Genomic DNA, 55,566 nt, shown 5'->3' with positions numbered 1-55,566 from the left:
TTAAAATCCACGCAAAGATAGGTGAAGTTTTTGCGGCTCGAAAATATCACATTGGTAGGGCAGTAAGGAGCCAACATAATGACCCTGTCCAAATTTCGTGCGGAACTCTGTTCCACCACTCACAATTCAAATCTGCGCGATGGGCTGATCGGCGAGAACGTTCTGATCCCGGGTCTGCATGGAGACGTGCCGCTTGTCTATGCGGATTACGTCGCTTCGGGCCGCGCATTGCGGCAGGTCGAGGATTTTGTGGCGCAGGATGTTTTGCCGTTTTACGCAAACAGTCACACCGAGGCCTCCTACTGCGGATCCTACATGACACGTCTGCGCCGCGAAGCGCGGGCAGAAATAGCCCGCATTGTTGGTGCTCGGGAAGAGGACGCGGTGATCTTTGCCGGGTCTGGCGCCACTGCGGGGCTCAATCGGTTGGTCAGCCTGCTAGGGGTGGCAGAGGCTGACCAGCCGATTGTCTTAATCGGTCCGTATGAGCATCATTCGAATATTCTGCCGTGGCGCGAAAGCAAAGCACGTGTCATCGAGATTCCCGAGGCCGAGGGTGGTGGTGTGGACCTACATGCGCTGAAAGCCGCGCTGGAGGCCCATGCGGATGCCGATTTGGTGGTCGGATCATTTTCCGCCGCGTCCAACGTGACTGGTATTATCACCGATCCTGATCCGGTCACGCGAATGCTCAACGCGCATGGTGCTTTGGCCGTTTGGGACTATGCCGGTGGCGGGCCTTACCTGCCGATGGACATGGGGCCCGAAGGTGCCCGCAAGGATGCGATCGTGGTTTCGCCGCACAAGTTTCCCGGTGGCCCGGGCGCGTCAGGCGTTTTGGTTGTGAACCAATCTGCCGTGAAACGAACATGTCCTAGCTGGCCGGGCGGTGGAACCGTCAGCTTCGTATCACCGTGGCGGCATGACTACAGTGCCGATCTGGCCACAAGGGAAGAGGCCGGGACACCCAACGTGATCGGAGACATTCGTGCGGCGCTGGCCTTCATCGTCAAGGATGTCGTCGGAACGGACGAAATCGCCCGGCGTGAGGTGCAGTACAATCAAATGGCGCTGGAAGGGTGGAAGAACAACCCGAACCTCACCCTGCTTGGGGTCGAGAGCGCGCATCGTCTGCCGATCTTCTCTTTCCTGGTGCGCGGCAATGCGGGTCAGCCTGTGCATCAGCAATTGTTCACGCGGATGCTCAGCGATATCTACGGCATTCAGGTGCGGGGCGGCTGTGCCTGTGCAGGACCCTATGCCCACCGCTTGCTGGGGATTGATCAGGCAACGTCAGAGGCGCTGCACGCTGCCTTGTCCGCAGGGGAAGAAATGAAAAAGCCCGGTTGGGTGCGACTGAATTTCTCGTATCTGATGAGCGAGGCAACGGTTCGGTTCATCATCGACAGCGTCAATGACCTGTCACACCGGACCGAGGAGTTCGCGCCATACTACAGCGCCGACCCGACAACCGCGCGCTTCAAAGCCGCATGAGGGAATTGTCGCTTTTCTCAATCCGTTGAGACAGGTATGAGAGGCCCATTCAACGGAGCCTCTCATGACCAAGATCACCCCACAACCCGGCATTATGGACATCGCGCTGTATCAGGGCGGCCAGTCGCATGTGGCCGGTGTGGAGCATGTGATCAAGCTGAGCTCGAACGAGAACCCGTTCGGACCAAGCCCCAAAGCGATTGAGGCAGTGCGCGACACCGCTGCCACCCTGCACCGTTATCCCGGCACCGACCATGCAAGCCTGCGCGAGGCGATCGGCGTACGCCACGGACTGGACCCTGCGCGGATCATCTGCGGTGTCGGCAGCGACGAGGTTTTGCAATTCGTCGCTCAGGCCTATGCGGGGCCGGGGGACGAGGTGATCTATACCGAGCACGGGTTTTCCATGTACCCGATCATCGCCCGTATGGCCGGTGCGACGCCGGTCATGGTGGCCGAGCGTGACCGCAAAGTGGATGTGGCGGCTATTCTTGCCGCTGTGACGGGGCAGACGCGGATCGTGTTTGTCACCAATCCCGGCAATCCAACCTCGACCATGATCTCGAACGACGAACTGGAACGTTTGGCGCTGGGTCTGCCCAACACTTGCCTGATGGTTCTGGATGGCGCTTATGCCGAATTTGTCGACGGGTTCGATGGCGGGGCGTCGCTGGTTGACGCCCATGAGAATGTGATCATGACGCGCACCTTCTCAAAAGTGTACGGGCTGGGCGGTATGCGTGTCGGCTGGGGCTATGCACATCAACCGATCATCGACGTGCTGAACCGGGTGCGCCAGCCGTTCAACCTGTCGCTGACAGCATTGGCAGCAGCTGAAGCCGCGGTGAACGACGTCGAGTTTCTCTCTTTCTGCCAATCCGAGAATGCGCGCTTGCGTGTATGGCTGGCGGATGAGTTGGCAAAAGTCGGTGTTCCGTCGGATCCGTCCTGTACCAACTTCATTCTTACACGTTTTGCCGATCAGGCCGAAGCCGAGGCCTGCGATGACTACCTGAAAACGCAGGGTTTGATTGTCCGCCGGGTTGCAGGCTACAACCTGCCGAACGCCTTGCGGATCACCGTGGGCGACGAAGAAGCGTGCCGCCGTGTGGTTGCGACGATCACTGCATTCAAAGAGGGCGCAGCATGAGCCAGATTTACGACCGCGTTGCGCTGATCGGGCTGGGGCTGATTGCTTCGTCCATGTTCTGGGCGATAAAACGTGCGGGTCTGGCCGGGGAAGTGACGGGTTATGCCCGGTCCGAGGAGACCCGAGAAACAGCACGCAGGATCGGACTGTGTGACCATGTTTGCGACTCGGCACGCGATGCGGTCGAAGGTGCCGATCTTGTTGTCCTGTGTGTGCCTGTGGGGGCTATGGGCGCAGTTGCAAAAGAGATTGCACCTGTGCTGAAGCCCGGTGCGACCGTTTCGGATGTGGGCTCGGTCAAGCGGGACGTCATTCGGGCGGTGCAGCCGCATATCCCCGACGGCGTGCACTTCATACCCGCGCACCCCTTGGCTGGGACCGAGCATTCCGGCCCTGAGTCTGGGTTTGCCGAGCTGTTTGACAATCGCTGGTGTCTGTTGGTCCCGGTCGAGGGTTCGGACCCGGATGCCATTGCCCGCCTGCGCGCGCTTTGGGAGGGCATGGGGTCATATGTTGATGAAATGGATGCGGATCACCATGATCTGGTCCTTGCCGTAACCTCTCATGCGCCACACCTGATTGCATACACGATGGTTGGCGTGGCCGACGATCTGCGACGGGTGACCGATAGCGAAGTCATCAAGTATTCGGCCGCCGGCTTCCGGGACTTCACCCGGATTGCCGCGTCCGACCCGACCATGTGGCGGGATGTGTTCCTGTCCAACAAGGATGCCACGCTGGAAATCCTGGGCCGGTTCACAGAAGAGCTTTTTGCCCTGCAACGCGCCATCCGTACCGGGGACGGTGATCATTTGTTTGACTACTTCACCCGCACCCGTGCTATTCGTCGCGGCATTATCGACGCGGGGCAGGACACGGATGCACCGGACTTTGGGCGGGGGAAGGCAAGTTCATGAGAGTGCGCTGGGGGCATATTCTGATCGGGGTCGCAGCTTTGGGTGCTGCGACGGTTCAGGCAGCGCCCCTTGACCAGTCTTTGGTGCCTCTCATGCGTCCCTCGCTTGTTCAGCAGGCTGCCAGCACGCCTATCGCCTTTGAAGTCGCCAAACGGCGCCCGGTTTCGCGCCCGGTTTCGCCGCAAGTCACGGCTGCAGCGGCGCGCCCGTCGGAACTGCCACTTCTGGGACCGGACACGTCCTTGATGCCTTATTTGCGACCCGAGTCGGTCGAACAGCAAGTATTGTTCAAAAGGAGCAAGCTGCGCAAAGGGTCTGTTTGCGGGGATATTGCCATTCAAGGCAAGCCTGTTGGCCGTGTGGGCAGCAAGAATTCAGCCTGCGGTGTCAAGGATGCGGTGCAGATCACCTCGGTTTCGGGTGTGATGCTCAGCCGTCCCTCGACTATGGATTGTGGCACCGCCAGTGCGTTGAACAAGTGGGTCGACAAGACCGTCAAACCCACCTTCAAACGCCGGGGCCCTGTGGTCGAATTGCAAGTAGCAGCCCATTATGCCTGCCGAACCCGCAACAACCGCAAAGGCGCGAAGATATCCGAACATGGCAAGGGGCGTGCGATCGATATCTCAGGTTTCAAAATGGCCGACGGTGAGGTGGTGACCGTCCTGAACGGGTGGCGCAAGAACCCGTCTCAGAAACAGCTCAAGAAGATCTGGCGCGGGGCGTGCGGCCCGTTCGGCACCGTGCTGGGGCCAAATTCAGATCGTTATCACAAGGACCACTTTCACCTTGATACGGCCCGCTACCGCAGCGGACCCTACTGCCGTTAACGCAGGATCAGGCGCGGGGCGGGGCCCAAAGGCAATGGCCCCAGTGCCACGAAACCATCCCGAAAGTTCAGTTGCAGGTCCACGGCGTTGGGGTTGCCGCCCAGCCCCGCCAAAAAGTTCAGTGCCCGGGTAACGGGATTCACCGCCTGATCGGGAAGGGCACCCGCCGCATTTGCCATGGCGATCATGTCGCGCCAGTTTTCGGCTTTGACGGCGATCTCTCCGGTCGGGATGCCTTGTGCGTCCACATCCAGATCGCCGGTCGCAAACAGGCGCAACTCACCCCATTTGATCTCGACCAGACGCAGATCAATGGCGACAGGCTGCGGTCGGCTGTCTTCCAGGGCGGACCGGTCCCAAACCTTGTCGAAAGTGGTGACCATATCCAGTTCCAGCGTTTCAAAGCTTTGTGGTAACGAATTGGCGGAATGCATCAGGGCCCGCAGTTTTTCCCCCGGTGTGAACCCATCCGCGCGGGCTGTGATGGCATAGGCTTCTGAAACTGGCGTTTGTTCCATGATCAGGCTCAGCGTGTCTCCGGAGGCCAGCGTGGTGGTGTTTTCCGTTACCGACCATGCCCCCGCCGTCAAAGCCATTTTTTCCAGCACGAGCGAGACGCCCGGCTGCAATTGCAGCTCGGCAAGCAATTCGTCAGCCACAATTGTTGATGTCTGGTCGAAGTATGACAGGCGTTGCGGCGTGTCTGCGAAGCGCAATACCTGACGACCGGGCCAGATGGCGGGGCTTTTGAATTCGATCCAGTCCGCGCTCCATGCAGTGCCATTTACCGGGTCGGCCAACGCCGGATTGTTCAGACGGGTCATGTGGTGGGTTGGATAGCCGGCCGTTGCGACATCCGAGAAATCCGCCTGCCAGCCGCGTGTCTCCTGCTGGTCGAACCAGCCAGTGATCGCAGAGCGCAGGCCATACCCGGCCACGAACCAATATGCGCTCCACGCAATGGTAACAAAAATCAACACTCGTATCAGACGCATCCGAAATGGCCCTTTTTCCTGCCTTGGAATTGATGTTTATAGGCCGAAACAGGCAAGGACCAGTGCAATGACGATGTGGGTTTTCGGATATGGATCGCTGCTGTGGAATCCGGGCTTTCCGGTGGCGCGCAGTGAACGCGCGACGCTGCACGGGTTTGCCCGGTCCTTCTGCATGAGTTCGATCCACCACCGCGGGACAGAGGAAAAACCCGGTCTGGTGCTGGCACTGGACGAACAGGAGAACGCAAGTTGCACGGGTTTGGCCCTTGCGGTCGAGGCGGGTCACGAAGACCGAACGCTGCAAGAGCTGCGCGAGCGCGAGTTGATTTCATCGGCTTATGTCGAACGTATGTTGGATGTGCATCTGGAAAGCGGAGACATCGAAAATGCCGTGACCTATGTGATCGATGCCGACCACGTCCAGTATTGCGGTGGGATGGCGTTGGAGGAACAGGCCCGGATCATCGCACATGCGGTCGGCGGGCGTGGTCCGAATGACGAATACCTCTACAACACTGCCGAACATCTGGCCGAGATCGGCCTGCGTGATCACGATCTTGAGTGGTTGGCGCAACGGGTCCGCAGTATCACCGCATAAACTCTTGGCGTCGCGAGCGGAATGTCGCTAGATTCGACGCAAAGCAGGCAAAAATCGGGAACCACGCGCATGGCGCAGGCACATCAGGGCGCGAGACCTCATTTCTCGCATCCAATTCGACAAATTCTGTTGATGTTGATGGCGATCGGCCTGTCCGGGCTGGGGGTGTTTCTGGCGCTTCCATACGTATTGCCGGTTTTTTATGCCAATCCGTATCTGAATGGCTTCATCCTGATTGTGTTCTTTATCGGCGTCTTCGCCTGTTTTTATCAGGTTACGCAGCTGATCGGGTCCGTGCGTTGGATCGAAGCCTTTGTTGGCGGTGTTGTTCGGGAAGATGCTCGAACACCACAGTTGCTGGCGCCTTTGGCTTCGCTGCTGCGCGAGCGAGGCGCGCGCTCGCAGATCAGCTCCACCTCTACCCGGTCTATTCTGGATTCCGTGGCAGAGCGGGTCGAAGAAGAGCGGGAAATCACACGTTATATCACCAACGTGCTGATTTATCTGGGTCTACTGGGTACATTCTTTGGTCTGGCGACAACCGTTCCGGCCATTGTTGACACCATCCGCAGCCTGAACCCGCAGGAAGGCGAGGAGGGTCTGGCTGTTTTCAATCGCCTGATGACGGGGCTCGAGGCACAGCTGCAAGGAATGGGCGTCGCGTTCGGATCGTCTTTGCTGGGTCTGGCGGGGTCTCTTGTCGTTGGTCTGCTCGAGGTCTTTGCCGGGCACGGTCAGAACCGGTTCTATCGCGAACTCGAGGAGTGGCTGTCGTCGATCACCCGAGTTGGATTTGCAGGTGGCGAAGAGGGCGGGGCAGAGATCGCCGTACTGACCCCTGTGCTGGATGCCATGTCAGAGCAGATGGATGCGTTACAGCATCTGTTTGCGGCTCAGGAAAGTGAAAGGGCGGAGGTTTCGGCCAAATTAGGGCAACTGGTCGATGTCATCGGTGAGATGAACAATCGCCAGGCCAATACCGAAAGTGTAACTTCTGCTTTGGAACGCGTGGCGCTTGGGCAGGACGCCCTGCTGGATCACATGCGCGATCATGGCGCAGGCGATGGCATCGATGCCGAAAGTCGGATGCGCCTGCGCTCGATGGATGTGCAACTGCTACGTATTCTTGAAGAGATTTCGGCGGGTCGGCAGGAAAGCATGAACGAATTCCGCAAGGATATCGAGCTGCTGGTCAAAGCTCTGACCCTGCCGCGGGGTGCCGTGCGCACCACGCCGGAAGGAGAATAACCCATGGCGCTGTCCCGCCGCACCGGACAACGATTCCAGGGCTCGGTCTGGCCCGGTTTCGTGGACGCGATGACGGGGCTGTTGATGGTGCTGACCTTCGTTTTGACCATCTTCATGGTGATTCAGTTCGTGTTGCGCGAAACCATCTCGGGGCAGGAAGACGAACTGACGACATTGGCAGACGAAGTTGCAGCGCTTGCGGGCGCGCTGGGTTTGGAAGAACGTGAAAACAGTCGCTTGCAGGCAAGGCTGGGTGCGTTGAACACGACACTGTCGCAGGCCGAAGACGATCTTGCGCAAGCGCAGTCACTGATCGCTTCGCTGAGTACCGAACGCGACCGTCAGGCCGCCGCGCTGGATCAGGCGCAGACCCGTATCACGAATTTCGAAGCACAGGTTGCCGCTCTGCTTGCCGAACAGGAACAGGCTTTGGGCGACATTGCCGCGCTTGAGACACAGCGCGAGCAATTGCTGACAGAGCAAGAGGCGCTGAACCTCGCCCTTGCACAAAGTCGGGACGAAATCGATGCGCAGACCGAAGCTGCCCGTTTGGCTGCCGCCCGCCGCGAGGCGCTGGAAGCACTCGTGGCCGATCTGGAGCAAAGCGGCGAAGAGCGTGCCGCGGAAATCACGGCCCTTGAACAGCAACTGAGCGATGAGGAAGCCGCCCGTCTGGCCGAAGCTGCTGCTGCTGAGGCATTGCGAAACCGCCTTCAGGATGCAGATGCCGAGCTGACGGCCATGACCCTGGCGCTGGAGTCGCAACGCAAAGAGGCCGAAGATACATTGACTCTTCTGGCTGCCGCGCAAGCCGCACGGGCCGAACTTGAGCGACAGTTCGGAGACGTAAACCCTGATGAATTGCGAGCCCAGCTTGAAGCCGCCTTTGAGGCGCAAACGCAAGCGCAGGCGGATGCTGATGAGCAACGCACTCTGGCCGAACAGAGGCAAGCTTTGCTGGCTCTGGCCGAGTCGACCTTGTCGGAGGAGAAAGAAATCTCTGCCGAGGCACAACGTGAGGCGGCCCTGCTGAACCAGCAGATTGCAGCCCTGCGCGGGCAGTTGGGGTCGTTGCAGGCTTTGCTGGACGATTTCGAAGACCGAAACGCTGCTGCCGAGGTGCAGATACAAACGCTGGGACAGGACCTGAACGCTGCATTGGCGCGGGCCGCATCTGAAGAACGCAGGCGGCGCTTGCTGGAAGAAGCGGAACGCCTGCGCATTGAGGCCGAGGCCGAGGCCCTGGCTGGCCAGAACGAAGAACTTGCCGCCCAGGCGGAAGACCTGCAACGCTATCGCTCGGAATTCTTCGGACGTCTGCGGGATGTCCTTGGCGAACAGGAAGGCGTGCGGATCGAAGGTGATCGCTTTGTGTTCTCGTCCGAAGTTTTGTTTCCGACGGGATCAGCGGTGCTGTCCGCAGAAGGGCGGCAGGAGGTTGCCAAGGTCGCCAATATCCTACGCAGTGTCGCCGCCGAAATCCCGCCTGGTCTGAATTGGGTGATCCGGGTCGACGGTCATACCGACAACGTTCCGCTGACTGGTTCGGGCCGATACCGGGACAATTGGGAACTCAGCCAAGGTCGCGCGTTGTCTGTTGTGCGCTATATGGTCGACGCGTTGGGCATTCCACCCAACCGCCTGGCGGCAAACGGGTTTGGTGAATTCCAGCCGGTCAACCCGGCTGACACACCCGAGGCACGGGCACAGAACCGCCGGATCGAGTTGAAACTCACGGAAAGATAGCAAAATCCTTGCTCTTGCCCGGGTAATCCGCGTGACTGGGGCAAACCGATTATGGTCTGCCGAAGCGAAAGCTTTGATCTGGTGTGCCCACGAAGCATCGGGGCACCACCGGGTAATCCTCGGTCAGAAAATACGCATAGGTTCCTGACGGGTATTCTGCTGAAACGGTAAAGGCGCCGTTGCATTGGTCCAAGTTGCCGTGACCCTGAACATAAGCGTAATCCTCGTTGAAGGTGCCGTCATGTCGCCCGTCCGGTGCATTGCCACCCGGACGGTTACCGGATTTCAGACGATAGGACGACGTCATTTCGGTCACTTTGCCCCCAACAACACCGGTCACAGCATAGATAGGGAAGCCATCTGCGGCGTAGCCGATCAACGGTGAGTGCTCGGACGGTGACCATCCCAGAAGTTCGACCTGCCCTGTCGGTACACCGTGATAGTGATACTTTCCGTTTGGCTGTACGTGGGCATGGTTGGCGTCCAGCCCCAAAGAAATGGCACCTCCCAACGCGTTGTAGGACCACCCGGAGCGGGGGTCGCCATGCCAGAACTCGGCCGCCAGCGGGTCAAACACAACCCCATTGAGTGACACGCCAAAGTTCCAACCCATTTGCAACGGCGTGATTGCGCCTTTGGCTATGGGTTTCGCGGGCAATTTCAACCTAACCTTCTGCTGTTCGATCTGGTGCGGATTGCCTTGGTTTGGAAACGGACCAACCAGATGATCAGGAATGCCATTGCCCGTCACTTTGATTTTTCCGCTTCGTTCTTTCAACGAGGCGCTGCTTGTTCCGGGGTTTTCGGTTGCTGGCACCAACCTCAGCGGTTCTGCGGTCGTTTCGTCGTGATAGCGAAACCTGTGCTGTGCAGTTGCCACCGCAGCCACGGCGGAAAGGGCAAAGGCGGTGCCCCAAAAGATAGAAATTTTGCTCACGTGCCGACCCCTGTCTTGTGCTGATCATTAAAGATGACACGCAGCAGAAGCCTGGTTCCGTCGCTTTTTTACTGCCAAAGCTGAAAAAGCCCGGCGATGGGGATCGCCGGGCTTTGAAAGAATGATCTGCTTTCGGCTCAGTCTGCCGTCAACAGAGGTGGTTTGTCTCCTGAAATGCGCCGTTGGTCCGGCCCAAGAATTTCAAGATCCAGTTCGCCCTTCTTGACCGAGACACGGACCACACCGCCCTTGGCCAGTTTGCCGAAAAGCAACTCCTCGGCCAGAGGCTTCTTGATGTGTTCCTGAATGACACGTCCCAGCGGGCGTGCACCCATCTTGTCGTCATATCCCTTGTCGGCCAGCCATTCGGCGGCTTTGGGCGTCAGATCGATGCTCACGCCGCGATCCAGCAGTTGCGCCTCAAGCTGTAGGACGAATTTCTCGACCACCTGCAAAATGACCTCTTTCGGCAGCGGTGCGAATGAGATCACGGCGTCCAGACGGTTCCGGAACTCCGGTGTAAACATGCGCTCGATCGCGGCCGTGTCTTCGCCTTCGCGCCGATCACGACCGAAGCCGATGGCGGCCTTGGCCTGCTCCTGTGCGCCCGCGTTCGAGGTCATGATCAGCACCACGTTGCGGAAGTTCACAGTGCGACCGTTGTGATCGGTCAGCTCGCCATGGTCCATCACCTGCAGCAGGATGTTGAACACGTCCGGGTGGGCCTTTTCGATCTCGTCCAGCAGCAATACGCAGTGCGGATGCTGGTCGACACCGTCGGTCAGCAAACCACCCTGATCGAATCCGACATAGCCCGGAGGGGCACCGATCAGGCGACTGACCGCGTGCTTCTCCATGTATTCCGACATGTCGAACCGAAGAAGCTCCACACCCAGCGTATCCGCCAGCTGTTTCGCCACCTCGGTTTTACCGACCCCGGTAGGACCAGCGAACAGGTAGTTGCCGATCGGTTTCTCAGGTTCGCGCAGACCGGCACGGGCCAGTTTGATCGCGCTGGACAGCGCCTCGATGGCCAGGTTCTGGCCAAACACCACCCGTTTCAGCGATGCTTCGAGGTCTTTCAGCACCAACGCATCATCCTTGGTAACGTTTTTGGGTGGAATACGCGCGATCTTGGCGACAACCGCCTCGATCTCTTTGACACCGATGGTCTTGCGCCGCTTGCTTTCCGCAACCAGATGCTGCGCCGCGCCGGCCTCATCGATCACGTCGATGGCCTTGTCGGGCAGTTTGCGGTCGTTGATGTAACGCGCCGACAGCTCGACCGCCGTCTTGATGGCATCGGCGGTGTATTTAATGTCGTGATGTTCTTCGAAATAGGGCTTCAGCCCGCGCAATATCTTTACGCTGTCTTCCACCGAAGGCTCGTTCACGTCGATCTTCTGGAACCGGCGGCTCAGCGCGCGGTCCTTTTCGAAGTGTTGACGGAACTCCTTGTAGGTGGTCGAGCCCATGGTGCGCAGCTTGCCGCCCTGAAGCGCAGGCTTAAGCAGGTTCGAGGCATCCATCGCACCGCCCGAGGTTGCTCCGGCACCGATCACGGTATGGATCTCGTCGATGAACAGTACCGCGTCAGGGTGATCCTCCAACTCGGTTACAACTGCTTTCAGGCGTTCTTCGAAATCACCGCGATAGCGGGTTCCGGCCAGCAGCGCACCCATGTCCAGCGAATAGATCGTGGTGTTTGCCAGCACGTCAGGGGCTTCGCCACCGACGATCTTGTGCGCAAGGCCTTCTGCGATGGCGGTCTTGCCTACACCCGGATCACCCACCAGCAATGGGTTGTTCTTGCGGCGGCGGCACAGCACCTGGATGCAGCGTTCCACCTCATCCGAGCGTCCGATCAGCGGATCGACATCGCCAGCTCGAGCCTTTGCGTTCAGATCCACGCAGTATTTTCCAAGCGCGCTTTCTTTCTGTTCGGTCTCACCGGATGTGGTCTGGGCGTCTTCTTCCACCTGATCCGCACCGGATACCGATCGGCTTTCGCCGTAGGCCGGATCTTTGGCAACGCCATGCGCGATGAAATTGACCGCGTCGTAACGGGTCATGTCCTGTTCCTGAAGGAAATAGGCGGCATTGCTTTCGCGTTCGGCGAAAATGGCGACCAGTACGTTGGCGCCGGTCACTTCGGTCCGGCCCGAGCTTTGTACGTGGATCGCAGCGCGCTGAATGACGCGCTGGAACGCTGCGGTGGGTACGGCTTCGGACCCGTCGATATCTGTGACCAGATTCGAAAGGTCTTCGTCGATGAACTCCACCAAAGTGCTGCGCAATTCGTCCAGATCGACACTGCACGCCTTCATGACGCGTACTGCATCGGGTTCTTCCAAGAGCGCCAGCAGCAAATGCTCCAGCGTTGCGAATTCATGGCGCCGTTCATTCGCAGCCGCCAGGGCCGCGTGGATGGCTTGTTCCAATGTGCTCGAGAATGAAGGCACGCGGGTGCTCCTCTGTCTTGGGTCAGGAGGGGGCGGTTTCTTGGCCGGAACCCCATCCCAACCATGTCCTCATACTATTAGAGTTTGGTTGATCGTGGCCCGGCTTCAAGGGTTTTCTTTCACTTGACAGTCACATTTGTTGTGACCGTGGCCCTGAAGAAGGGGAAATAGGCATCAGAACCGGTCTTTTCTACCCCGAATTTCTGCAAAAACGGCCTCAGGGTCGGCTCCAACCATGCCCAATTTCGTCTGAATCGCCGGATCGGCGGTCCTCAGGAACGGATTTGTGGCCTTTTCCAGGGCCAGAATGGTAGGAACAGTGGCTTTTCCGCCAGCACGCGCGCGGTCGATGTCAGCAATGCGATCTTTTAAGGCTTGGTTGTCGGGGTCGACGGTAATCGCGAATTTGGCGTTGGATTGTGCATATTCATGCCCTGAACAGACCAAAGTGTCGTCCGGCAGGGCGGCCAGCTTGTTCAGAGAGGCCCACATTTGTGCGGGCGTGCCCTCGAACAGGCGCCCACAACCCAGCGCCATCAGGCTGTCGGCGGTGAACACGGCAGAACTTTGCGGCATGTAGAAAGCGATATGACCGTCCGTGTGCCCGGAAACGTCCAGCACCTGAACGGATTCGCCGCCAATCTCGAAACTGTCTCCCTCGGTGACCTGCTGATCCAGCGGCGGCAGGCGATTTGCGTCAGCAGCGGCCCCGATGACCTTTGCCGGCTGTTTGGCCAATATTTCCGCCAGCCCGTCTACATGATCCCAGTGGTGATGGGTCAACAGCACATGTGACAGTGTCCATCCTCGGTCATCCAGCGCCTTCAGGATCGGTCCGGCCTCGGGCGTGTCGATCAGGGCGGTCTGGCCAGTGACGGCGTCATGCGCCAGAAAGGCGTAATTGTCGCTCAGGCACGGGATTGTAACGATTTCAAGAGGCATGGCCTTTTGCCCTTTCATTGCTAGACTGCGCCCAGCTAAGCCGATTGATCGGATGTCCGCAATGCATCTTGATGTACAGGATCTGAGGAACTTCTATTACCGCAGCACACTGGGTCGTGCGGCGCAGGCGGCTATTCGCGGGCGTCTGATCGAGCTATGGCCCGAAGCAAAGGGCCAGACAGTGGCAGGATTCGGTTTCGCCGTGCCTTTGCTGCGCCCCTATCTGTCGGATGCGCGTCGGGTCATCGGGCTGATGCCGGGACCACAGGGCGTCATGCCATGGCCGGCGGGGATGCCCAATGTCTCGGTCCTGACTGAAGAAACCCTCTGGCCAATCGAGACCGGCCACGTGGACAAGCTTGTGGTAATGCATGGGCTGGAAACGTCGGAACGGCCAAATCAGTTGCTTGATGAATGCTGGCGCGTGCTGGGCCCTGGTGGCCGGGCCGTCTTCATCGTTCCCAACCGGGCGGGTCTGTGGTCACGGTCGGACAAGACCCCGTTCGGGTTTGGACGCCCATACTCTGCAACTCAGCTGGAAAACCAGCTAAAGGAACATCACTTCCTGCCCGAGGCGCATTGTTCGGCTTTGTACATGCCTCCGTCATTTCGGCGATTCTGGTTGAAATCCGGCAGCCTGATCGAAAAGACCGGCCAGCGGATTCCGACGGTGATGGCAGGGGGGGTGCTGATGGTCGAAGTCAGCAAACATATTCGGCCGCCCAGCGGCAGCGTGACCAAGGATGCGGTCAAAAAACCGATCAAGGCGCTTGACGGTTTGCTAAAGCCCGCGTGACAATCGCGGGCTTTTAGGTGCGAAAAATAGAGGAAAAAAAGTCACAGGAATCGCAAAAACTTGCATATTCGTAACATTTTTCAACTGGACCAATGTGTTCAAACCGTCGCACTTGGCGTAAGTTCATGAAAAATAACAATTTGTGGATAAATCTGTTACCGCTATAGCGTATTGCTTGGTTGGTTCGGCTCTGCTACATCCCCGGTGATTTTGATCCCCGCCCTTCAAGGACGGGGTTTCTTCACGCCCCCGGGGTAGCTGCCGCACGCGAATTCGGGGCCCAAAGTATCGGAAGGGTGGACGTGTCCGAACCAGCTTCGATTTCCACTGGCATCGCCGAGCGCTATGCCACTGCGATCTTCGAGATCGCAAAAGAGAACAACGACCTTGCAGGTCTGGAATCCGGCATCAATGATCTGGCAGCAGCGCTGGGCGAAAGCGCCGAACTGCGCGACCTGATCGCCTCGCCGCTGGTTTCCCGCGCTGAACAGGAAAGCGCGATCACTGCAATCGCAGACAAGATGGGTCTGAACGCCATCCTGCGCAACACGCTGGGTCTGATGGCGCAGAAGCGCCGCCTGTTCGTCGTGCCGCAACTGCTGCAGGTTCTGCGCGACATGCTGGCCGAAGAGCGCGGCGAAGTGACCGCAGATGTTGCGTCGGCCAAGGCGTTGACCAAGACCCAACTGGAAAAACTGTCCAAGACGCTGTCCGAGCGCGTGGGCAAGACCGTGACTATCAATTCGACCGTGGATGAAAGCCTCATCGGCGGTCTTGTCGTTAAAGTGGGCTCGAAGATGATCGACAGTTCGATCCGTTCGAAGCTGAACTCCCTACAGAATGCAATGAAAGAGGTCGGATAAATGGGAATCCAAGCTGCAGAGATTTCTGCAATCCTGAAGGACCAGATCAAGAATTTTGGTCAAGAAGCCGAAGTGGCCGAGATCGGTCGCGTGCTGAGCGTCGGTGACGGGATTGCCCGTGTATACGGTCTGGACAATGTGCAAGCCGGTGAGATGGTCGAATTCCCCGGCGGCATCATGGGCATGGCGCTGAACCTGGAAAGCGACAACGTCGGTGTCGTTATCTTCGGGTCTGACCGCGACATCAAAGAAGGTGACACCGTCAAGCGCACCAACTCGATCGTGGACGTTCCGATCGGTGACGAGCTGCTGGGTCGCGTTGTAGACGGACTGGGCAACCCGCTGGACGGCAAGGGCCCGATCAACACAACCAAGCGCGGCGTTGCTGACGTTAAAGCACCGGGCATCATCCCGCGTAAATCGGTTCACGAGCCGATGGCAACCGGCCTGAAGTCGGTTGACGCGATGATCCCGATTGGCCGTGGCCAGCGTGAGCTGATCATTGGTGACCGCCAGACCGGTAAAACTGCCGTTGCTCTGGACGCGATCCTGAACCAGAAAACCTACAACGAAGCTGCTGGCGACGACGAGTCGAAGAAGCTGTATTGTGTTTATGTCGCGATCGGCCAAAAGCGTTCGACCGTTGCGCAGCTGGTGAAAAAACTGGAAGAATCCGGCGCGATTGAATACTCGATCGTCGTGGCCGCAACCGCGTCCGACCCGGCGCCGATGCAGTTCCTTGCACCCTATGCCGCAACTGCGATGGCTGAATACTTCCGTGACAATGGCCGCCACGCGCTGATCATCTATGATGACCTGTCGAAACAGGCTGTGTCCTATCGTCAGATGTCGCTGCTGCTGCGCCGTCCGCCCGGACGTGAAGCCTATCCTGGTGACGTATTCTATCTTCACTCTCGCCTGCTGGAGCGTTCGGCGAAGCTGAACGAGGACTTCGGCGCAGGTTCGCTGACTGCTCTGCCGGTCATCGAAACCCAGGGCGGTGACGTTTCTGCGTTTATTCCGACCAACGTGATCTCGATCACCGACGGTCAGATCTTTCTGGAAACCGAATTGTTCTATCAGGGTATCCGTCCTGCCGTGAACACCGGTCTGTCGGTTTCGCGTGTGGGCTCTTCGGCTCAGACCAACTCGATGAAGTCGGTTGCCGGCCCGGTGAAACTGGAACTTGCTCAGTACCGCGAAATGGCTGCCTTTGCGCAGTTCGGTTCCGACCTTGACGCCGCGACCCAGCAGCTGCTGAACCGTGGCGCGCGTCTGACCGAGCTGATGAAACAGCCGCAGTACTCGCCGCTGACCAACGCGGAAATTGTCTGCGTCATCTTCGCTGGCACCAACGGTTATCTCGACAAGATCGAAGTATCGGACGTTGGCCGTTATGAGGCTGGCCTGCTGGCGCATCTGCGCGGAAAACACGCCGACCTGCTTGAATGGATCACCAACGACGATCCCAAGATCAAGGGCGATGCTTCCGACAGGATCAAGGCTGCGATTGACGAATACGCCGCAACCTTCGCTTAAGGGAGAGGCGGGCATATGCCAAATCTTAAGGATCTTAAAAACAGGATCGAGTCGGTCAAATCGACCCGCAAGATCACCAAGGCCATGCAGATGGTCGCGGCTGCAAAACTGCGCCGCGCCCAGGAATCTGCCGAAGCCTCGCGCCCCTATGCCGAGCGGTTCAATGCCGTGATGGCGGGGCTGGCGGCTTCGGTCGGAGGCAGCGACAGCGCCCCCAAGCTGCTCCGTGGTACGGGCAGTGATGATGTCCATCTGCTGGTTGTCATGACAGCTGAACGCGGCCTGTGTGGCGGCTTCAACTCGAACATCGCCAAGCTGGCCCGTGTCAAAGCGGAAGAGCTGCGCCTGAAGGGCAAAACGGTCAAGGTTCTGACCGTCGGCAAGAAAGGCCGCGACGCGCTCAAGCGTGATTTGGGTGATCTGTTCGTTGGACATGTGGACCTGAGCGAGGTCAAGCGTCTGGGGTATACCAACGCACAGGACATCGCGAAGGACATCCTGTCCCGCTTCGACGGGGGTGAGTTCGACGTTGCCACGATCTTCTATTCGAAGTTCGTCAACGTCGTGACCCAGATCCCGACGGCACAGCAAATCATCCCTGCCTCGTTCGAGGACGATGCGTCGGGTGACGACAGCGGTGCCATCTTCGACTACGAGCCCAGCGAAGAGGCCATCCTGGCCGACTTGCTGCCCAAGGGGGTTGCAACAGCGATCTTCTCGGCTCTGCTTGAAAACGGAGCGTCAGAACAGGGTGCACGGATGTCCGCGATGGACAACGCGACACGCAACGCGGGTGAGATGATCGACAAGCTGACGATCCAGTTCAACCGTTCGCGTCAAGCCGTGATCACCAACGAGCTGATTGAAATTATTTCCGGCGCCGAAGCGCTGTAGAGACAAACCGGAGACGAAACATGGCGAATGCAAAAGGCAAAGTCACACAGATCATCGGGGCCGTCGTTGACGTGCATTTCGATGATCAGCTGCCTGAAATTCTGAACGCGCTGGAAACCACCAACAACGGCAAGCGCCTGGTGTTGGAAGTTGCTCAGCATTTGGGTGAAAACACCGTCCGCACCATCGCGATGGACGCGACCGAAGGTCTGGTCCGTGGCGAAGCAGTGACCGACACCGGCGCCCCAATCTCGGTACCGGTTGGTAACGCAACTCTGGGCCGCATCCTGAACGTTGTTGGTGATCCGATCGACGAGAAGGGCCCGGTTGAGGCAGCCGAAGTCCGGGCGATCCACCAGCCTGCGCCGAGCTTCGCAGAACAATCGACAGAGTCGGAAGTTCTGGTGACCGGCATCAAAGTTGTTGACTTGCTGGCCCCTTATGCGAAAGGCGGTAAGATCGGCCTGTTCGGCGGCGCCGGCGTTGGCAAGACCGTTCTGATCATGGAACTGATCAACAACATCGCAAAAGTGCACTCGGGTTTCTCTGTGTTCGCGGGTGTTGGTGAACGGACCCGTGAAGGGAACGACCTGTACCACGAGATGATCGAATCGAACGTTATCAAGCCGGACAACCTGTCGGAATCGCAGGTGGCCCTGGTTTACGGTCAGATGAACGAGCCTCCGGGTGCGCGTGCACGTGTTGCTCTGACCGGCCTGACCCTGGCCGAGCAGTTCCGCGACCAGTCCGGTACAGACGTTCTGTTCTTCGTCGACAATATCTTCCGCTTCACGCAGGCGGGCTCCGAGGTTTCGGCTCTGCTGGGTCGTATTCCTTCCGCTGTGGGCTACCAGCCGACGCTGGCCACTGACATGGGCGCCCTGCAGGAACGCATCACCTCGACCAAATCGGGCTCGATCACTTCGGTTCAGGCGATCTACGTGCCTGCGGACGACCTGACCGACCCTGCGCCGGCAACCTCGTTTGCTCACCTGGACGCGACCACCGTTCTTAACCGTGCGATCTCGGAAAAGGGTATCTACCCGGCTGTGGACCCGCTCGACTCGACCTCGCGTCTGCTCGATCCGGCCATCGTTGGTGAAGAGCACTACAAGGTTGCAACCGACGTTCAGCAGATCCTCCAGCGCTACAAGTCGCTGCAGGACATCATCGCCATCCTCGGCATGGACGAATTGTCGGAAGAAGACAAACTGACCGTGGCCCGTGCCCGTAAGATCGAACGTTTCCTGTCGCAGCCGTTCGACGTGGCCGAGGTCTTCACCGGCAGCCCTGGCGTTCAGGTTCCTCTGGATGTCACCATCTCGTCGTTCAAGGCCGTTGTGGCCGGCGAATACGATCACCTGCCCGAAGCGGCCTTCCTGATGGTTGGCGGTATCGACGACGTGATCGCCAAAGCGGAAAAGATGGCCGCAGAAGCCGCCTAAGGAGTATCCCTGATGGCAAACACGATGCAATTCGACCTCGTCAGCCCCGAGCGGAGCCTTGCTTCGCTCGCGGCCACCGCGGTCCAGATTCCCGGCGCGGACGGGGACATGACGGCAATGCCGGATCATGCCCCCACCATCACCACGCTGCGTCCCGGCCTGCTGAAGGTTGAGGCACCCGAAGGGTCCAGCGAATACCTGGTCACCGGTGGGTTTGCCCAGATCAACGGCGACAGTCTGTCGGTTCTGGCCGAAAAGGCCATCCCGGTGGATGAAGTGACCCCGGCGCATCTGGACGAGATGATCGAAGACGCCCGCGCCTCGCATGAGGCAGCAAAGGGTGGCGATGATCAGACCATCGTCGACGACGCAGCCAAGCTGCTGGCCGACATGGAAGCGCTTGGAACACATATGAGCCTGTAACGGGCCCACCTGTGAAAAATTTGAGCGGCCTCGCAATTGCGGGGCCGTTTTTTTGTCGTGCTTTTGCCGAAATGCCGGAGTAAGTTGCGGGAATTCAAGAATAATGATGATAAAAATGAAAAAATTCCTAACCCATCCCATTGGAATTGAGCAGGGTGAAGATGTCCTGTTTTCGGAATTTGCCGAAGGCGGCGAAATGTGGACCGGGCAGGGACCTCGTGAACGCCGCACACCCATTCGGTTCAAAGAAGCATTTCGAACCCCGCCCATGGTGCAGATCGGGATCTCGCTGTGGGATGTCGACACGTCTTCGGCGTTACGTGCCGAAGTTCAGGCCGAACATATCACAACCGAGGGCTTTGACGCAGTATTTCGGACCTGGTCCGACACGCGGATAGCCCGCATCCGCGCAAGCTGGACAGCGATAGGAGAGGTGGCGCACCCGGACGACTGGAATATTTCCTGATCCGGGTTCGCCGTGTTTCCAGGCGTTTGAGCGACAGCTTGGACTCAGTCTTCCTGCGCTTCGATCATGTCCACGCGCGTGGCGTGGCGGCCACCTTCGAATTCGGCACCCAGAAACGCGTCAACGATGTCCAGCGCCTGACCTTCACCGACAACCCGCGCGCCAATCGACAGCATGTTGGCATTGTTGTGCTGGCGGATCATGCGGGCCGAGAATGCGTCTGAACAAACGCCACAGCGAATGCCGGGCACTTTGTTTGCAGCCATCATAATACCCTGCCCAGTGCCGCAGAGGACAATACCCAAACTGCAATCGCCCGAGGCAACGGCCTGCGCCGCGGCCTTGCCGTGCTTGGGGTAATGGGTGCTTTCCGGGGTTGTCGGGCCGATATCAACCACGTCCCAACCTTGCTGCGCGATGTGGTTGGCCACGGACTGGCGCAGCTCGATTGCCGCGTGATCGCTGGAAAGAACAATGCGTTTGTTGGCAGTCATGGAGATTATTCCACTTGTGTCACCGATTGCGCCCCAAGGTCAGATATGCGCGCAATCGGCATTTCAGAAATCAAGGGGTGACACCTTCGGCCGCCCCCTATTGCTCAATCCATCTGATACATGGATTCGTAGATCGGTGTCAGCGTCTTGTCTTCGAACAGCGAAGACACACTGGTTCCGTTCCAGATGTTCAGGATCGCCTGGGTGAAGATTGGCGCAGTTGGAACGATGCGGATATTCTTTGCCTTCAATATTTCTTTGGTCGGCTGGATCGTATCGGTCAGCACCAGTGACTTCATGACCGAGTTCGTCACCCTTTCGACCGCAGGGCCGCTCATGACGCCGTGCGTGATGTAGGAGTGAACTTCCTTGGCGCCATTGTCCAACAGGACCTGCGCAGCCTTGCAAAGCGTTCCGGCGGTGTCACACATATCGTCGACGATCAGGCAGATCTTGTCCTTCACATCCCCGATAACGGTCATTTCAGCGACTTCGCCTGCTTTCTCGCGCCGCTTGTCAACGATCGACAAGGGGGCATTGATGCGCTTGGCCAGTTCACGTGCGCGGGCCACGCCGCCCACGTCGGGCGAAACCACCATGATCTCATCCAGATTGTCCTTGAACTGGTTTTTCACATCCAGGGCAAAGATCGGCGAGGCGTACAGGTTGTCGACGGGCATATCGAAAAAGCCCTGAATCTGCGCGGCATGAAGATCCATCGTCAGAATCCGCTCGATCCCTGCGCCGGTCAGCATATTGGCCACCAGCTTGGCGCTGATGGGTGTGCGGGCCTTGGTGCGGCGATCCTGGCGGGCATAGCCGAAATACGGGATCACGGCGGTGATCCGCTGTGCCGACGAACGGCGCAGCGCGTCGGCGATGATCAGCAGCTCCATCAGGTTGTCATTGGCCGGGTTCGAGGTCGGCTGGATAATGAACATATCCTCGCCGCGTACGTTCTCGAACACTTCGACGAAGATCTCTCCGTCATTGAAACGTTCGACGCGCGCATCGACCAAACCCTGGTCAACACCTCGATAAAGGCTCATGCGGCGTGCGATGGTTTTGGCAAGAGGAAGGTTGGCGTTCCCAGCGATAAGCTTGGGTTCGTGAAGTGTCGGCATCGGCTGAGGTCCCCGGGCAGCAATGGCAATGTGACAGATTCGTGATGTTGACACCGCTTAGCATGGCCTTACGGTCCCGCAAAGGTAACGCAGCGGAGAAAGTGAACATGACCCAGATTGACTACTTTTTTGCGACAATTTCGCCCTATAGCTACCTGGCTGGAAACCGGCTGGAAGAGATTGCGGCGAAACATGACGCATCGATCAGCTACAAACCGCTGGACATCATGGCCCTGTTCGCACGCACCGGGGGTACGCCGCCAAAAGACCGTCATATCTCGCGCATCGAATACCGCGCTCAGGAATTGCTGCGCCAATCGAAGAATCTGGGGATGGAGTTCAACCTGCAACCGGCGCACTGGCCGACCAACATGGCGCCGTCTTCTTATGCGATCATCGCGGCGATCAGCGATGGTTCGGGCGACGTTGGCAAGTTGTGCCAGTTGATCCTGCGCGCCTGCTGGGCCGAAGAAAAGGACGTCGCTCAGGATGATGTGATCCGGGACTGCCTGGCAACTGCCGGGTTTGATCCTGAACTGGCCAACAGTGGACTGCTGGTCGGGGCCGAAACCTATGCCGCCAATTTGGAAGAAGCCGTGGATCGCGGCGTGTTCGGCGCGCCGTTCTACATCACGCCGGACGGTCAACGCTTCTGGGGGCAGGATCGCCTGGACGATCTGGATCGGCATCTGTCGGAGATGAAAGGGTGACAGCCCCGACGGCGATGCAATCCGTCTTCGTCAGACAATTGGGCGAAGGAGGGCGCAACTTGCTTGCCCTTCATTGCACCATTGCGCATTCCGGCGCGTGGTCTGGCCTGTCCAAGGCATTGGATGGCAGCGCGTCCCTTGTTGCACCGGATATGCTGTCTCATGGGCGCAGTCCGGATTGGGACGGTCAGAGCGACTTCTTTGATGCGGTGACAGGGCTGGCAGCGGTCGAGTTGACCAAGCCCATGGATATAGTTGGTCATTCCTTTGGGGCGATCGTTGCGCTCAGACTGGCCATGGAGCATCCGGACCTTGTTCGAAGCTTGACCCTGATCGAGCCCGTGTTCTTTGCTGTGGCAAAACAGGACGCGCCTGATTTGTACGATCAGCACCTGCGAGAGTCACAACCGATTGAAGCAGCGTTCCAAGCAGGCGACGAATCGCTGGCCGCGCGGTTGTTCAACCGGATGTGGAGCACCGGTATCGGCCCAAAATGGCCTGACCTGCCAGAACGGACGCGCGCCGGCATGGTGCGCGGGATTCATGTTGTTCCTGCGTCTTATCCCGTTCTGTACGATGACCAGGCCGGGTTGCTTGACCCCGATAAATGCAAGCGTATATCGATGCCAACCCTGTTGCTGAGCGGATCAAAGACCCACCCGACGATCCCCGCAATCTGTGATGGATTGCAGCGCCGTCTGCCGAACGCACGCCATGAGGTCATTCAAGGTGCGGGGCACATGCTGCCCATTTCGCACCCCCTTGAAACCAGCGTGCTGCTTCAGGAGCTCTGGAAAACTGGCCACTGGACGGGTCTTACAACAGGCTGAGAAACTGATCGATCTCGGCTTTCCCGATCGACCAGTCGCAGACCAGTCTGCATGCAAGGCTTTCGTCGTCATCGCCACCTTCCATCTCGTCCCCCCAGAGGTGATAGATCGCCCCGGCTTCATGCAGCTGTTTGTGCTTCGCGCGTGAAAAAGCGGCAAAGATCATATTGGCCTGCGGCTCGTGCAAGAACTCGGCACCTTTTGCAAGCAGGCCGTCGGCCAGCCGGGCACAATTTGCATTCGCCTGACGCGCCAACTTCAGCCACAGATCATCCTTAAGATAGGCCGCCATCTGAGCGGACAGGTAGCGATGCTTGGAAAACAGATGCGCCCCGCGTTTGCGCCGCAGCTCGAATTCCCAGGCTTTGCTCTCATCAAAGAACACCACCGCTTCAACGCCCATCAGCCCGTTTTTCGTGCCGCCAAAGCTGACCGCGTCCACCCCGGCTTTCCATGTCATGTCAGCCGGAGAGCAGTTCAGAGCAACCAGAGCATTGGTGAACCGGGCACCATCCAGATGGACGGGCAAGCCATATTCCTTTGCGACCCCACACAGCGCCTGCAATTCCTCCAGAGAATAGACCGATCCGCGCTCGGTGACCTGAGTGATCGACACTGGCCCGCGCTGCGGCCCGTGTACCCCGCGGGTTTCTTCGCCTAGGATGGACCCGCGCAACGCGTCCGGTGACATCTTGTCGCCGCCGGGAACAAGGGTCAGCTTGGCCCCGGTGTAAAACTCGGGCGCGTTGCACTCGTCTTCGTGGATATGGGCAACCGGAGAACAGAAGATCGTTTCCCAAGGGTTAGACAATGTGGCAAGGGCCAGCGAATTTGCCGCTGTCCCGGTTGCCACGAGATAGACAGCAGCCCCCGGCGCTTCAAAGATGCTGCGAATGCGGTCCCGCACCTCGTTCATCATCGTGTCGGCGCCATAGGCCATCTGGTAGCCCTGATTGGCCTCGGCCAGTTTCGCCATGACCTGTGGGTGAACCGGCCCGGAATTGTCGGATGCGAAATACATCAGCTTGGCTCCTCGATAATATAGTCTTCCCACTCTTCCAAAGGGGTTTCGAACTCGGACACCGTGCGCCCTTGAACTGAAACGCCTGCGGCGTGCACGCTGTCCGGCGTACCAGATATCAAAGGGTGCCAGTCGTAAAGCGTTTTGCCTTCCCACAGCAGCCGATACGCGCAGGTTTGCGGCAACCAGTAGGCGTGTTCGTCAATATTGTCGGGTGTCATGACGATGCATTCAGGAACGAATTGATGCCGGATGTCGTATTGCGTGCAGCGGCAGCTTTCATCATCCAGAAGGCGGCAGGCGACACAGGTCAGGGCAACTTCGCCCGAATCTTCATCTTCCAGCTTGTTGAGGCAACATTTGCCGCAGCCGTCACACAGGGCCTCCCACTCGCGTTGGTTCATCTTGCGCAGGGGTTTACGCTCCCAGAACCGGGCGGGCAGGCCGGTGCGTTCAATCGGATCAGCGCTCATAGGGCGGCCAGAATGCCCCGGGCCTGTTCGCAATCGGCATTCATCTGCGCGATCAGACCATCCAGCCCGTCAAATGTCATTTCAGGGCGCAGGAATTCAATCAGCCCCACCGACAAGGTCGCCCCGTACAGATCGCCGGAAAAGTCGAACAGAAAGGTTTCAATGTTTGGCACTTCACCATGGAACATCGGGCGCACCCCAACCGAGGCCGCGCCGTGATAACTGCCCTGATGCGGGCCATCCAGCACGTCGACCAATACGGCGTAGACGCCGAATTTCGGCGGATGGAGCCCTTCGATGGACATGTTCGCGGTAGGAAAACCCAGTTCCCGCCCGCGCTGCTCACCGCCGATCACTTCGCCTTCGATTCTGTGCCAATGGCCCAGCATCGCAGCTGCATCCCTTGGGCGACCCTCGCTCAGTGCGGTTCGGATGGCGGTCGACGAGACCACGTTTTCCGACCGCTGCATCAAAGGGGCAATCGTCACGCCAAATCCCATCTCTTGCCCGAACCGCACCAGATCGTCAGCGGTGCCGCTGCGGCCCTTGCCAAAACAGAAATCGGCCCCGACCACGACATGGGACAGGCCCAGCCCCTCACAAATCACGTTGCGCGCGAATTCATCGGGGGAAAGCCCGGCCAGCGCCGCGTTGAACGGCAGCTCATACAGTTTCTTCACACCCAGCTTTTCAAGCCGGTGCGCCCGCGCATTGCCGCGCATCAGGCGGAACGGAGGAGAATCCGGCGCAAAGTACTCACGTGGATGCGGCTCGAAGGTCATGACACCCAGTGGCGCATCCGGGGCCGCGTCGCGGGCCAGTTCGATGACCGACTGATGCCCCAGATGGACGCCATCAAAATTCCCGATCGCAACGCTGGCGCCGCGATCTTCTGGCTCGACAAACTGGAAATCCCGGATGATCTGCATAGGCGATTGCGTAGCGTTGCCTTGCCATTTGTTCAAGCGGCAGTTTGAATTCAAGGCATGCGTCCTTGCGAAACAAACCAAAACCCTTCGTCAGACCTGATTGCACACAGGGCATCCCCGGAATGCCGTGCGATATGCGGCCAACTGCTTGATCCCAAAAAAATACTGGGTGTAGACTGAGTATCCGGCCCCAGACCACGCTGGGGGCGGACGATGGCCCGGCCAGGTTCAATTGAACCCAGCACAGGAGGTAGACCATGTATCGATTGCGACTGTTCGCGATTCGCAACGCCCGTGCGTTCGAGTGGATCTACAAATGTGTCGAACGGGGCATGGTCGCGATGGATCCGGTCTTTGCAAAGATCGGCTACAACCGCGTTGAACGCCCCATCGCGCTGGTCGAAAAAGGCGTCAAAAGCCTTTTGTTTGATTGCAAGATGTGCGGGCAATGCGTTTTGTCCTCGACGGGTATGTCCTGCCCGATGAACTGCCCCAAGCAACTGCGCAACGGCCCGTGTGGCGGTGTGCGTCCCGGTGAGTTCTGTGAGGTCAAACCCGACATGAAATGTGTCTGGGCCTTGGCTTGGGATGGGGCCAGCCGTATGCGACACGGGGGCGACAAGATAAAAGAGGTCCTTCCGCCCGTGGAACACACGTTGAAGGGGTCGTCATCCTGGTTGCGGGTCAGCCGCGAGATTGCAGCACAGGAACGCGAGGCCCGGGACGCTGCACGCGAAACGCTTGCGCAGGCATTCCCGGAGGCGCGCGAGAATGAACCCTCCGCGGCACCTCTGGCCGCTGAACCCCCCAATGCGGTGAACCGGGAGCTGAAGAAATGAATGGTGCCCATCGCAGCGAGGTCGAGCCGATCGGCTATGTGCCTGTTCCCGAAGGCTATGTATCGCACAGCCGACTGGAAAGAGTTTTGCGCTCGGGTCGTTTTGCCGTGACCGCGGAACTGAACCCACCAGACAGTGCTGACCCCGAGGATGTTTTTCAGGCGGCACAGCCGCTGGGTGAAGTGGCGGACGCGATCAATGCAACCGATGCGTCTGGTGCCAACTGCCACATGTCTTCGATAGGGATCTGTGCCTTATTGACCCGCGCGGGGTATTCTCCGGTCTATCAGATTTCCTGCCGAGACCGGAACCGGATCGCCATTCAGGGTGATGTTCTGGGGGCCGCGGCGCTGGGCGTCAGCAACGTGTTGTGCCTGACGGGCGACGGTGTCGGGGTTGGGGATCAACCGGGGGCAAAACCGGTGTTCGACTTCGATTCCCTGACCTTGCTGCGTACGATCCGAACGATGCGCGCTCAGGGAAAGTTCCTGTCTGGGCGCAAGATCACGCGTCCCCCTCAACTGTTTTTGGGAGCGGCGGAAAACCCCTGTATACCGCCCTATGACTGGCGCCCGGAACGTCTTGCAAAGAAGGTTGAGGCCGGGGCCGAGTTTATTCAGACTAACTATATCTACGACATTCCGCTTTTTGAAAGGTTCATGGGTCGGGTGCGGGATGCCGGTCTGGACGAAAAAGTATTCATCATCGCTGGCGTGGGTCCCATTGCTTCGGCGCGCGCGGCTCGATGGATGCGCAGCAATGTGCCCGGAATTCACGTTCCGGATCATGTCATCGAGCGGATGGAGAAAGCCAAAAAGCCCGCTGAAGAGGGAAAGAAGATCTGTATCGAACTGATCCAGCAGATCCGGGACATCGCCGGTGTTTCCGGGGTTCACGTGATGGCCTACAGGCGTGAACACGTGGTGTCGGAAATCATTCTGGAATCAGGTGCGCTGAAGGGACGAAAACGAACCCGTTCCTCCTGACGACCTTACGTTCAGTTGAGTGCCCAAACAAAAAATGTGCCGGTCGGGCGCCTTTTGCAAGACCGTATTCTCCAATCAGTCGAACTTGCGTGACGGGGCAAGCACCATGGCTTCGCCGATCAGGACCTTCTTTCCCTCGACCGAACAATGGCAGTCCAGCTTGACGCGGCGCTTGGCAAAGTCGATGTCGATCACCTTCACCTCGGCATAGACCATGTCACCCGGGCGCACAGGAGCCAGGAATTTCAGCGATTGACCCATGTAGACGGTGCCGTGGCCCGGCAGTTGTTCACCGATTACGGCCGAGATCAGACCCGCCGTCAGCATTCCGTGGGCAATACGGCCTTCGAAGATCGTATCGCGGGCATAGTCGTCGTCCAGATGCACCGGATTCCGGTCGGTTGAGACCTGTGCGAACATTTCGATATCTTCATCCGTCACCACTTTGCGCAGGTGGCGGGACATACCCATTTCGATGTCTTCGATACAGATCGTTCCGCGCGGAAGATTGTCCAACATGTTGCCCTCACTCGAAATCGGCCGTGAAAGAAAAAACCATCATTTGGCCAAGGTTGGCAACTTTATTACTTCGCAGTTGCAGAAAATCAAGTCTTTTCTTGCTACCTCAAGCGCCCGATCGTGTAGGTTGGATTGATCTTTTCCCTTTCAATATAGGCAGTTAGGGATTCGTGATGCGGATGATGCGACGTTTTTGTCTCGGTCGCAGCCAGCCCGCCCGAGATGAACAGAGAATCAATGCCCTCTCCCATGCCGCCCAGAATGTCCGTATGGGGGCCGTCGCCGATCACCAGAATGTCGTTGTCGGGGATATCGTGCCCCAGTTCCTGCAACCTGCGACGGGCCAGGTCATAGATAGGTGGGTGCGGTTTGCCGAAATACAGGCTTTCACCGCCCATTTCGGTGTACAGTTTGGCCAAAGCGCCGGCACACCATTCGCGCACCTCTCCGCGGTCGACAACAATGTCAGGGTTCGCACAGAGAAGCTTCATGCCCATCTGCTTGGCGTACAGGAAATCCGGCCGGTTCATTTCCGGGTCGGCCATTGGGTCGAACGGGCCGCAACATACAATACCTTCGGCTTCCTTCAGCGGCACGCGCTCGATATGGATTGGATGACCCAGCAATTTCAGCGGTTCGAAAAAGCCCGCATCGCGCTGCCACTCGCCCATGAAGTAAACCTTATGTCCCACAGCGCCCCGGAACATCGCAGATCGCGCGGAATCCCCACTTGTGGCGATGGTGTCATACGCTTCGGCGGGAACATTGAATTGCACGAGTTGTTCTGCCACGCCGGCGCGAGGTTTCGGAGAGTTCGTGACCAGGACAACAAGTCCACCTTTTGCGCGATAGGCCTTCAGCGCTTCGACGGCTTCGGGATAGGCCGTGATGCCATTGTGAACACAACCCCAAAGGTCGACGAACAATGCCTTGTAACGGTCGGAGATCTCGGAAAGCGAGGAAACGATCTGGGTCATGGGGGCCTCTGGGTCTGATATCGCGCTGGCGACAGCTATGGCAAAGCTTGGGCCCGAACACCATCCCGCATTCCCGTTTGCGCGAAGGATCAGGTGAAGCTGCTACTCGTCTTCGGTAATTTCTGTGACATCCGGGGCCTGCTGAACGTTTTCCGTTCCCAGGATGATCTGGGCCCCGATACGCGGCTGATACCGGATAATGGCCAGGTATCCGGGTCCCAGTTCCTCCTCCAACACCCCGACAAGAGGGGTTTCACGCAGCTTGGGTGGCAGCAAACCGGCAATGGAAGAAACTTTGAACTGCGCTTCGGCCGGCAGGTCGACGATCAGCCAAACCTCGGCCCGTTTGCGCTGAGCGTTGACGTCGATGCGGATGATTTCCACGGAAACCGGATCGGCCCATTCGCGAATGGCATCGGCCAGTTGTGCCTCGGTCCGCGTCTCCAGATAACGGTTATAGGTGGATTTCCCAAGTTGCAGGACGACGACGACCAGAAACGCGATCGCGACGAAGACGCTGGCTGTAAAGTTCAGCTTGCGCTTTCCCTTGCTGAAAACCACGGACCGCGCGGCATAGACAAGATATACCGCGCAGGCTGACAGAATGATCGCGCCAAGGTTCGTTGCGAAAAGCAGCCCAGCTTCATAGGCCTCGGCGGGTTCGTCAAAATACAGCAGGATGCCCGAAGCCGAGAGGGGCGGAACCAGTGAAACGCCGATGGCCGCGCCGGGCAAAAGGCTCAGTTCGGATTTGTTTATCTGAACATAGGCCCCGGCAACACCGGCAGTGAGAGCGACGATCAGATCTTCGGTGCCTGGATCGGTGCGCGCAAGGACCTGATCGGGGATCAAAATGCCACGAGGCACGTCAGCGATATAGACCAGAAGCCATGCCATCATAACGCAGGCAATGGCGGCCAGACAAACCGTGAGCGCCAGCGTCACTGCGCGTTTCAGCCACCCCATGACCATCGCCGCGGCCACCCCAAGGATCGGGGTCATAAGCGGCGCCACAAGCATGGCCGCGATCACAACAGCCCCGGAATTGCGCAGCAAACCCATGGTGGCGATTACGACCGACAGCGTCAGCAGCATTGCAAAGCGTCGCCAATACGCAGCCTTGTCGGCACCTTCAAAAAGAAGGATGCTGCGGGTGGTGCTTAGTTTTCGTACGACCATTGAACTTACCTGACCATGGGATAGGCTTCGCGCCCACGGCCAGACTAACAACCGATACCGTTTCCGCAAATGGCCGGTAAGAAAGAAAAAAGGCGCCTGAATTGGACGCCTTTCGATCTGGTTGGCAGACGATCAGACCTTCAGATTTGGAATGATCTGCTTTTTGCGGCTCATGATACCCGGCAAAACGACAGCGTCGCCGTCAACGGTAACACCAAAGCTCTTCTCGGCGACGGTTTTAACCAGATCGTTCGGCACCAACATCGTGGCCTCTTCGTTCAGGATATCAACCACGAACAGCAGCACCTGATCGACGCCGTCTTCCCTGGCAACATCCACCATCGAGTCTGCCAGGCTTGCCTTGCGGTCCAGAACAACGCCGGGGGCGGTGGTTTCCAGAACCGAGACGCGGAACTTGGTGCCGTCGACCTCGTATTCCTTGCTGTCCATGCGGATCAACTCGGCGTCCGAGAAGGAAGAGACATCCGATTTCGCCGCAAACATGTCAGCTGCATATACTGAAATGTCCAGCTCAAGCTCAGCCGCCAGGCGCTCTGCAACCTCGCGGTCATGCGCCGTGGTGGTGGGAGAGCGGAACTCCAGTGTGTCAGACAGAATGCAGGTCAGCGCAGCGCCTTTGATGGCGTCGGGCATTTTGGCGGCATCTTCGCCCATCAGATCAAACAGGATGGTTGCGGTGCAGGCCAAGGGGCGCACGGTGATATCGATCGGGCCTTTGGTTTCCAGACCGCCAACCAGCTTGTGATGGTCGATGATGGCGCGGATATCCGCGTCGTTGACGTTTGCCGGCAGTTCGGCCGGGTTATTGGTGTCGACGATAACCACCGGGGTACCTGCGGCAAGGTCTTCAATGATCCGCGGCTTGGGCAGGTCCCAGTTCTCCAGCATGAATGCTGCTTCGGTGTTGGGCTCACCCAGCAGTACGGGCTCGGTCTGCTCGCCTTTGACTTCGTTCAGGTACCAGGACCACACGATCGGTGAGCCTGTAGAATCGGTGTCGGGGGATTTGTGGCCAAATACTAGAGTGGTCATGTCAGTGTCCTGCGGAATGGAAATTTGCGCGCCTTATAGGGCGGGTAAATGCAGTTGTCACGCTGCAGCCCACCGTCTGCGACGCTTGGTCTGCAAACCGCAGGGTCAATTTAGAATGCGGCGCGTGTCAGAACGTATCCGGCTTTTTCCAGCTGGTTCAACAGGCCGTAATCATCACTCAGGTGCCCTGCGCCGACCGCAATCACAACTGTCTGATCCCTGATGTCCAGAATCTGCGCCATCCAGTTGGCGTTTCGTTGCACCAGCATCTGCTGCTCGAAATTGCGCCATTCCGCGTCAAAGGCCTCGGGGCTCAGGCCCGACTGTTCAAGCCCCTGAAGGTGGGCAAACTGTATGATCTCGGCGTGCTTTTCTTCCATATATGCATTGGCCATGGTAACCAATTGGTCGGCATTGCCCTGCATGGCTCCGGACAGGCGCACAAGCGACTCGACCTGTTTTTCCAGCGGGTGACTGTCGAACATGGCCATCAGGTCTTCGATCCGTTCCAGCGAGTGCTGTGGGATACCTTTTTCGACGGCCAGATCGTTCAGGCGAGCGTCCATTCCATAAGTTGCATTCGGGTCTTGGATCATGCAGGGCGGGATGCTCAGCATCATGGTCAGGAACCACGGGCGCATCTTCGCAGCCATCCAGCCGGGGATGCCGCGCTGGGCCAGAGCTGTGGAAAGCGCATCCCAATCGTCTTCCGTCATCAGGTCGATCAATGTAGGGCCCGAGGTGATCATCACCGCAGTCAGGTCGTTGGCCATGTTCTTTTCGAAGGCGTTCATGTCTTCCTGAGTGACTTCGAAATAAAAGGCGTCAGCCTTGTTCAGTTCGGGCGACAGGCGATCAATGACCTCCTCCATGCGGGGATCGAAGGTGTGCAGCGTTCCTATGATGTGCAAAACCGTATCGCCCTTGCGTGCAATCCAGTGATTGCCTTCGGGATAAGCGATCTCGGCCACTGCACTTTGCAATCTGGCCCGGGTTTCCTCAGGCAGTTGCGGCCGCAGGTCCACCCCCTCGCACGCGGCCTGAGCCGAGATCGGAAACAGAAGGAACGCAAGAAAAGTGAGCAAACGCATGGAGCCAGCCTGAATGGTGTCAAGAAGTTGAACCCAGACTTAGCCACGCCACCAGCCGATGTTCAAGCAGCCCGTCTGGTATTCCCCGACAATCTGCGTAGCATGGGCGCATGAACCGCGAGCAGGATCTCTACCCCCCGGTCAAGGCGCTGCTGGAGCGGCAGGGATACGCCGTCAAGGGAGAAGTCGGCGCAGCCGACATCGTTGCGGTGCGCGATGGGGATGCTCCGGTGATTGTCGAACTGAAACTTCGGTTCACGCTGGCCCTGTTTCATCAGGCGATCAATCGGCTGAAACTCACCGATCTGGTCTACATCGCGGTCAGCAAACCCACGGGCCGAACGGCCCGGCGGGCGCTGAAAGATAATCTGGCATTGTGTCGAAGGCTTGGCCTGGGCCTGATCACTGTGCGGGCTGATGGCACGGTTGAGGTGCAATGCGATCCCGGCCCCTATGCGCCCCGTAAGAACAAAGCCGGAGCCGCACGGATGCTGCGGGAATTCGACCGGCTGGAAGGTGACCCAAACGCCGGGGGCGCGACGCGCCATGGTATCGTGACGGCTTATCGGCAGGATGCACTGAAATGTGCGGCTTTTTTGGCCGAGAATGGCCCGACCAAGGGATCAGACGTCGCCAAGTCGGTCGGCGTCCCGGTTGCCACCCGGCTTATGCGGGAAAACCACTATGGGTGGTTTGAGAAGGTTGAAAAAGGCATATACGGGCTTACGTCCGCAGGAGCGGAAGGCTTGAAGCACTGGGCCTACAGTTGGGAACAGGTTGACTGATCCATTCTGCAAAAAAATCTCTCACAACTTGTTGACTCGGAGTTTTAGACTCCCTAGCTATGCGTCGTTATCACTCACACATCCCGAGTGCTAACGCCTCGCCGGAAGGCGAGGGGAGGATAAACAAACTTTGAGCCCAAGGAGCTACAAAGATGGCATTGAAACCGCTTCATGACCGTGTGCTGGTTCGCCGTACCGAAAGCGAAGAGAAAACCGCAGGCGGCCTGATCATTCCTGACAGCGCAAAAGAAAAGCCCAGCGAAGGCGAAGTCGTCTCAACCGGCGAAGGCGCGCGCAAGGACAGCGGCGAGCTGATCGCGATGGCTGTAAAAGCTGGCGACAAGATCCTGTTCGGCAAATGGTCGGGCACCGAGGTTCAGGTCGACGGCGAAGAGCTGCTGATGATGAAAGAAAGCGACATCATGGGGATCATTGAGTAAGCGATCCCGCTTCCTCTGATCTTCATCACAATACATTTTCTCAAGGAGAAACGACATGGCTGCAAAGGACGTCAAGTTCGACACCGATGCCCGTAACCGCATGCTGGCAGGTGTGAACATCCTGGCCGATGCTGTTAAAGTGACCCTGGGCCCCAAAGGCCGCAACGTGGTTCTGGACAAATCCTTCGGCGCACCGCGCATCACCAAGGACGGTGTATCGGTTGCCAAGGAAATCGAACTGGAAGACAAGTTCGAAAACATGGGCGCGCAGATGGTGAAAGAAGTCGCCAGCCGCACCAATGACGAAGCCGGCGACGGCACCACCACCGCAACCGTTCTGGCACAGGCGATCGTAAAAGAAGGCCTGAAGCAAGTTGCAGCGGGTCTGAACCCGATGGACCTGAAGCGCGGCATCGACCTGGCAACCGCCAAGGTTGTTGAAGGCATCAAAGAAGCCTCGCGCGAAGTCAAAGACTCGGCAGAAGTTGCTCAGGTTGGCACCATCTCGGCCAACGGCGAAGCCGAAATCGGCCAGCAGATCGCAGACGCGATGCAGAAGGTCGGCAACGAAGGCGTCATCACCGTCGAAGAAAACAAAGGTCTGGAAACCGAGACCGACGTTGTCGAAGGTATGCAGTTCGACCGTGGCTACCTGTCGCCTTACTTCGTCACCAACGCAGACAAGATGATTGCAGAGCTCGAAGACTGCATGATCCTGCTGCACGAAAAGAAACTGTCCTCGCTGCAGCCGATGGTCCCGCTGCTCGAGCAGGTGATCCAGTCGCAAAAGCCGCTGCTGATCATTGCCGAGGATGTTGAAGGCGAAGCGCTGGCAACTCTGGTTGTCAACAAACTGCGCGGCGGCCTGAAAATCGCTGCCGTCAAAGCACCTGGCTTCGGCGATCGCCGCAAGGCCATGCTGCAGGACATCGCAATCCTGACCGGTGGTCAGGTTATCAGCGAAGATCTGGGCATGAAGCTCGAGTCCGTCACCATGGACATGCTGGGCACCGCCAAGAAAATCGAAATCACCAAAGACGAAACCACCATCGTTGACGGTGCTGGCGAGAAAGCCGAGATCGAAGCACGTGTTGCTCAGATCCGCACTCAGATCGAAGAAACCTCGTCGGACTACGACCGTGAGAAGCTGCAAGAACGCGTTGCCAAACTGGCAGGCGGTGTTGCCGTTATCCGCGTCGGCGGCATGACCGAAGTTGAAGTGAAAGAGCGTAAAGATCGTGTTGACGATGCTCTGAACGCAACGCGCGCAGCCGTTCAGGAAGGCGTTGTTGTCGGTGGCGGTGTTGCTCTGGTTCAGGCCGGTAAAGCACTGGAGTCGCTGAAAGGCGCAAACGCTGATCAGGATGCAGGCATCAACATCGTTCGCAAAGCCATCGAAGCGCCTCTGCGCCAGATCGCAGAGAACGCGGGTGTTGACGGTGCGGTTGTTGCTGGCAAGGTTCGTGAAAACGAAGACGCTGCATTCGGCTTCAACGCTCAGACCGAAGAATATGGCGACATGTTCTCGTTCGGCGTGATCGACCCGGCCAAAGTTGTCCGTACAGCACTGGAAGACGCGGCGTCGGTTGCTGGCCTGCTGGTCACCACCGAAGCAATGGTTGCTGACAAGCCTGCCAAAGAAGGCGCGCCTGCTGGCGGCGGCATGCCCGACATGGGCGGCATGGGCGGCATGATGTAAGCACGCCGAATTCGCCTAGGCGAATTCTGACGGTCCCGACAGGCGCTTGGCTGTAAGGCCAAGCTGCCGAGGGGGAAGCCTTGGAACTTAAGATTGGGGTCGCCTTCGGGCGGCCCCGTTTTGTATTGACCGTTCTGCTTTGTCAGCGGGTTGCGACGCAGCTTCAACAAGCGCAGCTGGTCTGATCTTACGCCCTTCGGGAAAGTGAGTGTGCAAACCCGGCCCAAACGGCTATGCGGTTCGTATGAAATTGTTTTTGCTCACCGCCCTGACCATGTGTGCCTTCGCTGCGAATTCCATTCTGAATCGGTTGGCCATCGATAGCGGAGCCAGCGATCCTACTGGATTTGCCATCGTACGGGTTTTGGCCGGGGCCGTGGTGCTGGCCACTCTTGTGCTTGCACGCGGGGGGCATCTTCCACTGCGCAGTCGAAGGCGGATCGTTGGTGCGGGGTCGTTGACGCTCTACATGATCGGGTTTTCGATCGCCTACCTGACGCTGGATGCCGGATTGGGTGCTTTGATCCTGTTTGGCACGGTGCAAATTTCGATGTTTTCGATCGGCGCCTTGACTGGTGCGACTCCGACCGCGCGGCAAGTGGCGGGGGCAGGGGTTGCGCTTGCAGGTCTGGCCTATGTGCTCTGGCCCTCTGACTCCGTTCAGGTCGACCTGAACGGCGCGGCTTTGATGGTCGCCGCTGGTATTGGTTGGGCCCTTTATTCGATTGCGGGCCGATCTGAAACAAACCCTCTGGAGGGAACGGCCGCCAATTTCATTGCCGCTTTGCCATTGACTGCCCTGGCGATGCTTGCCACCGGCGGCGTCTGGCAGATGAACGGGGCGGGGTATCTGCTGGCTGTTCTGTCCGGTGGAGTTACCTCAGGGCTCGGTTATGCTTTGTGGTATCGTGTTTTGCCTCAACTGGCCCCGTCTGTGGCGGCTGTCGTTCAGCTCAGCGTGCCGGTGATTGCAATTCTCGGCGGTGTCGCCTTTCTGGGCGAGGTTGCCGAAACACGGCTGATCATCGGCACCGTGCTTGTATTAGGCGGTATCGCGCTGGCCGTGTTGCGACGTCAAAAGGGCTAGGGCTTTTATCGAAGGCTCATAGGCTTTATCTGGCGGTTATGAAACTTTTGATTGCCCTGTTCTTCTGCCTCGCTCCCGCCGCAGCCAGCGCGAAATGCGTGATCCTCCTGCATGGTCTGGCACGCACAGAGGCGTCGTTTACCGTGATGGAGCAGCTGTTCAAGGCTCATGACTATACTGTTGTGCGCCACGGGTATCCATCGACCGAAATCGGCATTCCCGAACTGGCAGAGCAAACCATACCGGACGCGCTTGCGGCTTGTGGTGACGACAAGGCCAATGTCGTCGCGCATTCCATGGGGGGTATCCTGTTGCGCTATTGGTTCAAGGACCATCGGCCTGAAAACCTGGGTCGTGTCGTCATGCTCGGCCCGCCCAATCAGGGCAGCCAGTTGGTCGATGAGCTGAGCGCATGGGAAGTGTTCGGGTATCTGAACGGCCCTGCGGGATTGCAATTGGGCACCGGTCCCGAAGGCATTCCGCGCCGCCTGCCGCCGGTGGATTTTGAACTGGGGGTGATTGCGGGCGAGAACTCGCTCAACCCGCTGTTTTCGTCGCTGATCGACGCGCAGGATGACGGCAAGGTCTCGATTGAAACCACCAAGGTCGAAGGGATGGCCGATCACATTGTTCTGCCTGTGACCCACACCTTCATGATGAACAACCCGCGCGTTATGGCGCAGGCACTGCATTTTATCGAATTTGGTCAATTCGATCCAAAGATCACCTGGCTCGACGGCGTGATGGAGATAATCGACGAGATCTGCATCGGGCAGGACTGTTCGGAACCTGACTCGGAGCCCACACGATGACCGCACTGGACCTGACAATGACCGGCGCAGAGGTCCTGTTGCCGGGGAATGGTCTGTCGCGCTACGATCTTTCGATAGCGGACGGCGTTGTTCAACACGATCCGACCGGACGCAGGATTGATCTGACCGGTTATCTTGTCCTGCCCGGTATCGTCGATCTGCACGGGGACGGGTTCGAACGCCACATCGCCCCTCGGCGCGGCGCGATGAAGCAAATGAACGAAGGTATTCTGGCAGTCGAGGCCGAACTGGCCGCCAATGGCATCACCACCGCTGTGCTGGCCCAGTTCTACAGTTGGGAAGGTGGCGTGCGCGGCCCGGAGTTTGCCGCGCAGGTGTTTCGGGCAATCGCTGCGGTCAAGGACAGCGCAGTCACGGATCTGATCCCGCAATTGCGGTTCGAGACCAACATGCTTGAGGATTATGCCGGTCTGGCGCGGCGTATCGCCGAATGGCAGGTGCCCTATGTGGTGTTCAATGATCACCTGCCGCATGATCGTTTGGCGCAGGGCAAAAAGCCTCCGCGCCTGACCGGGCAAGCGTTGAAGGCCGGGCGCAATCCGGATGCGCATTTTGAGATGCTGCTTGGCATGCATGCCTGTAGGAACGAAGTGCCTGCCGCCGTCGAAGCACTCAGCGCCACACTTGTCGAAATGGGTGTGCGTCTGGGCAGCCATGATGACGCAACCGCCGAGACGCGGGCATGGTGGCGCGACCGGGGCGTGCGCATTGCCGAATTCCCCGAAACGCTTGAGGCCGCCGAGGCCGCGCGTTCCGCCGGGGATCACGTTATCCTCGGATCTCCCAACGTTGTGCGGGGTGGGTCGCACAAGGGGAATGCCAGCGCGGTTGAACTGATTGCCATGGGGCTTTGTGATGCGTTGGCATCGGATTACCACTATCCCAGCCAGCGCCGCGCGGCGTTGATGCTGGCCAAAACCGGTCTGCTGGATTTGGCCGGTGCCTGGGCGCTGATCTCGTCCGGCCCCGCGCGGGTACTGGACATGCAGGACCGGGGCACGCTCGCGCCGGGAAAACGCGCGGACCTGGTCATCCTGGATCCGGATACCCATCGCGTCGCGGCCACCTTGGCCGGTGGGCGCATCAGCTATATGTCGGGTGATGTCGCCGCGCGCTTCGTGAACTGAAGCGCGCCGCATATTCACGTTTCGTCAACGTTTGATGCGGTTGAAATGCCCCATCTTGCGACCCGCCTTGACTTCGGCCTTGCCGTAGAGATGCAGCGCCACATCCCGCTCGCGGGCCAGCTCAGGTACACGGTCCATGTCGTAGCCGATCAGGTTTTCCATCACCGCATCGGAATGGCGCTGTCCGTCCCCCAAAGGCCAGCCTGCCACGGCGCGGATATGCTGTTCGAACTGATCGACAGCGCAGCCGTTCTGCGTCCAGTGGCCCGAATTGTGGACCCGCGGCGCGATTTCGTTCACGATCAGACTGCCGGGCGTCACGAACAGCTCAACGCCCATCACGCCGACGTATTCGAGTGCGTTCAGGATGTTTGCTGCGAGCAGGATTGCGTCTGTGCGCTGGGCGGGAGACAAGCGGGCAGGGATGGTGGTGGTACGCAAGATGCCATCGCGGTGCACATTTTCACCCGGATCGAAACAGGCGACCTGACCGTCCAGACCGCGGGCCGCGATGATCGACACCTCGTGCGAGAAATCCACGAACCCTTCCAGAATAGCTGGTGCACCGGCCATATCGGCCAGAGCGGTCTCGGCATCCTCAGGGTTGCGCAGCTGGGCCTGTCCCTTGCCGTCATAGCCGAAGCGACGGGTTTTCAGGATGGCGGGCGTTCCGATCTGCTCGATCGCCGCATTCAGGCTGGTCAGGTCGGCAATATCCGCAAACGGGGCCGTCTTCAGGCCCAGCTCTTGCAGAAATGCCTTCTCGGTCAACCTGTCCTGGCTGACCCGCAATGCCTCGCGCCCGGGGCGGATCGGGCGGTGCGCTTCCAGAATGTCCAGCGCTTCGGTCGGGATGTTCTCGAACTCATAGGTGATGACATCGACCGCATCGGCAAAGGCTTTCAGCGCGTTTGCATCGTCGTAAGCCGCGGTGGTGACGCGATCCGCAACCTGCCCCGCCGGTGGGTTTGCGCCCGGTTCGTAGATATGGCTGACAAAACCCAGTCTGGCGGCTGCCACAGACAGCATCCGGCCCAGCTGACCGCCCCCCAGAATCCCGATCACTGCGCCTTGGGCGAGCATTTCCGCCATCTTCAACTCTCCAAACGTTTGCCAATATCGCCAAGCGCGGAACGCAGCGCCTCGTGCGCGCCCTGATCCTTCAGGGCGTCCGTCATTTGCAGGCTCAGCGTGTCCTCTGTCGCCAGGGCGTCACGCTCTTGCGCCAATCGCCCGGCGGTGCCTTTTTCCATCGAGGCCAGAAAGCCCGCCATCAACTGCGTTGTATAGAACTCGGCCCCGTCCGTATCCCCGGTTGCGTCACCCAGCCATTTGGCACCGGTGGCCATCAGGTCCAGAATGCCGGGAACCATGGCACAAATGGCGAAATGCGCGTTCAGCGCGGCTTCATCCGCAACCTTGACCACAGGGTTCTCGGGCTCAAACAGATCGGCCAGCAGGCGATCATTGCCAAAAGCTGCCATCGGGCAGCCGCCGGTTTCCAGAAAGCCCAGCGGGATGGTCTGCACGAAATCCGACGCAGGGGCGCAAAGCGCGGCCAGTTGCTCGGCGGGCACCGACGCCATGACGGAAACGATCTGCTGATCGGCACGAAAGATCAGCGGGTCCAGAACGTCGGCCGCAATATGCGGGCGCAGGCACAGGAACACGATGTCCGAGGTGTCAAGCACGGTCTGAGGTGCAGCGACGGTTGCGCCCAGTTCCGCCTTCAAGGCAGATGAAACTGTGGCGTTGCGCTCGGTCACGCTGATCTGGTGCTCTTTGGCGGCCATCAGCCGCGCGATCGGCGCGGCGATATGGCCGGTGCCGATAAATCCGATCCGGCTCATCCCTGCGGTTCCTGGGGGATCGACGCTGACAGAGCGTCACGCCAGTTGTCCAGCCGTTCGGCCAAAGCATCATCCTGCAATGCCAGGATGCCCGCTGCCATCAGACCGGCATTGGCCCCGCCGGCGGACCCGATCGCCATGGTCGCCACCGGGAACCCCTTGGGCATCTGCACGATGGAATACAGAGAATCCACGCCCGACAAGGCGCGGGTCTGCACCGGGACGCCAATGACTGGTACCCGCGTTTTCGACGCCATCATACCCGGAAGATGCGCCGCCCCGCCAGCACCTGCAATGATCACCTGCAATCCACGCGAGACTGCGGTCTTGCCATAGTCCCACAACCGGTCCGGCGTGCGGTGGGCCGATACGATACGCGCTTCGTAGGCGACGCCCAGTTCGTCCAGAATATCTGCGGCTTCCTTCATCGTGGGCCAGTCCGACTGGCTGCCCATGATGATCCCCACTTTCACATCGCTCATCCGCATACGTCCCCGCGCTCAGAAAGAGCGCGCACTATAGCCAAATCCGGTTGACTGGCAATGCGGTACAGGGCCGTTCAGGCGATGATATCGGGGGTCAGGCGGTCTTCGATCAGCCGGATGATGTCTTTCAGGCGCAATTTCTCTTTTTTCAGGCGCCGTAAGGTCAGTTGATCGGCCGTTCCCTTTTCATGCAACGCTTCGATCGCCTCATCCAGATCGCGGTGCTGTCGGCGGAAAACCTCAAGCTCAACACGCAATACTTCATCTGTTTTCATCGAAAGATCGGTAGGCGCGTTCATTGGCGACTCGAGTTGGTTGCGGTGCTTGGCCAACAAGATAGTGTGTCAGACGTTATCGCGCCAGACCTTGTGGACATCCTGGTTTCTTCCCATATTCTATTGCAGGCGGTTGCCAGAACGGGGCCGCACACCACGTCGCTTTGACAATGAAGGACGAAAATACGTGTCGAAACTCACTCTTGGCTCATACCCGCATCTATTGGGGTTCGAGCAGTTGGAACGCCTTCTGGAACGGTCTGCAAAGGCCGGAAATGAAGGGTACCCGCCTTATAACATCGAACAGACCTCGGATTTCTCCTATCGCATCACTCTTGCGGTGGCCGGGTTTGCCGAAGAGGATCTGTCAATCACGATCGAGGATCGCCAGTTGGTGATCAGGGGCCGTCAGCGCGACGACAGCGAGGGGCGCATATTCCTGCACCGTGGCATCGCGGCGCGTCAGTTCCAGCGCATGTTCGTGCTGGCCGACGGTGTCGAAGTGGGCGAGGCGATCATGGAAAACGGTCTGCTGCACGTGGATCTGACCCGCGCCGTGCCGGAAACCGTGGTTCAGACGATCAACATACGGAAGGGGTAAGAGCAATGAATACACCGATTGAAATCAACACCGAAGGCAACCGTATTGTCTATGTCAAAACGGTTGAAGTTTCTGAATTGCCTCGGGAAGTTCGTGAACAGGCAGGCGATCTGGATCAGCTTTACGCCGTCCACGATTCCGACGGGCAGCAACTGGCGCTGGTCGCAGACCGCAAGCTGGCCTTTGTGCTGGCGCGAGAACATGATCTGTCTCCGGTGGCCGTTCACTAGGCGACCGAAAACTCTGCTGAAACGAAGTGGCATTTTCTTTTCATGCGGTGATCTTGCCGCACATGCAAAGGCAGGAGCGGCATCATGGGCTGGTTTGACTTTGACTGGGTGGACGCCTTCAGTGATCGCGCATTTGGTGGCAACGGATGTGCTGTAGTCCACGAAGGTGCGCGCCTTACGGAAGAAGTCTGCATGGCCTATGTGCGCGAAACCTCTCTGGTCGAATGCACCTTTACCGGCCCGTCCGAGGTGGCCGACATCCGCGTCCGTTATTTTCTGGCCAGCCGCGAAATCCCCTTCGCGGGGCATCCGACTATCGCCACTGTCGCGGCGATGCGATCCCGCGGCATGATCTCGGGCGACAGTCTGACGCTGGAAACCGGTGCGGGTCTGGTCTCGATCCGGTTGCAGGGTGAACAGATCGAAATGACTCAGGTCGCACCGCAATTCGGTGCACTCGTCCCCGCGGAACTGGTGGCGGGAGCGGTCAGCCTGCCACAGGAAGCCATCATTTCGCCGCCTCAGATGGTATCAACCGGCTTGCCGTTCTGCATCACCGTTCTGCGGGATCATACGGCATTGCGGGCCGCTCAACTGGTTGAAGGCCCATTGCGCAAAGTGGCTGAAGCTGCGGGTTATTCCGGCTCGGATATGGCCGAACCGTTTCTTGTCACGCTGCAAGGGGCAACCGATGAGGGGGATACGTTTTCGCGCCTTCTTCTGGCTCCGCCCAGCCCGCCTGAAGATCCGTTTACCGGGTCTGCCACCGGTGCGATGGCCGCCTATTTGTGGAAACACGGATTGATGAAAAAGGAAAGCTTCATCGCCGAGCAGGGTCACGATATGGGCCGCCCCGGGAAGGCCATCGTCACGCGTGTCGGCCCGCCTGATGCGATGACGGGCATCAAGGTGTCCGGTCAGGGGTATGTTCTGATGCGCGGGCAGGTTGACCTGCCGGAAACGCCGATAAAATGAGCAAACGCTAACCGAGGGCTGCCCCCGGTATTCTGGCCGAAGGCGGCGGGTTGCATCCAGCCCAGCCGTCATCTGGGTCCACGCCAGGGTTGGATCGGGTTTGCCGACATAACGAAATCCAGCATCTGTTCCAAGGTCTCCGACCTCGTGCGCGACGCACAGGACGAAGCGGTGTCCTTGATCCGGAAAGGACTGAAGGCATAGTTGCTCCGACAAGCTCAGATCGGATCCCAACCAGAAACTGACAATGGTCGGAGACCTGTTCGTCATCTCAGTTTCACACCCGCCACGAGTTCCTGAACAGCATCAGGACCATCGGCAATCGTCATTTGGAAGCCAATAAAAACGGCCGCCGGAATGTCCGGAGGCCGCCCAATACAATCAGAAGAGACCGCAATCAGTTTGCTGCGATCAGGCCCATGCTTTCCAGTTTCAGCAGAACTTGATGGGCGCAGTTGTCGACCTCGACATTCTCGGTTTCGACGCGCAGTTCCGGGTTTTCTGGAACATCGTAGGGGTCCGAGATCCCGGTGAATTCCTTGATCTTGCCTTCACGTGCCAACTTGTAAAGGCCCTTGCGGTCGCGGCGTTCGCATTCCTCAATGCTGGTTGCGACGTGGACCTCGCAAAAGGCACCGAACTGTTCGATCTCTTCCCGAACGGCGCGGCGTGTCGTGGCATAGGGCGCGATCGGGGCACATATGGCGATGCCGCCGTTCTTGGTGATCTCGCTGGCCACATAGCCGATACGGCGGATGTTCAGGTCGCGGTGCTCTTTCGAGAAACCCAGTTCTGACGACAGGTTCTTACGAACAATGTCGCCATCGAGCAGCGTCACAGGTCGGCCACCCATTTCCATCAACTTGACCATAAGTGCGTTTGCGATGGTGGATTTGCCCGAACCTGAGAAACCTGTGAAGAACACGGTAAAGCCCTGTTGGCTGCGTGGCGGCTTGGTTTTGCGCAGCTCGGCTACCACTTCGGGGAAGCTGAACCACTCGGGGATTTCCAGACCTTCGGCCAGACGGCGGCGCAGCTCGGTGCCCGAGATGTTCAGGATGGTGACGTCATCCTTGTCGAGAATCTCATCATTCGGCTCGTACTGGGCGCGTTCCTGCACATAGACCATGTGCTTGAAGTCGACCATTTCGACGCCGATTTCATCCTGGAACTGGCGGAACAGGTCCTGCGCATCATAGGGGCCATAGAAATCTTCTCCGGCTGAATTCTTGCCGGGGCCGGCATGGTCTCGGCCCACGATGAAATGGGTGCAGCCGTGGTTGGCACGGATCAGGCCGTGCCAGACGGCTTCGCGCGGTCCGGCCATGCGCATGGCCAGGTTCAGCAGGCTCATCGAGGTGGTCGATGCGGGGTATTTGTCGAGAACGGCCTCATAACAGCGCACGCGGGTAAAGTGATCCACGTCGCCCGGCTTGGTCATGCCGACCACCGGGTGGATCAGCAGGTTGGCCTGTGCCTCTTTGGCGGCGCGGAAGGTCAGTTCCTGATGCGCGCGGTGCAGCGGATTGCGGGTCTGGAAGGCAACGATGCGGCGCCAACCCAGCTTGCGGAAATAGGCGCGCAATTCGTTTGGCGTATCCCGACGACCGCGGAAATCATAATGCACTGGTTGTTGGATGCCGACCACGGGTCCGCCCAGGTAGACCTTGCCGGCCACGTTGTGCAGATAGTTGACCGTCGGGTGGGAATCATCATCGGCGCCAAAAACCTTCTCGGCCTCACGCGCCTTGTCCGGGGTCCAGCGGTCAGTCACGGTCATGGTGCCCAGGATCACGCCTTCCTGATCGCGCAGAGCGATATCCTGCCCAAGTTCGATCCGATCCGCGAAGTCTTCGCTGACATCCAATGTGATGGGCATTGGCCAAAGCGTTCCATCGGCCAGACGCATATTTTCGACCACATTGTCGTAATCTGCTTCGCTCAGAAATCCCTTGAGCGGGTTGAAGCCGCCATTCATTAGAAGCTCCAGGTCGCAGATCTGACGCGGGCTCAGATCCCAGCTGGTCAGATCGGCAGCTTCCACTTTCAGCTTCTGCGCCGAATCGTATGAAACATACAGTTCGGAGATCGGGGCCAGATTGCTTAACATCGTCATCGGAATACTCTTGTAGCAGTGTTGATTTGCCAGTGGATATCGGGCGGTTTCGAGGCGTTTGCACCGGCTGACAGGCGAAGTCCACAGGCGTCAATGTAACAAAGGAGGATATGCGCCGAATATTTTTGAATTGGAAGAAATTTCTATTTCACAAGCCTAATCGATGATCTGATCCTTGCAATCAGAGATTATTCGTTCAGGCGGAGTATTTCTGTTCCTGTTTTGTGACGTTCTGCTCAAGTGTGGACGCACGGGTGACAGGCAGGGCGGGAATCTGTTCAGACACACCCCGCAACTGGAACAACCTGATTTCGTCCCGTGGTACGACGACACCTGCGGCCTTCAGCAACTCTTCCGAGACCAGCAATTCGACCTTCAGCGCCTTGGTTTCGCTTTCCAGACGACTGGCGACATTGACGGCGTCGCCGATTATGGTTTTCGACGCATGCCCCGCCGCGCCGATCTCACCAACGACCAGATCCCCAAGATGCAGACCCATTCCGATGCGAATTCCGGGGCTGCCTTCGCCCTCGAGCTGCTCGTTGAAATTGTCGAGGGCGTGACTGATGTCGATGGCGGCTTTCAACCCGGCACGGGCGGACGCCGCCGCATTCGGCTTTTCAAAAACGGCAAGCAGCCCGTCTCCCATATATTTGTCCACGACACCGCCTTCCTTGGTGATGGCAGGCACGACCGCGTCGAAAAACCGGTTCAGCAGGAATACGATGTCATAGGGTAATTGGCCGGTCGTACGCGCGGTAAAGCTGCGCATGTCCAGAAACAGAACGGCCAACTGGCGTTCCTGACCCTGACTGGCATGTCCGCGTATGCGTCCGCCATCTGGCCTGAAGACCCGAAAAACGGTGGTGGGTTCCGTTGGCCGTATCTGGCAGGCCAGTCGTGTCTGCGGCGAGGCGCCCACAGCAGCAAGGCTGCGCGCTTCGACGTCGCCGGGCGGCGGCAGGGCGTCGCTGCCATCCTCTACAATGACACGGCATGTGGTGCAGCGCCCCTTTCCACCGCACAAGGCGGCATGCGGCACGCCGTTCACCTGGGAAATCTCAAGCAAGGTCAAGCCTTTTTCCGCGACCACCTCGGGCCCTTTGGCGTAATTCACGCGCACCGAATGCCTGCGCCGCCACAGTTTGCGCCCGATGTAAACCAGCCCCGTTGCCCCAAGGGCCAGCCAGAAAACCATAAGGCCATAATCTTTTACACTGAACAGGGTCTGGAAGGCCTCGGGCGATGGCCAGTTGTAGTGCTCAATATATTGATCGCGCAGGAATTCATCAGCGAAGTCGGCCCATATGCGACGCCCTTCGGTCAACAAGCCGGCCAGTGCGAAAAAAGGCACGAAAACTGCAACACCAATCAGATAGGGCGCGACCCGCGACCACCACCGGGTCAGCCGTAGCCACATATGCAAGCCGATGCACCCGTGTATCCAAACGATCAGCAACAAGGCGCTTTGCATCCATACGGCGATACTGGGCCACATCAGAATGATGATATATCCCATCTCGTCGTTGACGTCGTAGACCTCGTGCGCGACCCGCGTCTGCACGATGTGGGAGATCAGTTGCAGCGGAATCAGCAAGCCCAGACCGACCTGCAAGGCAGTGCTGAAGGGCATCCGCAGGGTTCTGCGTTGCGCGATCGACGTCAGGGCCAGACCAGCATGCGTGAACAGGGCAGCATAGAAAAGCACGCTGATGGCATTGTGGCGGGTGATGGCCTTCCGGCCGTCCTGCATCCCGTGCAGATAATCGGTATGAAACAGGCCTAAGCCAATGTTTATGAAATGGAAGAACGCGAAGACAAACAACACAAGACCACTACCGATCCTGAGTCGGGTTGACCACCCGCCGCGCCAAAGAGCGTTGTTCAAATGCTCACCTGTTCTTCGCTTTTCCCAGGATAATCCTGATACGCTGCTGGCTGGCGGTCAAGGGATTGGCAGTTGTTGCTGTTGTCGGACAACGATCACGTTGCAGCTGAATTCGTACAGTGCCCCACGAAACCATGGGGCACTGTCATTGAAACTCTGATCGCCGACGGATCTGATTTTTCCGAAGCAGCCCGGAAGATTCCGAGCCCGTGTTATTCGTTTTCCGCCAGGAACCGCTCGGCATCCAGTGCCGCCATGCAGCCCATACCGGCGCTTGTGACCGCCTGACGATAGATGTGATCGGTCAGATCGCCTGCTGCGAACACGCCCGGAACCGAGGTTTCGGTGCTGCCCGGCTTGGTGACAACATAGCCACCCATATGCGTTTCGAGCGTGTCCTTGACCAGCTCGTTTGCAGGCGCGTGGCCGATGGCAACAAAAACGCCTTTACAGGGGATTTCAGTGATCTCTCCGGTTTTGACATGTTTGACGCGAACGCCCTCAACGCCAAGCGGCGCATCGGTGCCGATCACTTCTTCCAACTGGTGGAACCACAGTGGTTCGATTTTATCGTTCTTCATAAGCCGGTCTTGCAGGATCTTTTCCGCGCGCAGCTCATCGCGGCGATGGATCAGAGTCACCTTGCTGGCGAAGTTGGTCAGGAACAGGGCCTCTTCCACGGCCGTGTTGCCGCCGCCGATCACCACGATTTCCTGTCCGCGATAGAAGAACCCGTCGCAGGTGGCGCAGGCTGAAACGCCAAAGCCCTTGAATTTCTCTTCCGACGGCAGGCCCAGCCACTTGGCGCGCGCGCCGGTCGCCAGAATGACGGCGTCCGCCGTGTATGTGGTGCCGCTGTCGCCCTTGGCGGTGAAGGGGCGCTGGCTGAGGTCCAGATCGCTGATGATGTCGCCGATCACCTCACAGCCCATCGCCTTGGCGTGATCCTGCATCCGGACCATCAGGTCGGGGCCCTGTACCTCGGTGTCGCCGGGCCAGTTCTCGACTTCGGTCGTTGTCGTCAGCTGGCCGCCGGGCTCGATGCCCTGTACCAGAATGGGTTCCAGCATGGCGCGGCTTGCGTAAACGCCCGCGGTGTATCCTGCGGGCCCCGATCCGATGATCAGAACCTTGGTGTGTCGTGTGTCGGCCATGGTATCCCCGCTCGAATTGCCTGAATTGGGCCTTTGGCCCGTCGCCCCGATATAGCGACCGACAGACCCGACTTAAAGCCCCTTACTGTTTATGACTTCGCAAGCGACCCTGCGAAGGGTGCGGGGAAAATGAGGGATTTGAAAACAAAGAAAATTGCGCATGTGCGAAACATTATTGCGTGCGCGTGGGGGGCTGATATAAGAACCGCAAAAATCAGGAGCATTTGATGGTCACGACTCGGTTGGATGATATCGACCGCAAGATTCTGGCGGAATTGCAGGCAGACGGTCGGATGACCAATGTCGAACTTGCAAAACGGGTCGGAATCTCGGCGCCGCCCTGTCTGCGCCGGGTGCGCACACTGGAAGAATCCGGCTATATCACAGGCTACCACGCCGAAGTGAATTCCCGCGAGCTGGGATTCGAAGTGCAGGTGTTCGCCATGGTCGGGCTCGACAGTCAGGCCGAGACCGAGCTGCGCGCGTTCGAAGAACGCTGCCGCGAATGGCCACTGGTCCGGGAATGTCACATGCTGAACGGCGAGGTGGACTTCATCCTGAAATGCGTCGCACCTGATCTCAGCAGTTTTCAGCAGTTCCTGACCGGTGAACTGCTGACCACGTCAAACGTGGCCAGCGTCAAGACATCGCTTGTTATCCGCGGCGCAAAAGACGAGCCAGGCGTGCCGTTCGACGTTCTGGAAGAACGAATGAACCGGACGGCGTAACGCCCAGACGTTTTGTCTGTGCGGTGTTCGGTGGCAGCATAGCAGCCACCGCCAAGGATAGAATCCAACTTAGTACCAGCTGCATGATGCCCCCCATAATGCAGTAATCGCTATCGCACTCAGGCTGTCATCGCGTCGATTTCCCCGTCTCCGGCGCGCGGCATCAGCAGCGGACCAAAATCGTTGAGCGATTCGATATGCGCGAACAGGTTCAGATAAACCGACCGTAACGAGTGGCTGATCATCCGGACCGCGTTCACACCTGGGTGATACGTTTCAAACTGTAAACCATCTACCCGAATAACGGAATGCCGTTTTAGACAAATGTGAAACAGTTCAACTGGCGTCGGCGGCATTGTTTCAATCACGCCCGTTCCATCCTGGAATTCGGATACAGGTGTCAGAATCGGGCCATTCCCATGCAGATGCCGCAAATGCGCCGGCGTGCCCACGATCCGCGCCGCAGGCCCGGCGATTACACCCGACATCGGTTTTTGCATCCCGAATGTATCCGCCATGATGCGCGTAAGCGGCCGCGTGCGGCCCCGCGAATCCGGACGTCCCGGGATCAGAGTGACAGATCCCTTCCACAGCACGGTTTCGGACGCGCCATCCTGAGTCAGGACAGTATCCCCCGGCATCAGGTCTTCGATTGCCATCGGCCCATGTTCGGTTTCAACCAGCGACCCACGCGTGAAGGCACAAAAGGCATCTTCGAACATCGGCAGGGCCGGCGCAATGTGTCTGGTCTGAACAATGTTCCCGTTTTTCAACAGGCTGCTGACTTCATACCGGCGCAGCTGGGCCTTTGGTTTTGCAACCGGGCGCGGTGCGTCCCGCAGCATGGCCGTCGTTTCGATTGCATTTCTGGCCGCGCGGGCCAGTGAACTAGGAATAGTCATAAATATTCCGTCCCCTCAAAATGTCCGATCAAGCGCGGCGTATCCCCGTACAGGCCAACCTGACGAACTGGTTCTTTGTCTTGAAACAAATGGGTGACCCATGGGCGGCAGTCGGTCAGACCCCGCATGGCGACAAAATTGCGCTTTCCAATGGTCAACACATTGACCCCCCAGACAAACTCGTACTTCACGGGCGAAAATTGCCCGCACACACAACTCCTAAACTCGTCCCGACCCCCTCAGATCGTGACGCTCTACACATCGGGCAGGAGCAAGCCCGTTATGCGTTCACCCCATCGAGACCGGCAGCTTGGGCTCTGGGTGCTTCTGCCTCAGCGTCGTGCCGCGATGCGACTGGCGACCCTGACAGAATGGCTTGATACCCGCTTCCACGGCATTTCCAGCTTCTGGCTCCGCGTGGCGACGACCATGGCTTTGAGAAAGCGAGACTTGGTTTTCATTTTCTGGTCCTGCTCTGAACGGGTTTGTTTTCCGCATCCATTATGACCCTTTTTTGACGCGCGTTTGCGGCATGGATAAGGCTTATCCGGGATGTTTTGCAGACAAGAAATTTATAATCGGTCTATCCTTCCACTCAACACGCCAGCGTCCGGAACATGGACGTCAGATGACCATCTGATTTCTGACAAAACTCGTTACGATTCTGTTTCCGATAAACACAACAAATGTGGCGGAAAAGTGGCGCGGCGCCTAAATCTGGTCCAAAATCACAATCTTATGACCGAGATCAGCCGCCCGTAATCGGCCTCGTTTGCGTGCGTTGTGCGGCGGTAGGAATAGAACCGGTCCGGGTCAGAATACGTGCAGTGCCGGGTCCATTCCCCCTGCCCGACACCGGCCTGCCGCAAGCGGTGCAAACCAAAAGCGGGCAGGTCGAATTGCAGCCGGTCATCCTGACCATTGGCAAAAAAACGCGAGTTGTCCGGTGAATCGGTCATGAAGGTGTCCAGGAGCTCAGGCCCGACCTCATACGCGCGTTGCGAAATGCAGGGACCGATGACGGCGTTGATATTCTGGCGCCTTGCGCCAAGCGCTTCCATGGCGTCCAGCGTCGCCTCCAGCACACCGTCCAGCGCACCGCGCCAACCTGCATGGGCCGCTCCGATCACATTGGCCGACGGGTCGGCAAACAAAACCGGTTGGCAATCTGCCGTCAGAATCGTCAGCGCCACACCGGGTGTCGCCGTTACGACGGCATCCGCGCGCGGCTTTTCACCTTCCAAAGGCTGTTCAACCGTCAGAACTGTTGGGGAATGCACCTGATGAACGCCGATCATCGCCTCGGGCGCAACACCCATTGCATCAGCAACCCGCCGACGGTTCAGTGCAACAACTTCGGTCTGATCTGACGATCCAAAGCCGCAATTCAACCCGTCGAAGATACCGGAAGAAGCTCCGCCGCGACGGGTGAAGAACCCATGACGAAATGGGGAAAGCAAGTCTGAAGTCAGAATTTCCAGTGTCATGGCTCTAATCCTGGCGGTGGTGCAGCATAGGCCGGATAGAGGCCCATCACTTTGAACAGATTTCCCATTTCGTCCGGGTGCGTCAACCGGCGATGCGCTGCAATCAGGGCATCCAGCTCGGAACCGCTCAGCGTACGGGACAAAGCCTGTGCCCGGGCAGTTATGCCGAGCCGTTCCAGAAACACGCCCTGCGGTGTCAGGCGTGTGTGCCTGCAACCACAGGCTCGGGTCGCGATGGCAAGAGGTTCAAAATCCACATGCGCAGTCAGGTCGGCTTTACCGGGTGCCGCCAGCGGATCGGCGTGCTCATGGTTTTGCAGGGCTTGCAGCGTATCGCCCAATGAATGCCAGTCGCCATAGTCGACAATCAGCGCGGCGCCTCCATGGCTGGCGATCCGACCGGCAATCACGGTCAGAATGGGAATCGCTGCCGCGCACAGCTCGACCTGATCACCATCCTTGGTGTCCGAAAGCCTGTCAGTCAGCGCCACTTGCGGTCCGTTGGGCCCCCGTCCAATCAGCAATTCGCCGTCGCGTTCGCCGACCAGGCGTTCACTCCAGCCGTCGCCGTCGCGCAGGAACTGCCGAACAGGCAGCGCGTCGAAGAACTCGTTCGCCACCAACAGCAGCGGCTGGTCCGGCAGCTCTGCGACGCTGTCGGCCCAGTTAGGTGTGTAATCCCTCAGAGTGTCCGCCTGCACCTGTTTCAGGACCGGCGAGGTCTCGACCAGCACAATCCGGGCAGCATCGTGAAATCCTGCTACGGTCCGTGTGGCACGCAGTATATCGCCCATCAGAGTGCCGCGCCCGGGTCCCAACTCGCACAGGGTGAACGGCGCGGGCCGCCCCTGATTCATCCAGCTTTGCGCAAGGCACAGCCCGATCAGCTCGCCAAACATCTGGCTGATTTCCGGTGCCGTGGTGAAATCCCCGGCAGCCCCCAGCGGATCGCGTGTTGTGTAATAGCCCCGCGTGGGATGCAGAAGACATTCGGCCATGTAATCGGCCACACTCATCGGCCCATCCTGACGGATGCGGGCGATAAGGTGATCTTTCAAGCTCATTTTGCCCGCCCTGCGCGCAGGACAAACCACAGGCCAAGCGCGATCATGGGCAGCGACAGGATTTGCCCCATGGTCAGACCATATCCGCCCACATGCAAGGCAAGCCCCATCGGATTGCCGGGCGACATGAACTGTGCATCCGGCTGACGGAAGAACTCGACGACAAAGCGCGACGCACCGTAGCCCACCAGAAACAGGCCCATGACAAAGCCCGGTTTGTGAAACGCGCCGCGTCGATAAACCAGCCACAGCAACAGCGCGCCCAGCAACACACCTTCCAGTGCTGCTTCGTATAACTGCGATGGGTGACGCGCGCACATTCCTGCTACCACGCCGGGGCAGTCCTGCGCGGCAAAACCGGGAAAGATGACGGCCCATGGCAGGTCGCTCGGACGGCCCCACAGCTCGGCATTGACGAAATTGGCCAGCCGTCCCAGCAGCAGGCCGGGTGGAACAGTGTAAGCAACCAGATCGCCCAGGGACAGGGTCGGGATCCGATGGCGTCGGGCAAACAGATAAGAGGCAAGGATCACGCCCAGCAAACCCCCGTGAAACGCCATGCCGCCTTGCCAGACCTTCAATATCTCAAACGGATGCGACAGGTAATAGCCGGGTTGGTAAAACAGCACAAAGCCAAGCCGCCCGCCCAGGATCACGCCCAGAATGATCCAGGTGACCAGATCCTCCAGTTGGTCCGGTTTCATCGGTGGGCCGTCGGCTGGCCACAGGGCAGGGCGGCGCAAAGCCACGACCGCCAGCCGCCACGCAATCAGGATGCCCGCGATATAGGCCAGCGCATACCACCTTAACGCGAACTCCATCCCGAACAGCGAGATCGAGAACAGTTCGGGCGACAGATCGGGGAAATTCAGAACAGCCTGCATGTGCGTCTCATTGCCCGGGGATTGCAGGACAAGTCAACCTTGAGCATGCGGCAATCTTTCCCCATATAGAGATCAATCGCGATACCGGAGTAAAGATATGCAAACCCGCAACAAGATACTGGACGACGTGTCCCAACTGATGACCAACGCCATGGGTGTCGCGCAGGGCGCGCGGGAAGAGGCCGAAAATGCGATGAAGTCGATGATCGATCGCTGGCTTGCCGACCGCGATTTTGTCACGCGTGAAGAATTCGACGCCGTCCGCGCCATGGCCCAGAAAGCGCGTGAAGAAAACGCCGCTCTCGAAGCCCGCATTGCCGCGCTTGAGGCAAAACAGGACAAGTGACGCCCCTAGCTTCTCCTGTTTTCACAATTTTGGACAAACTCTGACGCCGCGCAATCCAGCCGGGATTGTACGGCGCCGTGCATTCTGAAGCATCGCGGGATTTAATCAAGACAAAGCTGGTTCAAGAGTCAATATTTTGATCCCCGTTGCTTTCTGTCCACAACTTATTGCTGTTATCCCCAACAAATAGGGTTGCCAGAACCAGCGCCGCATCGCACCATATTTAGTACAGGCCAATGGGGGAAGCCCGGTTTGTAGAGCAGGCAACTAGCGCTGGGGCGCTGCCAGCCCCGAAATGCTAGAGATTAGTGAGGTGGCATTATGGCCCTTTCCGAGCAGTATCTCGAAGAAGACATTCATCCGATCGACATTGTTGAACATCTGGCCGAACATCACGACTGGGATTTTGATCGTATAGGGGACGATCAGATTGCCATGGCTGTCGAAGGCCAGTGGCGCACCTATTCGATCACACTCGCCTGGTCCAACTATGACGAAACGCTGCGGATGGTGTGCTCGTTCGAAATGGAACCGCCGGCCGAGCGGGAAATGCAGCTCTATGAGCTGCTCAACAAGATGAATGATCAGTGCTGGGCAGGTGCCTTTACCTATTGGGCAAACCAGAAGCTGATGGTGTACCGGTATGGGCTGGTCCTCGCCGGCGGACAGACAGCCAGCGCGGAGCAGATCGACACGATGATCACCGCTGCCGTCATGAGCGCAGAACGGTACTACCCGGCGATCCAACTGGTCACCTGGGGAAATCGAGGACCAGAAGAAGCCATGCAAGTGGCCATTGCAGAGGCCTACGGCCGGGCGTAAAGCTTTGCCCCAAACCGACATGTAACGCGGGAGGGGCAAATGGACATGACGCGTGTGGCCGAACAGGGGCTTGTGCTTCTGGGGTGCGGAAAGATGGGGTCCGCAATGCTGGCGGGATGGCTGGAACACGGCCTCCCGCCAGCGTCCGTTTGGGTGATCGACCCACACCCATCCGACTGGCTGAAGGCGCAGTGCGTCAACATCAACACACCCCTGCCAGAAGCCCCCGCCGTGGTGTTGGTCGCGGTCAAGCCGCAGATGATGGGCGAGGCATTGCCCGCCATTCAGGCGCTGGGCGGTGGCAGCAGCCTGTTTGTTTCGGTCGCGGCGGGCACCTCGATTGCCACGTTCGAATCCGTTCTGGGCAGCGACACCCCGATCATTCGCGCCATGCCCAATACGCCCGCCGCCATCCGTCAGGGCATTACCGCGCTGATCGGGAATTCAAACGCATCACCTGATGATCTGACGCTTGCGGAAAACCTGCTCTCGGCCATTGGCGAAACGGTACTGCTGACGGATGAGGCGCAGATGGATGCGGTCACCGGCCTCAGCGGATCCGGGCCCGCCTATGTGTTTCATCTGATTGAAACGCTTGCCAAAGCCGGCGAGGCGCACGGCCTGCCACATGACCTTGCGATGAAACTGGCCAAATCGACGGTGGCCGGGGCCGGAGCGCTGGCAAAGGCCGCAGACGAGGATCCGTCACAACTGCGGATCAATGTAACCTCGCCGAACGGCACGACCCAGGCCGCGCTTGAGGTGCTGATGCATGAAGAACGCGGTTTCCCTGACTTGCTGCACCGTGCCGTCAAGGCCGCAACCGACCGATCCAAGGAGCTGTCACGTGAGTGAGATTTCTTTCGACGACTTTCTCAAGGTCGATATCCGCGTGGGTGAGGTGATCCGCGCTGAACCTTATCCCGAAGCCCGCAAGCCCGCGATCAAGATGTGGATCGATTTCGGTGATGAGGTCGGCGAGCGCAAGACGTCGGCCCAGATCACCGCGCATTATGATCCGTCGACTCTGGTGGGCAAACAGGTCATGGCCGTGGTCAACTTTCCCCCTCGCCAGATCGGGAGGTTCATGTCCGAGGTTCTGGTGCTGGGTCTGCCCGATGAAAACGGCGAGATTGTTCTGATCGGTCCCGACGGCAGAGTTCCGACAGGCGGGCGGATGCACTGATGAAACTGCTGATCACACGCCCGATGACGCCGGCAGTCGAGGCCCGCGCCCGCGCCGCGTTTGACGTTGAGATTCGTAAAAATACGGCGCCCATGACGGGCCGGGAAATGCTGTCCGCTCTGACGGATTTCGACGTGGTCGTGCCCACGCTGGGCGATCAGTTCTCGGCTCGGATATTTGCGGATGCAGGCTCGCCTCGATGCAAGCTACTGGCCAATTTTGGCGTCGGCTACAACCACATCGATGTCGAGGCAGCGCGCGCCGCATCAGTCGCAGTGACCAACACGCCCGGCGCAGTCACCGGTGCCACGGCGGATATCGCCATGACCCTGCTGTTGAGCACGGCCCGGCGCGCGGGCGAAGGCGAACGGCTGGTCCGCGCAGGCCAATGGCAGGGTTGGCATCCCACGCAAATGCTGGGTCACCATGTAACCGGCAAACGCGTCGGTATCGTCGGGATGGGCCGTATCGGGCAGGCCATCGCGCGCCGGTGCCATTTCGGTTTTGAAATGCAGGTGGCCTATCAATCCCGAAGCGCCAAGAAACTGGACTTCCCGGCCGAGTTCACACCTGACCTTAAAGCACTCGCCGCCTCGGTCGATTTCCTTGTGCTCGCCGTTCCCGGCGGTGCC

General features: G+C 58.7%; 59 protein-coding genes (1 of these 59 only partly in view). 33 read left to right on the top strand and 26 right to left on the bottom strand.

Going from position 1 to position 55,566, the window contains the following annotated elements:
- The first annotated feature begins 78 nt into the window (after window positions 1–78).
- From AC2FJB_RS13545 to AC2FJB_RS13530, 4 genes are all read left to right on the top strand, one after another.
- A complete protein-coding gene (locus AC2FJB_RS13545) occupies window positions 79–1,494 on the top strand; it encodes an aminotransferase class V-fold PLP-dependent enzyme (RefSeq protein WP_496718711.1) in 1,416 nt (471 codons plus the stop codon).
- A gap of 64 nt (window positions 1,495–1,558) precedes the next feature.
- On the top strand, window positions 1,559–2,644 hold the full coding sequence (hisC, locus tag AC2FJB_RS13540; RefSeq protein WP_496718712.1) for a histidinol-phosphate transaminase: 1,086 nt from the start codon (window positions 1,559–1,561) through the stop codon (window positions 2,642–2,644).
- Window positions 2,641–3,561 carry a prephenate/arogenate dehydrogenase family protein gene (locus AC2FJB_RS13535; RefSeq protein WP_117872469.1) on the top strand — a complete coding sequence of 307 codons (921 nt, stop codon included), beginning with the start codon at window positions 2,641–2,643 and terminating at the stop codon, window positions 3,559–3,561. Before hisC ends, AC2FJB_RS13535 begins: the two co-directional genes overlap by 4 nt.
- Entirely contained in the window at window positions 3,558–4,391 is an 834-nt protein-coding gene (locus AC2FJB_RS13530; protein ID WP_496674184.1) for an extensin-like domain-containing protein, read from the top strand. Before AC2FJB_RS13535 ends, AC2FJB_RS13530 begins: the two co-directional genes overlap by 4 nt.
- Here the strand turns inward: AC2FJB_RS13530 and AC2FJB_RS13525 are convergent.
- Complete coding sequence (locus AC2FJB_RS13525) at window positions 4,388–5,386, bottom strand: DUF2125 domain-containing protein (RefSeq protein WP_496718713.1); 999 nt, start codon at window positions 5,384–5,386, stop codon at window positions 4,388–4,390. The genes AC2FJB_RS13530 and AC2FJB_RS13525 overlap by 4 nt on opposite strands.
- Before the next feature lie 67 nt (window positions 5,387–5,453).
- Here AC2FJB_RS13525 and AC2FJB_RS13520 point away from each other — a divergent pair, with 67 nt between their 5' ends.
- The 3 genes from AC2FJB_RS13520 (at window position 5,454) to AC2FJB_RS13510 (ending at window position 8,978) form a co-directional block, all read left to right on the top strand.
- Window positions 5,454–5,984, top strand: coding sequence for a gamma-glutamylcyclotransferase (locus AC2FJB_RS13520; RefSeq protein ID WP_496674190.1), 531 nt, complete (start codon window positions 5,454–5,456; stop codon window positions 5,982–5,984).
- 69 nt (window positions 5,985–6,053) lie between these two features.
- Window positions 6,054–7,232, top strand: a complete 1,179-nt coding sequence (locus AC2FJB_RS13515; RefSeq protein WP_117872478.1) for a biopolymer transporter ExbB — start codon at window positions 6,054–6,056, stop codon at window positions 7,230–7,232.
- Window positions 7,233–7,235: 3 nt separating this feature from the next.
- Complete coding sequence (locus AC2FJB_RS13510; protein WP_496674194.1) at window positions 7,236–8,978, top strand: peptidoglycan -binding protein; 1,743 nt, start codon at window positions 7,236–7,238, stop codon at window positions 8,976–8,978.
- Between the two features lie 49 nt (window positions 8,979–9,027).
- Here AC2FJB_RS13510 and AC2FJB_RS13505 read toward each other — a convergent pair whose 3' ends face one another.
- The 3 genes from AC2FJB_RS13505 to gloB form a co-directional block, all read right to left on the bottom strand.
- Window positions 9,028–9,915, bottom strand: a complete 888-nt coding sequence (locus tag AC2FJB_RS13505; protein WP_496718714.1) for a YHYH protein — start codon at window positions 9,913–9,915, stop codon at window positions 9,028–9,030.
- Window positions 9,916–10,052: 137 nt separating this feature from the next.
- Entirely contained in the window at window positions 10,053–12,377 is a 2,325-nt protein-coding gene (gene clpA, locus AC2FJB_RS13500; protein WP_496674200.1) for an ATP-dependent Clp protease ATP-binding subunit ClpA, read from the bottom strand.
- 174 nt (window positions 12,378–12,551) lie between these two features.
- Window positions 12,552–13,319: a hydroxyacylglutathione hydrolase gene (gloB, locus tag AC2FJB_RS13495; RefSeq protein ID WP_496718715.1), complete on the bottom strand. Its 768-nt coding sequence runs from the start codon at window positions 13,317–13,319 to the stop codon at window positions 12,552–12,554.
- 61 nt (window positions 13,320–13,380) lie between these two features.
- On the opposite strand from gloB, the gene AC2FJB_RS13490 reads away from it, so the two are divergent.
- From AC2FJB_RS13490 to AC2FJB_RS13460, 7 genes are all read left to right on the top strand, one after another.
- Complete coding sequence (locus tag AC2FJB_RS13490; RefSeq protein WP_117872983.1) at window positions 13,381–14,115, top strand: class I SAM-dependent methyltransferase; 735 nt, start codon at window positions 13,381–13,383, stop codon at window positions 14,113–14,115.
- A gap of 302 nt (window positions 14,116–14,417) precedes the next feature.
- Complete coding sequence (locus AC2FJB_RS13485; RefSeq protein ID WP_299895526.1) at window positions 14,418–14,978, top strand: F0F1 ATP synthase subunit delta; 561 nt, start codon at window positions 14,418–14,420, stop codon at window positions 14,976–14,978.
- The gene (atpA, locus tag AC2FJB_RS13480) at window positions 14,979–16,517 is read left to right on the top strand and encodes a F0F1 ATP synthase subunit alpha (RefSeq protein WP_117872491.1); all 1,539 of its coding nucleotides are present in this window, start codon (window positions 14,979–14,981) and stop codon (window positions 16,515–16,517) included. It begins immediately after the preceding gene.
- Window positions 16,518–16,532: 15 nt separating this feature from the next.
- A complete protein-coding gene (locus AC2FJB_RS13475) occupies window positions 16,533–17,411 on the top strand; it encodes a F0F1 ATP synthase subunit gamma (RefSeq protein WP_299895520.1) in 879 nt (292 codons plus the stop codon).
- Between the two features lie 20 nt (window positions 17,412–17,431).
- Window positions 17,432–18,856, top strand: a complete 1,425-nt coding sequence (gene atpD / locus AC2FJB_RS13470; RefSeq protein WP_117872495.1) for a F0F1 ATP synthase subunit beta — start codon at window positions 17,432–17,434, stop codon at window positions 18,854–18,856.
- 12 nt (window positions 18,857–18,868) lie between these two features.
- Window positions 18,869–19,279 (top strand): F0F1 ATP synthase subunit epsilon, encoded by a 411-nt coding sequence (locus tag AC2FJB_RS13465; RefSeq protein WP_496718716.1) that lies wholly within the window; start codon window positions 18,869–18,871, stop codon window positions 19,277–19,279.
- Window positions 19,280–19,394: 115 nt separating this feature from the next.
- Entirely contained in the window at window positions 19,395–19,745 is a 351-nt protein-coding gene (locus AC2FJB_RS13460; protein ID WP_117872984.1) for an H-type lectin domain-containing protein, read from the top strand.
- 44 nt (window positions 19,746–19,789) lie between these two features.
- On the opposite strand, the gene rpiB is transcribed toward AC2FJB_RS13460, so the two are convergent.
- Together rpiB and AC2FJB_RS13450 are read right to left on the bottom strand one after the other, a co-directional pair.
- Entirely contained in the window at window positions 19,790–20,239 is a 450-nt protein-coding gene (rpiB, locus tag AC2FJB_RS13455; protein ID WP_117872498.1) for a ribose 5-phosphate isomerase B, read from the bottom strand.
- A 104-nt stretch (window positions 20,240–20,343) separates the two neighbouring features.
- On the bottom strand, window positions 20,344–21,363 hold the full coding sequence (locus tag AC2FJB_RS13450) for a ribose-phosphate pyrophosphokinase (RefSeq protein WP_117872500.1): 1,020 nt from the start codon (window positions 21,361–21,363) through the stop codon (window positions 20,344–20,346).
- A 107-nt stretch (window positions 21,364–21,470) separates the two neighbouring features.
- On the opposite strand from AC2FJB_RS13450, the gene AC2FJB_RS13445 reads away from it, so the two are divergent.
- Window positions 21,471–22,073: a 2-hydroxychromene-2-carboxylate isomerase gene (locus tag AC2FJB_RS13445; protein ID WP_117872503.1), complete on the top strand. Its 603-nt coding sequence runs from the start codon at window positions 21,471–21,473 to the stop codon at window positions 22,071–22,073.
- Window positions 22,070–22,903, top strand: a complete 834-nt coding sequence (locus AC2FJB_RS13440; protein ID WP_496718717.1) for an alpha/beta fold hydrolase — start codon at window positions 22,070–22,072, stop codon at window positions 22,901–22,903. The genes AC2FJB_RS13445 and AC2FJB_RS13440 overlap by 4 nt, the downstream gene beginning before the upstream one ends.
- Here the strand turns inward: AC2FJB_RS13440 and AC2FJB_RS13435 are convergent.
- From AC2FJB_RS13435 to AC2FJB_RS13425, 3 genes are read right to left on the bottom strand one after another with little or no spacing between them, the layout of a single operon-like run.
- Window positions 22,890–23,924, bottom strand: coding sequence for a threonine aldolase family protein (locus AC2FJB_RS13435; protein WP_496718718.1), 1,035 nt, complete (start codon window positions 23,922–23,924; stop codon window positions 22,890–22,892). The two genes, AC2FJB_RS13440 and AC2FJB_RS13435, sit on opposite strands and share 14 nt — an antisense overlap.
- Window positions 23,924–24,397: a YcgN family cysteine cluster protein gene (locus AC2FJB_RS13430; RefSeq protein ID WP_496718720.1), complete on the bottom strand. Its 474-nt coding sequence runs from the start codon at window positions 24,395–24,397 to the stop codon at window positions 23,924–23,926. The genes AC2FJB_RS13435 and AC2FJB_RS13430 overlap by 1 nt, the downstream gene beginning before the upstream one ends.
- Window positions 24,394–25,326 (bottom strand): bifunctional riboflavin kinase/FAD synthetase, encoded by a 933-nt coding sequence (locus AC2FJB_RS13425; protein WP_496718721.1) that lies wholly within the window; start codon window positions 25,324–25,326, stop codon window positions 24,394–24,396. The genes AC2FJB_RS13430 and AC2FJB_RS13425 overlap by 4 nt, the downstream gene beginning before the upstream one ends.
- Window positions 25,327–25,583: 257 nt before the next feature.
- Here AC2FJB_RS13425 and AC2FJB_RS13420 point away from each other — a divergent pair, with 257 nt between their 5' ends.
- Both AC2FJB_RS13420 and AC2FJB_RS13415 read left to right on the top strand, forming a co-directional pair.
- Window positions 25,584–26,165: a methylenetetrahydrofolate reductase C-terminal domain-containing protein gene (locus AC2FJB_RS13420; protein ID WP_496674224.1), complete on the top strand. Its 582-nt coding sequence runs from the start codon at window positions 25,584–25,586 to the stop codon at window positions 26,163–26,165.
- Window positions 26,162–27,151 carry a methylenetetrahydrofolate reductase gene (locus AC2FJB_RS13415; protein ID WP_496718722.1) on the top strand — a complete coding sequence of 330 codons (990 nt, stop codon included), beginning with the start codon at window positions 26,162–26,164 and terminating at the stop codon, window positions 27,149–27,151. Before AC2FJB_RS13420 ends, AC2FJB_RS13415 begins: the two co-directional genes overlap by 4 nt.
- Before the next feature lie 75 nt (window positions 27,152–27,226).
- Here AC2FJB_RS13415 and AC2FJB_RS13410 read toward each other — a convergent pair whose 3' ends face one another.
- The 5 genes from AC2FJB_RS13410 to AC2FJB_RS13390 all read right to left on the bottom strand — a co-directional run bounded on the left by AC2FJB_RS13410 (window position 27,227) and on the right by AC2FJB_RS13390 (window position 31,970).
- Window positions 27,227–27,670: a MaoC family dehydratase gene (locus AC2FJB_RS13410; protein WP_117872517.1), complete on the bottom strand. Its 444-nt coding sequence runs from the start codon at window positions 27,668–27,670 to the stop codon at window positions 27,227–27,229.
- 101 nt (window positions 27,671–27,771) lie between these two features.
- Window positions 27,772–28,647: an HAD family hydrolase gene (locus AC2FJB_RS13405; protein ID WP_496718723.1), complete on the bottom strand. Its 876-nt coding sequence runs from the start codon at window positions 28,645–28,647 to the stop codon at window positions 27,772–27,774.
- Between the two features lie 102 nt (window positions 28,648–28,749).
- Window positions 28,750–29,826 carry a DUF389 domain-containing protein gene (locus AC2FJB_RS13400; protein ID WP_496718724.1) on the bottom strand — a complete coding sequence of 359 codons (1,077 nt, stop codon included), beginning with the start codon at window positions 29,824–29,826 and terminating at the stop codon, window positions 28,750–28,752.
- Between the two features lie 132 nt (window positions 29,827–29,958).
- Window positions 29,959–30,879: a manganese-dependent inorganic pyrophosphatase gene (locus tag AC2FJB_RS13395; RefSeq protein ID WP_496718725.1), complete on the bottom strand. Its 921-nt coding sequence runs from the start codon at window positions 30,877–30,879 to the stop codon at window positions 29,959–29,961.
- 110 nt (window positions 30,880–30,989) lie between these two features.
- On the bottom strand, window positions 30,990–31,970 hold the full coding sequence (locus AC2FJB_RS13390) for a TraB/GumN family protein (RefSeq protein WP_496718726.1): 981 nt from the start codon (window positions 31,968–31,970) through the stop codon (window positions 30,990–30,992).
- Window positions 31,971–32,080: 110 nt separating this feature from the next.
- Here AC2FJB_RS13390 and AC2FJB_RS13385 point away from each other — a divergent pair, with 110 nt between their 5' ends.
- The 6 genes from AC2FJB_RS13385 to AC2FJB_RS13360 all read left to right on the top strand — a co-directional run bounded on the left by AC2FJB_RS13385 (window position 32,081) and on the right by AC2FJB_RS13360 (window position 37,941).
- A complete protein-coding gene (locus AC2FJB_RS13385) occupies window positions 32,081–32,755 on the top strand; it encodes a DUF2161 domain-containing phosphodiesterase (protein WP_496718727.1) in 675 nt (224 codons plus the stop codon).
- 152 nt (window positions 32,756–32,907) lie between these two features.
- Window positions 32,908–33,195: a co-chaperone GroES gene (locus AC2FJB_RS13380; protein ID WP_117872530.1), complete on the top strand. Its 288-nt coding sequence runs from the start codon at window positions 32,908–32,910 to the stop codon at window positions 33,193–33,195.
- A gap of 55 nt (window positions 33,196–33,250) precedes the next feature.
- A complete protein-coding gene (gene groL / locus AC2FJB_RS13375; protein ID WP_117872532.1) occupies window positions 33,251–34,894 on the top strand; it encodes a chaperonin GroEL in 1,644 nt (547 codons plus the stop codon).
- A 244-nt stretch (window positions 34,895–35,138) separates the two neighbouring features.
- On the top strand, window positions 35,139–35,981 hold the full coding sequence (locus AC2FJB_RS13370) for a DMT family transporter (protein ID WP_496718728.1): 843 nt from the start codon (window positions 35,139–35,141) through the stop codon (window positions 35,979–35,981).
- A 38-nt stretch (window positions 35,982–36,019) separates the two neighbouring features.
- Window positions 36,020–36,793, top strand: a complete 774-nt coding sequence (locus AC2FJB_RS13365; protein WP_496718729.1) for an alpha/beta fold hydrolase — start codon at window positions 36,020–36,022, stop codon at window positions 36,791–36,793.
- Window positions 36,790–37,941: an alpha-D-ribose 1-methylphosphonate 5-triphosphate diphosphatase gene (locus tag AC2FJB_RS13360; RefSeq protein ID WP_496718730.1), complete on the top strand. Its 1,152-nt coding sequence runs from the start codon at window positions 36,790–36,792 to the stop codon at window positions 37,939–37,941. The genes AC2FJB_RS13365 and AC2FJB_RS13360 overlap by 4 nt, the downstream gene beginning before the upstream one ends.
- 24 nt (window positions 37,942–37,965) lie before the next feature.
- Here AC2FJB_RS13360 and AC2FJB_RS13355 read toward each other — a convergent pair whose 3' ends face one another.
- From AC2FJB_RS13355 to AC2FJB_RS13340, 4 genes are all read right to left on the bottom strand, one after another.
- Window positions 37,966–39,033 (bottom strand): 5-(carboxyamino)imidazole ribonucleotide synthase, encoded by a 1,068-nt coding sequence (locus tag AC2FJB_RS13355; protein WP_496718732.1) that lies wholly within the window; start codon window positions 39,031–39,033, stop codon window positions 37,966–37,968.
- A 2-nt stretch (window positions 39,034–39,035) separates the two neighbouring features.
- Complete coding sequence (locus AC2FJB_RS13350; RefSeq protein ID WP_496674251.1) at window positions 39,036–39,791, bottom strand: NAD(P)-binding domain-containing protein; 756 nt, start codon at window positions 39,789–39,791, stop codon at window positions 39,036–39,038.
- Window positions 39,788–40,273, bottom strand: coding sequence for a 5-(carboxyamino)imidazole ribonucleotide mutase (gene purE, locus AC2FJB_RS13345; RefSeq protein WP_117872985.1), 486 nt, complete (start codon window positions 40,271–40,273; stop codon window positions 39,788–39,790). The genes AC2FJB_RS13350 and purE overlap by 4 nt, the downstream gene beginning before the upstream one ends.
- A gap of 77 nt (window positions 40,274–40,350) precedes the next feature.
- Window positions 40,351–40,575, bottom strand: a complete 225-nt coding sequence (locus tag AC2FJB_RS13340; RefSeq protein WP_117872544.1) for a YdcH family protein — start codon at window positions 40,573–40,575, stop codon at window positions 40,351–40,353.
- 163 nt (window positions 40,576–40,738) lie between these two features.
- Between AC2FJB_RS13340 and AC2FJB_RS13335 the strand changes: the two genes are divergently transcribed.
- The 3 genes from AC2FJB_RS13335 (at window position 40,739) to AC2FJB_RS13325 (ending at window position 42,357) form a co-directional block, all read left to right on the top strand.
- Window positions 40,739–41,152, top strand: a complete 414-nt coding sequence (locus AC2FJB_RS13335; RefSeq protein ID WP_058275530.1) for an Hsp20 family protein — start codon at window positions 40,739–40,741, stop codon at window positions 41,150–41,152.
- Window positions 41,153–41,157: 5 nt separating this feature from the next.
- Window positions 41,158–41,382 carry a DUF1150 family protein gene (locus AC2FJB_RS13330; RefSeq protein ID WP_117872546.1) on the top strand — a complete coding sequence of 75 codons (225 nt, stop codon included), beginning with the start codon at window positions 41,158–41,160 and terminating at the stop codon, window positions 41,380–41,382.
- A gap of 84 nt (window positions 41,383–41,466) precedes the next feature.
- Window positions 41,467–42,357 (top strand): PhzF family phenazine biosynthesis protein, encoded by an 891-nt coding sequence (locus AC2FJB_RS13325; RefSeq protein WP_117872548.1) that lies wholly within the window; start codon window positions 41,467–41,469, stop codon window positions 42,355–42,357.
- A gap of 397 nt (window positions 42,358–42,754) precedes the next feature.
- Here the strand turns inward: AC2FJB_RS13325 and AC2FJB_RS13320 are convergent, their stop codons facing one another.
- The 3 genes from AC2FJB_RS13320 to trxB form a co-directional block, all read right to left on the bottom strand.
- Window positions 42,755–44,473 carry a bifunctional sulfate adenylyltransferase/adenylylsulfate kinase gene (locus tag AC2FJB_RS13320; RefSeq protein ID WP_496683293.1) on the bottom strand — a complete coding sequence of 573 codons (1,719 nt, stop codon included), beginning with the start codon at window positions 44,471–44,473 and terminating at the stop codon, window positions 42,755–42,757.
- Window positions 44,474–44,669: 196 nt separating this feature from the next.
- Window positions 44,670–46,361 (bottom strand): adenylate/guanylate cyclase domain-containing protein, encoded by a 1,692-nt coding sequence (locus tag AC2FJB_RS13315; protein ID WP_117867886.1) that lies wholly within the window; start codon window positions 46,359–46,361, stop codon window positions 44,670–44,672.
- Between the two features lie 212 nt (window positions 46,362–46,573).
- Entirely contained in the window at window positions 46,574–47,515 is a 942-nt protein-coding gene (trxB, locus tag AC2FJB_RS13310; protein ID WP_117867888.1) for a thioredoxin-disulfide reductase, read from the bottom strand.
- A 227-nt stretch (window positions 47,516–47,742) separates the two neighbouring features.
- On the opposite strand from trxB, the gene AC2FJB_RS13305 reads away from it, so the two are divergent.
- The gene (locus AC2FJB_RS13305; RefSeq protein ID WP_117867891.1) at window positions 47,743–48,243 is read left to right on the top strand and encodes an Lrp/AsnC family transcriptional regulator; all 501 of its coding nucleotides are present in this window, start codon (window positions 47,743–47,745) and stop codon (window positions 48,241–48,243) included.
- A gap of 119 nt (window positions 48,244–48,362) precedes the next feature.
- Here AC2FJB_RS13305 and AC2FJB_RS13300 read toward each other — a convergent pair whose 3' ends face one another.
- The 5 genes from AC2FJB_RS13300 to lgt form a co-directional block, all read right to left on the bottom strand.
- The gene (locus tag AC2FJB_RS13300) at window positions 48,363–49,145 is read right to left on the bottom strand and encodes a Hint domain-containing protein (RefSeq protein WP_117867893.1); all 783 of its coding nucleotides are present in this window, start codon (window positions 49,143–49,145) and stop codon (window positions 48,363–48,365) included.
- A gap of 332 nt (window positions 49,146–49,477) precedes the next feature.
- A complete protein-coding gene (locus AC2FJB_RS13295; protein ID WP_496718734.1) occupies window positions 49,478–49,606 on the bottom strand; it encodes a hypothetical protein in 129 nt (42 codons plus the stop codon).
- Window positions 49,607–49,873: 267 nt separating this feature from the next.
- Window positions 49,874–50,632 carry a peptidoglycan editing factor PgeF gene (gene pgeF / locus AC2FJB_RS13290; protein WP_496718735.1) on the bottom strand — a complete coding sequence of 253 codons (759 nt, stop codon included), beginning with the start codon at window positions 50,630–50,632 and terminating at the stop codon, window positions 49,874–49,876.
- Window positions 50,629–51,696, bottom strand: coding sequence for a class I SAM-dependent methyltransferase (locus tag AC2FJB_RS13285; protein ID WP_496718736.1), 1,068 nt, complete (start codon window positions 51,694–51,696; stop codon window positions 50,629–50,631). Before AC2FJB_RS13285 ends, pgeF begins: the two co-directional genes overlap by 4 nt.
- On the bottom strand, window positions 51,693–52,580 hold the full coding sequence (gene lgt / locus AC2FJB_RS13280; protein ID WP_496718737.1) for a prolipoprotein diacylglyceryl transferase: 888 nt from the start codon (window positions 52,578–52,580) through the stop codon (window positions 51,693–51,695). Before lgt ends, AC2FJB_RS13285 begins: the two co-directional genes overlap by 4 nt.
- A 97-nt stretch (window positions 52,581–52,677) precedes the next feature.
- Here lgt and AC2FJB_RS13275 point away from each other — a divergent pair, with 97 nt between their 5' ends.
- The 5 genes from AC2FJB_RS13275 to AC2FJB_RS13255 all read left to right on the top strand — a co-directional run.
- Entirely contained in the window at window positions 52,678–52,926 is a 249-nt protein-coding gene (locus AC2FJB_RS13275) for an accessory factor UbiK family protein (protein WP_117867904.1), read from the top strand.
- A 321-nt stretch (window positions 52,927–53,247) separates the two neighbouring features.
- On the top strand, window positions 53,248–53,748 hold the full coding sequence (locus AC2FJB_RS13270; protein ID WP_117867906.1) for a type III secretion system chaperone family protein: 501 nt from the start codon (window positions 53,248–53,250) through the stop codon (window positions 53,746–53,748).
- Between the two features lie 39 nt (window positions 53,749–53,787).
- Complete coding sequence (proC, locus tag AC2FJB_RS13265) at window positions 53,788–54,603, top strand: pyrroline-5-carboxylate reductase (RefSeq protein ID WP_496718738.1); 816 nt, start codon at window positions 53,788–53,790, stop codon at window positions 54,601–54,603.
- Window positions 54,596–54,934 carry a tRNA-binding protein gene (locus tag AC2FJB_RS13260; protein ID WP_496718739.1) on the top strand — a complete coding sequence of 113 codons (339 nt, stop codon included), beginning with the start codon at window positions 54,596–54,598 and terminating at the stop codon, window positions 54,932–54,934. Before proC ends, AC2FJB_RS13260 begins: the two co-directional genes overlap by 8 nt.
- Window positions 54,934–55,566, top strand: partial view of a 2-hydroxyacid dehydrogenase gene (locus AC2FJB_RS13255; protein WP_496718740.1) — the 5' portion only. 318 nt of this gene lie beyond the right edge of the window; 633 of the gene's 951 nt are visible here — the first part of the coding sequence; the start codon lies at window positions 54,934–54,936; its stop codon lies off the right edge, out of view. The genes AC2FJB_RS13260 and AC2FJB_RS13255 overlap by 1 nt, the downstream gene beginning before the upstream one ends.

This window comes from Ruegeria sp. CDSC085 (genome assembly GCF_059610465.1).
The sequence above is the reverse complement of the archived record's forward strand: the minus strand, read 5'-3'. Positions and strand labels throughout refer to the sequence as shown.

Coding starts and splice junctions, on each gene's coding strand:
- AC2FJB_RS13545 (WP_496718711.1), top strand. CDS start 79: ATGACCCTGTCCAAATTTCGTGCGGAACTCTGTTCCACCACTCACAAT.
- hisC (WP_496718712.1), top strand. CDS start 1,559: ATGACCAAGATCACCCCACAACCCGGCATTATGGACATCGCGCTGTAT.
- AC2FJB_RS13535 (WP_117872469.1), top strand. CDS start 2,641: ATGAGCCAGATTTACGACCGCGTTGCGCTGATCGGGCTGGGGCTGATT.
- AC2FJB_RS13530 (WP_496674184.1), top strand. CDS start 3,558: ATGAGAGTGCGCTGGGGGCATATTCTGATCGGGGTCGCAGCTTTGGGT.
- AC2FJB_RS13525 (WP_496718713.1), bottom strand. CDS start 5,386: ATGCGTCTGATACGAGTGTTGATTTTTGTTACCATTGCGTGGAGCGCA.
- AC2FJB_RS13520 (WP_496674190.1), top strand. CDS start 5,454: ATGACGATGTGGGTTTTCGGATATGGATCGCTGCTGTGGAATCCGGGC.
- AC2FJB_RS13515 (WP_117872478.1), top strand. CDS start 6,054: ATGGCGCAGGCACATCAGGGCGCGAGACCTCATTTCTCGCATCCAATT.
- AC2FJB_RS13510 (WP_496674194.1), top strand. CDS start 7,236: ATGGCGCTGTCCCGCCGCACCGGACAACGATTCCAGGGCTCGGTCTGG.
- gloB (WP_496718715.1), bottom strand. CDS start 13,319: ATGCCTCTTGAAATCGTTACAATCCCGTGCCTGAGCGACAATTACGCC.
- AC2FJB_RS13490 (WP_117872983.1), top strand. CDS start 13,381: ATGCATCTTGATGTACAGGATCTGAGGAACTTCTATTACCGCAGCACA.
- atpA (WP_117872491.1), top strand. CDS start 14,979: ATGGGAATCCAAGCTGCAGAGATTTCTGCAATCCTGAAGGACCAGATC.
- AC2FJB_RS13475 (WP_299895520.1), top strand. CDS start 16,533: ATGCCAAATCTTAAGGATCTTAAAAACAGGATCGAGTCGGTCAAATCG.
- atpD (WP_117872495.1), top strand. CDS start 17,432: ATGGCGAATGCAAAAGGCAAAGTCACACAGATCATCGGGGCCGTCGTT.
- AC2FJB_RS13465 (WP_496718716.1), top strand. CDS start 18,869: ATGGCAAACACGATGCAATTCGACCTCGTCAGCCCCGAGCGGAGCCTT.
- AC2FJB_RS13460 (WP_117872984.1), top strand. CDS start 19,395: ATGAAAAAATTCCTAACCCATCCCATTGGAATTGAGCAGGGTGAAGAT.
- rpiB (WP_117872498.1), bottom strand. CDS start 20,239: ATGACTGCCAACAAACGCATTGTTCTTTCCAGCGATCACGCGGCAATC.
- AC2FJB_RS13450 (WP_117872500.1), bottom strand. CDS start 21,363: ATGCCGACACTTCACGAACCCAAGCTTATCGCTGGGAACGCCAACCTT.
- AC2FJB_RS13445 (WP_117872503.1), top strand. CDS start 21,471: ATGACCCAGATTGACTACTTTTTTGCGACAATTTCGCCCTATAGCTAC.
- AC2FJB_RS13435 (WP_496718718.1), bottom strand. CDS start 23,924: ATGTATTTCGCATCCGACAATTCCGGGCCGGTTCACCCACAGGTCATG.
- AC2FJB_RS13430 (WP_496718720.1), bottom strand. CDS start 24,397: ATGAGCGCTGATCCGATTGAACGCACCGGCCTGCCCGCCCGGTTCTGG.
- AC2FJB_RS13425 (WP_496718721.1), bottom strand. CDS start 25,326: ATGCAGATCATCCGGGATTTCCAGTTTGTCGAGCCAGAAGATCGCGGC.
- AC2FJB_RS13420 (WP_496674224.1), top strand. CDS start 25,584: ATGTATCGATTGCGACTGTTCGCGATTCGCAACGCCCGTGCGTTCGAG.
- AC2FJB_RS13415 (WP_496718722.1), top strand. CDS start 26,162: ATGAATGGTGCCCATCGCAGCGAGGTCGAGCCGATCGGCTATGTGCCT.
- AC2FJB_RS13410 (WP_117872517.1), bottom strand. CDS start 27,670: ATGTTGGACAATCTTCCGCGCGGAACGATCTGTATCGAAGACATCGAA.
- AC2FJB_RS13405 (WP_496718723.1), bottom strand. CDS start 28,647: ATGACCCAGATCGTTTCCTCGCTTTCCGAGATCTCCGACCGTTACAAG.
- AC2FJB_RS13400 (WP_496718724.1), bottom strand. CDS start 29,826: ATGGTCGTACGAAAACTAAGCACCACCCGCAGCATCCTTCTTTTTGAA.
- AC2FJB_RS13395 (WP_496718725.1), bottom strand. CDS start 30,879: ATGACCACTCTAGTATTTGGCCACAAATCCCCCGACACCGATTCTACA.
- AC2FJB_RS13390 (WP_496718726.1), bottom strand. CDS start 31,970: ATGCGTTTGCTCACTTTTCTTGCGTTCCTTCTGTTTCCGATCTCGGCT.
- AC2FJB_RS13385 (WP_496718727.1), top strand. CDS start 32,081: ATGAACCGCGAGCAGGATCTCTACCCCCCGGTCAAGGCGCTGCTGGAG.
- AC2FJB_RS13380 (WP_117872530.1), top strand. CDS start 32,908: ATGGCATTGAAACCGCTTCATGACCGTGTGCTGGTTCGCCGTACCGAA.
- groL (WP_117872532.1), top strand. CDS start 33,251: ATGGCTGCAAAGGACGTCAAGTTCGACACCGATGCCCGTAACCGCATG.
- AC2FJB_RS13370 (WP_496718728.1), top strand. CDS start 35,139: ATGAAATTGTTTTTGCTCACCGCCCTGACCATGTGTGCCTTCGCTGCG.
- AC2FJB_RS13365 (WP_496718729.1), top strand. CDS start 36,020: ATGAAACTTTTGATTGCCCTGTTCTTCTGCCTCGCTCCCGCCGCAGCC.
- AC2FJB_RS13360 (WP_496718730.1), top strand. CDS start 36,790: ATGACCGCACTGGACCTGACAATGACCGGCGCAGAGGTCCTGTTGCCG.
- AC2FJB_RS13355 (WP_496718732.1), bottom strand. CDS start 39,033: ATGGCGGAAATGCTCGCCCAAGGCGCAGTGATCGGGATTCTGGGGGGC.
- AC2FJB_RS13350 (WP_496674251.1), bottom strand. CDS start 39,791: ATGAGCCGGATCGGATTTATCGGCACCGGCCATATCGCCGCGCCGATC.
- purE (WP_117872985.1), bottom strand. CDS start 40,273: ATGAGCGATGTGAAAGTGGGGATCATCATGGGCAGCCAGTCGGACTGG.
- AC2FJB_RS13340 (WP_117872544.1), bottom strand. CDS start 40,575: ATGAACGCGCCTACCGATCTTTCGATGAAAACAGATGAAGTATTGCGT.
- AC2FJB_RS13330 (WP_117872546.1), top strand. CDS start 41,158: ATGAATACACCGATTGAAATCAACACCGAAGGCAACCGTATTGTCTAT.
- AC2FJB_RS13325 (WP_117872548.1), top strand. CDS start 41,467: ATGGGCTGGTTTGACTTTGACTGGGTGGACGCCTTCAGTGATCGCGCA.
- AC2FJB_RS13320 (WP_496683293.1), bottom strand. CDS start 44,473: ATGACGATGTTAAGCAATCTGGCCCCGATCTCCGAACTGTATGTTTCA.
- trxB (WP_117867888.1), bottom strand. CDS start 47,515: ATGGCCGACACACGACACACCAAGGTTCTGATCATCGGATCGGGGCCC.
- AC2FJB_RS13305 (WP_117867891.1), top strand. CDS start 47,743: ATGGTCACGACTCGGTTGGATGATATCGACCGCAAGATTCTGGCGGAA.
- AC2FJB_RS13300 (WP_117867893.1), bottom strand. CDS start 49,145: ATGACTATTCCTAGTTCACTGGCCCGCGCGGCCAGAAATGCAATCGAA.
- AC2FJB_RS13295 (WP_496718734.1), bottom strand. CDS start 49,606: ATGAAAACCAAGTCTCGCTTTCTCAAAGCCATGGTCGTCGCCACGCGG.
- pgeF (WP_496718735.1), bottom strand. CDS start 50,632: ATGACACTGGAAATTCTGACTTCAGACTTGCTTTCCCCATTTCGTCAT.
- AC2FJB_RS13285 (WP_496718736.1), bottom strand. CDS start 51,696: ATGAGCTTGAAAGATCACCTTATCGCCCGCATCCGTCAGGATGGGCCG.
- lgt (WP_496718737.1), bottom strand. CDS start 52,580: ATGCAGGCTGTTCTGAATTTCCCCGATCTGTCGCCCGAACTGTTCTCG.
- AC2FJB_RS13275 (WP_117867904.1), top strand. CDS start 52,678: ATGCAAACCCGCAACAAGATACTGGACGACGTGTCCCAACTGATGACC.
- AC2FJB_RS13270 (WP_117867906.1), top strand. CDS start 53,248: ATGGCCCTTTCCGAGCAGTATCTCGAAGAAGACATTCATCCGATCGAC.
- proC (WP_496718738.1), top strand. CDS start 53,788: ATGGACATGACGCGTGTGGCCGAACAGGGGCTTGTGCTTCTGGGGTGC.